Source organism: Pantoea sp. WMus005 (genome assembly GCF_013415305.1).
In the GTDB taxonomy this organism is placed as follows: domain Bacteria; phylum Pseudomonadota; class Gammaproteobacteria; order Enterobacterales; family Enterobacteriaceae; genus Pantoea; species Pantoea rara.
This window is the reverse complement of record NZ_JACBXU010000002.1, coordinates 287476-345146: the sequence shown is the minus strand read 5'-3', so window position 1 is coordinate 345146 and position 57671 is coordinate 287476. Positions and strand designations below refer to the sequence as shown.

The 57671-nt window shown below is 57.4% G+C and carries 48 protein-coding genes, 3 tRNA genes and 2 pseudogenes (2 of these 53 only partly in view); 30 read left to right on the top strand and 23 right to left on the bottom strand.

The window, feature by feature from the left end; all coding sequences use genetic code 11:
- Window positions 1–492, top strand: the 3' portion of a protein-coding gene (gene robA, locus HZZ01_RS11895; RefSeq protein ID WP_179897574.1) for an MDR efflux pump AcrAB transcriptional activator RobA. Its footprint begins 390 nt before the window's first position; only the last 492 of its 882 coding nucleotides appear in the window; the start codon falls outside the window, past its left edge; the stop codon is at window positions 490–492.
- Window positions 493–532: 40 nt separating this feature from the next.
- Here robA and gpmB read toward each other — a convergent pair whose 3' ends face one another.
- The gene (gene gpmB / locus HZZ01_RS11890) at window positions 533–1180 is read right to left on the bottom strand and encodes a 2,3-diphosphoglycerate-dependent phosphoglycerate mutase GpmB (protein WP_179897572.1); all 648 of its coding nucleotides are present in this window, start codon (window positions 1178–1180) and stop codon (window positions 533–535) included.
- A gap of 129 nt (window positions 1181–1309) precedes the next feature.
- Between gpmB and yjjX the strand changes: the two genes are divergently transcribed.
- On the top strand, window positions 1310–1828 hold the full coding sequence (gene yjjX / locus HZZ01_RS11885; RefSeq protein ID WP_179897571.1) for an inosine/xanthosine triphosphatase: 519 nt from the start codon (window positions 1310–1312) through the stop codon (window positions 1826–1828).
- On the opposite strand, the gene trpR is transcribed toward yjjX, so the two are convergent.
- Window positions 1829–2149 carry a trp operon repressor gene (gene trpR / locus HZZ01_RS11880; RefSeq protein ID WP_090964153.1) on the bottom strand — a complete coding sequence of 107 codons (321 nt, stop codon included), beginning with the start codon at window positions 2147–2149 and terminating at the stop codon, window positions 1829–1831. It abuts the gene before it with no gap.
- Window positions 2150–2194: 45 nt separating this feature from the next.
- Entirely contained in the window at window positions 2195–4114 is a 1920-nt protein-coding gene (gene sltY / locus HZZ01_RS11875; protein ID WP_179897569.1) for a murein transglycosylase, read from the bottom strand.
- Between the two features lie 269 nt (window positions 4115–4383).
- Here sltY and atzF point away from each other — a divergent pair, with 269 nt between their 5' ends.
- From atzF to urtE, 8 genes are all read left to right on the top strand, one after another.
- Window positions 4384–6180: an allophanate hydrolase gene (atzF, locus tag HZZ01_RS11870; RefSeq protein ID WP_179897567.1), complete on the top strand. Its 1797-nt coding sequence runs from the start codon at window positions 4384–4386 to the stop codon at window positions 6178–6180.
- Window positions 6181–6182: 2 nt separating this feature from the next.
- Window positions 6183–9800, top strand: a complete 3618-nt coding sequence (gene uca / locus HZZ01_RS11865; RefSeq protein ID WP_179897565.1) for an urea carboxylase — start codon at window positions 6183–6185, stop codon at window positions 9798–9800.
- Window positions 9801–9809: 9 nt separating this feature from the next.
- A complete protein-coding gene (locus HZZ01_RS11860) occupies window positions 9810–10511 on the top strand; it encodes a GntR family transcriptional regulator (RefSeq protein ID WP_179897563.1) in 702 nt (233 codons plus the stop codon).
- Window positions 10512–10538: 27 nt separating this feature from the next.
- On the top strand, window positions 10539–11807 hold the full coding sequence (gene urtA / locus HZZ01_RS11855; protein WP_179897846.1) for an urea ABC transporter substrate-binding protein: 1269 nt from the start codon (window positions 10539–10541) through the stop codon (window positions 11805–11807).
- A gap of 101 nt (window positions 11808–11908) precedes the next feature.
- A complete protein-coding gene (urtB, locus tag HZZ01_RS11850) occupies window positions 11909–13474 on the top strand; it encodes an urea ABC transporter permease subunit UrtB (RefSeq protein ID WP_179897561.1) in 1566 nt (521 codons plus the stop codon).
- Window positions 13474–14547, top strand: coding sequence for an urea ABC transporter permease subunit UrtC (gene urtC / locus HZZ01_RS11845; RefSeq protein ID WP_179897559.1), 1074 nt, complete (start codon window positions 13474–13476; stop codon window positions 14545–14547). The genes urtB and urtC overlap by 1 nt, the downstream gene beginning before the upstream one ends.
- Window positions 14544–15335 (top strand): urea ABC transporter ATP-binding protein UrtD, encoded by a 792-nt coding sequence (gene urtD / locus HZZ01_RS11840; RefSeq protein ID WP_179897557.1) that lies wholly within the window; start codon window positions 14544–14546, stop codon window positions 15333–15335. The genes urtC and urtD overlap by 4 nt, the downstream gene beginning before the upstream one ends.
- A 1-nt stretch (window position 15336) precedes the next feature.
- Window positions 15337–16035, top strand: a complete 699-nt coding sequence (urtE, locus tag HZZ01_RS11835) for an urea ABC transporter ATP-binding subunit UrtE (protein ID WP_179897555.1) — start codon at window positions 15337–15339, stop codon at window positions 16033–16035.
- Window positions 16036–16042: 7 nt separating this feature from the next.
- On the opposite strand, the gene HZZ01_RS11830 is transcribed toward urtE, so the two are convergent.
- Genes HZZ01_RS11830 through rbsK form a run of 3 tightly spaced genes read right to left on the bottom strand, consistent with a single transcriptional unit; the run spans window position 16043 to window position 19305 of the window.
- A complete protein-coding gene (locus HZZ01_RS11830; protein WP_179897553.1) occupies window positions 16043–17056 on the bottom strand; it encodes an aldose 1-epimerase family protein in 1014 nt (337 codons plus the stop codon).
- Complete coding sequence (gene fucP, locus HZZ01_RS11825) at window positions 17053–18378, bottom strand: L-fucose:H+ symporter permease (RefSeq protein WP_179897551.1); 1326 nt, start codon at window positions 18376–18378, stop codon at window positions 17053–17055. Before fucP ends, HZZ01_RS11830 begins: the two co-directional genes overlap by 4 nt.
- 9 nt (window positions 18379–18387) lie before the next feature.
- Entirely contained in the window at window positions 18388–19305 is a 918-nt protein-coding gene (gene rbsK, locus HZZ01_RS11820) for a ribokinase (RefSeq protein WP_179897549.1), read from the bottom strand.
- Between the two features lie 369 nt (window positions 19306–19674).
- Here rbsK and deoR point away from each other — a divergent pair, with 369 nt between their 5' ends.
- Window positions 19675–20439: a DNA-binding transcriptional repressor DeoR gene (gene deoR, locus HZZ01_RS11815; protein WP_179897548.1), complete on the top strand. Its 765-nt coding sequence runs from the start codon at window positions 19675–19677 to the stop codon at window positions 20437–20439.
- A gap of 190 nt (window positions 20440–20629) precedes the next feature.
- On the top strand, window positions 20630–22297 hold the full coding sequence (gene ettA / locus HZZ01_RS11810) for an energy-dependent translational throttle protein EttA (RefSeq protein ID WP_179897546.1): 1668 nt from the start codon (window positions 20630–20632) through the stop codon (window positions 22295–22297).
- Window positions 22298–22342: 45 nt separating this feature from the next.
- Here ettA and HZZ01_RS11805 read toward each other — a convergent pair whose 3' ends face one another.
- Window positions 22343–23239 carry a LysR family transcriptional regulator gene (locus tag HZZ01_RS11805; protein WP_179897544.1) on the bottom strand — a complete coding sequence of 299 codons (897 nt, stop codon included), beginning with the start codon at window positions 23237–23239 and terminating at the stop codon, window positions 22343–22345.
- A gap of 95 nt (window positions 23240–23334) precedes the next feature.
- Here HZZ01_RS11805 and HZZ01_RS11800 point away from each other — a divergent pair, with 95 nt between their 5' ends.
- Window positions 23335–24336: a zinc-binding alcohol dehydrogenase family protein gene (locus HZZ01_RS11800; RefSeq protein WP_179897542.1), complete on the top strand. Its 1002-nt coding sequence runs from the start codon at window positions 23335–23337 to the stop codon at window positions 24334–24336.
- Between the two features lie 45 nt (window positions 24337–24381).
- Here HZZ01_RS11800 and nadR read toward each other — a convergent pair whose 3' ends face one another.
- The 3 genes from nadR to serB form a co-directional block, all read right to left on the bottom strand.
- Window positions 24382–25623 carry a multifunctional transcriptional regulator/nicotinamide-nucleotide adenylyltransferase/ribosylnicotinamide kinase NadR gene (gene nadR / locus HZZ01_RS11795; protein WP_179897540.1) on the bottom strand — a complete coding sequence of 414 codons (1242 nt, stop codon included), beginning with the start codon at window positions 25621–25623 and terminating at the stop codon, window positions 24382–24384.
- Between the two features lie 76 nt (window positions 25624–25699).
- The gene (radA, locus tag HZZ01_RS11790) at window positions 25700–27082 is read right to left on the bottom strand and encodes a DNA repair protein RadA (RefSeq protein WP_098051563.1); all 1383 of its coding nucleotides are present in this window, start codon (window positions 27080–27082) and stop codon (window positions 25700–25702) included.
- 13 nt (window positions 27083–27095) lie between these two features.
- Complete coding sequence (serB, locus tag HZZ01_RS11785; protein WP_179897538.1) at window positions 27096–28073, bottom strand: phosphoserine phosphatase; 978 nt, start codon at window positions 28071–28073, stop codon at window positions 27096–27098.
- Between the two features lie 107 nt (window positions 28074–28180).
- On the opposite strand from serB, the gene HZZ01_RS11780 reads away from it, so the two are divergent.
- Window positions 28181–28831, top strand: a complete 651-nt coding sequence (locus HZZ01_RS11780) for a YtjB family periplasmic protein (RefSeq protein WP_179897536.1) — start codon at window positions 28181–28183, stop codon at window positions 28829–28831.
- Window positions 28832–28919: 88 nt separating this feature from the next.
- Here HZZ01_RS11780 and yjjG read toward each other — a convergent pair whose 3' ends face one another.
- From yjjG to HZZ01_RS11765, 3 genes are read right to left on the bottom strand one after another with little or no spacing between them, the layout of a single operon-like run.
- The gene (gene yjjG / locus HZZ01_RS11775; protein ID WP_179897534.1) at window positions 28920–29600 is read right to left on the bottom strand and encodes a pyrimidine 5'-nucleotidase; all 681 of its coding nucleotides are present in this window, start codon (window positions 29598–29600) and stop codon (window positions 28920–28922) included.
- 18 nt (window positions 29601–29618) lie between these two features.
- Entirely contained in the window at window positions 29619–30059 is a 441-nt protein-coding gene (gene rimI, locus HZZ01_RS11770; protein WP_179897532.1) for a ribosomal protein S18-alanine N-acetyltransferase, read from the bottom strand.
- The gene (locus tag HZZ01_RS11765; protein ID WP_022625367.1) at window positions 30031–30441 is read right to left on the bottom strand and encodes a DNA polymerase III subunit psi; all 411 of its coding nucleotides are present in this window, start codon (window positions 30439–30441) and stop codon (window positions 30031–30033) included. The genes rimI and HZZ01_RS11765 overlap by 29 nt, the downstream gene beginning before the upstream one ends.
- 106 nt (window positions 30442–30547) lie before the next feature.
- Between HZZ01_RS11765 and rsmC the strand changes: the two genes are divergently transcribed.
- From rsmC to HZZ01_RS11745, 4 genes are all read left to right on the top strand, one after another.
- Complete coding sequence (gene rsmC / locus HZZ01_RS11760) at window positions 30548–31579, top strand: 16S rRNA (guanine(1207)-N(2))-methyltransferase RsmC (RefSeq protein WP_179897529.1); 1032 nt, start codon at window positions 30548–30550, stop codon at window positions 31577–31579.
- A 151-nt stretch (window positions 31580–31730) separates the two neighbouring features.
- Window positions 31731–31817: transfer RNA gene (locus HZZ01_RS11755), tRNA-Leu, on the top strand.
- A 30-nt stretch (window positions 31818–31847) separates the two neighbouring features.
- Window positions 31848–31934: transfer RNA gene (locus tag HZZ01_RS11750), tRNA-Leu, on the top strand.
- 28 nt (window positions 31935–31962) lie between these two features.
- A tRNA-Leu gene (locus HZZ01_RS11745) sits at window positions 31963–32049 on the top strand.
- Window positions 32050–32196: 147 nt separating this feature from the next.
- Here the strand turns inward: HZZ01_RS11745 and HZZ01_RS11740 are convergent.
- Window positions 32197–32481, bottom strand: a complete 285-nt coding sequence (locus tag HZZ01_RS11740) for a DUF1435 domain-containing protein (RefSeq protein WP_179897528.1) — start codon at window positions 32479–32481, stop codon at window positions 32197–32199.
- 228 nt (window positions 32482–32709) lie between these two features.
- Between HZZ01_RS11740 and HZZ01_RS11735 the strand changes: the two genes are divergently transcribed.
- The 3 genes from HZZ01_RS11735 (at window position 32710) to HZZ01_RS11725 (ending at window position 35345) form a co-directional block, all read left to right on the top strand.
- Window positions 32710–33807: a diguanylate cyclase gene (locus HZZ01_RS11735; RefSeq protein ID WP_179897526.1), complete on the top strand. Its 1098-nt coding sequence runs from the start codon at window positions 32710–32712 to the stop codon at window positions 33805–33807.
- A gap of 184 nt (window positions 33808–33991) precedes the next feature.
- Window positions 33992–34786, top strand: a complete 795-nt coding sequence (gene fhuF / locus HZZ01_RS11730; protein ID WP_179897524.1) for a siderophore-iron reductase FhuF — start codon at window positions 33992–33994, stop codon at window positions 34784–34786.
- Window positions 34787–34880: 94 nt separating this feature from the next.
- Window positions 34881–35345, top strand: coding sequence for a YbaK/EbsC family protein (locus HZZ01_RS11725; protein WP_098051571.1), 465 nt, complete (start codon window positions 34881–34883; stop codon window positions 35343–35345).
- Between the two features lie 43 nt (window positions 35346–35388).
- Here the strand turns inward: HZZ01_RS11725 and HZZ01_RS11720 are convergent, their stop codons facing one another.
- The 3 genes from HZZ01_RS11720 to HZZ01_RS11710 all read right to left on the bottom strand — a co-directional run bounded on the left by HZZ01_RS11720 (window position 35389) and on the right by HZZ01_RS11710 (window position 38884).
- On the bottom strand, window positions 35389–36375 hold the full coding sequence (locus HZZ01_RS11720; RefSeq protein ID WP_179897521.1) for a nucleoside hydrolase: 987 nt from the start codon (window positions 36373–36375) through the stop codon (window positions 35389–35391).
- 11 nt (window positions 36376–36386) lie between these two features.
- Complete coding sequence (locus HZZ01_RS11715) at window positions 36387–37409, bottom strand: LacI family DNA-binding transcriptional regulator (RefSeq protein ID WP_179897519.1); 1023 nt, start codon at window positions 37407–37409, stop codon at window positions 36387–36389.
- An 86-nt stretch (window positions 37410–37495) separates the two neighbouring features.
- Entirely contained in the window at window positions 37496–38884 is a 1389-nt protein-coding gene (locus HZZ01_RS11710; RefSeq protein WP_179897517.1) for an MFS transporter, read from the bottom strand.
- A gap of 583 nt (window positions 38885–39467) precedes the next feature.
- Between HZZ01_RS11710 and HZZ01_RS11705 the strand changes: the two genes are divergently transcribed.
- Entirely contained in the window at window positions 39468–40022 is a 555-nt protein-coding gene (locus HZZ01_RS11705) for a histidine phosphatase family protein (RefSeq protein WP_179897515.1), read from the top strand.
- Here the strand turns inward: HZZ01_RS11705 and HZZ01_RS11700 are convergent.
- Entirely contained in the window at window positions 40004–40969 is a 966-nt protein-coding gene (locus HZZ01_RS11700) for a WD40 repeat domain-containing protein (RefSeq protein WP_179897513.1), read from the bottom strand. The two genes, HZZ01_RS11705 and HZZ01_RS11700, sit on opposite strands and share 19 nt — an antisense overlap.
- 504 nt (window positions 40970–41473) lie before the next feature.
- On the opposite strand from HZZ01_RS11700, the gene HZZ01_RS11695 reads away from it, so the two are divergent.
- The gene (locus HZZ01_RS11695; RefSeq protein ID WP_179897511.1) at window positions 41474–42487 is read left to right on the top strand and encodes a glycosyltransferase family 32 protein; all 1014 of its coding nucleotides are present in this window, start codon (window positions 41474–41476) and stop codon (window positions 42485–42487) included.
- On the opposite strand, the gene HZZ01_RS11690 is transcribed toward HZZ01_RS11695, so the two are convergent.
- Complete coding sequence (locus tag HZZ01_RS11690) at window positions 42464–43381, bottom strand: LysR family transcriptional regulator (RefSeq protein WP_179897509.1); 918 nt, start codon at window positions 43379–43381, stop codon at window positions 42464–42466. The two genes, HZZ01_RS11695 and HZZ01_RS11690, sit on opposite strands and share 24 nt — an antisense overlap.
- 102 nt (window positions 43382–43483) lie before the next feature.
- On the opposite strand from HZZ01_RS11690, the gene HZZ01_RS11685 reads away from it, so the two are divergent.
- The gene (locus HZZ01_RS11685) at window positions 43484–43873 is read left to right on the top strand and encodes a tautomerase family protein (protein ID WP_179897507.1); all 390 of its coding nucleotides are present in this window, start codon (window positions 43484–43486) and stop codon (window positions 43871–43873) included.
- Between the two features lie 221 nt (window positions 43874–44094).
- Window positions 44095–46386: a phosphatidylglycerol--membrane-oligosaccharide glycerophosphotransferase gene (opgB, locus tag HZZ01_RS11680; protein ID WP_179897505.1), complete on the top strand. Its 2292-nt coding sequence runs from the start codon at window positions 44095–44097 to the stop codon at window positions 46384–46386.
- A gap of 86 nt (window positions 46387–46472) precedes the next feature.
- Here the strand turns inward: opgB and HZZ01_RS11675 are convergent, their stop codons facing one another.
- Window positions 46473–47186, bottom strand: a complete 714-nt coding sequence (locus tag HZZ01_RS11675) for a GNAT family N-acetyltransferase (protein ID WP_179897503.1) — start codon at window positions 47184–47186, stop codon at window positions 46473–46475.
- A gap of 99 nt (window positions 47187–47285) precedes the next feature.
- Here HZZ01_RS11675 and HZZ01_RS11670 point away from each other — a divergent pair, with 99 nt between their 5' ends.
- Window positions 47286–48734 carry a PLP-dependent aminotransferase family protein gene (locus HZZ01_RS11670; RefSeq protein ID WP_179897501.1) on the top strand — a complete coding sequence of 483 codons (1449 nt, stop codon included), beginning with the start codon at window positions 47286–47288 and terminating at the stop codon, window positions 48732–48734.
- Window positions 48735–48736: 2 nt separating this feature from the next.
- Here the strand turns inward: HZZ01_RS11670 and HZZ01_RS11665 are convergent, their stop codons facing one another.
- The 3 genes from HZZ01_RS11665 to HZZ01_RS11655 all read right to left on the bottom strand — a co-directional run bounded on the left by HZZ01_RS11665 (window position 48737) and on the right by HZZ01_RS11655 (window position 50913).
- Window positions 48737–48874 (bottom strand): hypothetical protein, encoded by a 138-nt coding sequence (locus HZZ01_RS11665; protein ID WP_255434223.1) that lies wholly within the window; start codon window positions 48872–48874, stop codon window positions 48737–48739.
- Window positions 48875–49011: 137 nt separating this feature from the next.
- The gene (locus tag HZZ01_RS11660) at window positions 49012–49527 is read right to left on the bottom strand and encodes an RcnB family protein (protein ID WP_179897499.1); all 516 of its coding nucleotides are present in this window, start codon (window positions 49525–49527) and stop codon (window positions 49012–49014) included.
- Window positions 49528–49659: 132 nt separating this feature from the next.
- A complete protein-coding gene (locus HZZ01_RS11655; RefSeq protein WP_179897497.1) occupies window positions 49660–50913 on the bottom strand; it encodes a serine hydrolase in 1254 nt (417 codons plus the stop codon).
- A 241-nt stretch (window positions 50914–51154) separates the two neighbouring features.
- On the opposite strand from HZZ01_RS11655, the gene HZZ01_RS11650 reads away from it, so the two are divergent.
- The 4 genes and pseudogenes from HZZ01_RS11650 to HZZ01_RS11640 form a co-directional block, all read left to right on the top strand.
- Entirely contained in the window at window positions 51155–51823 is a 669-nt protein-coding gene (locus HZZ01_RS11650; protein WP_179897495.1) for a YecA family protein, read from the top strand.
- Between the two features lie 165 nt (window positions 51824–51988).
- A pseudogene (locus tag HZZ01_RS11645) lies at window positions 51989–52084 on the top strand (transcriptional regulator UhpA); the annotation flags it as partial.
- A 7-nt stretch (window positions 52085–52091) separates the two neighbouring features.
- Window positions 52092–52205, top strand: a pseudogene (locus HZZ01_RS20980) (hypothetical protein); the annotation flags it as partial.
- Window positions 52206–53470: 1265 nt separating this feature from the next.
- Window positions 53471–57671: the 5' end (the start) of a BapA/Bap/LapF family large adhesin gene (locus HZZ01_RS11640; RefSeq protein WP_179897493.1), read on the top strand. The gene runs 5669 nt beyond the window's last position; 4201 of the gene's 9870 nt are visible here — the first part of the coding sequence; the start codon lies at window positions 53471–53473; its stop codon lies off the right edge, out of view.

Below are 57671 nucleotides of genomic sequence, written 5' to 3'. Positions count from 1 at the left end.
GTCACTTTGCCGGAAACGGTGCTGGTGGGACAAACCCAGAACTACACCTGTATTCTGGAGCAGATTTCCAGCTACCGCGACGAGATGCGAATACACTTCTGGAAGCAGTTCCTGCTGGAAACGGACACGATTCCGCCGGTGCTCTATGGCCTGCATCAGGTGCGAGCCAGCCAGGAAAAAGATGACGAGCAGGAGATTCTTTACACCACTGCGGTGCCAGCTGACAGCGCGGTGAACCTGCATTCCGGCCAGAAGGTTATTCTGGAAGCGGGCGACTATGTGCAGTTCACGTTTAATGGTCCGCGCGTCAATCTCCAGGAATTTATCCTGTTACTTTATGGCACCTGCATGCCAACGCTGGGGCTGACCCGTCGTGCGGGACAGGATATCGAACGCTTTTATACCCATGGTGGTAAAAAGCGCAATGAGCCACCGACTGAGATCCGTTGCGAATATCTGATTCCTATTCGCCGCCAGACCGAAGCCAGCTAAGTTTAAGGCTGTCGTCATCGCGACGGCAGCCTTAACGCAATCAGCGCTGCAGCTCGTCGAGCGCAGGCGCATCCAGATGAGAAATATCCCCCGCCGTCTCCACAATCCAGCCTTCAGCCAGCCAGGCGCTCTGCTGATAATCCACACGTGAAATCGAACAGTTGCGCAGACGCAGGCGACGTTCCGCATAGGCGGGCAGACCGAGAATCGTACTGACCAGCGACCCCAGCGCCATACCGTGACTGACCAGCAGCGGGCGGCTTCCGGCAGGCAGATCGAGACAGGCATTCAGCGCGGCGTGCATGCGTGTCGCCATCTCCGTCATCGACTCCCCTTCAGGGATACGGCCGCCTTCGGTGCCGTTGACCAGCGTGGCGCGCCACTGCTCTTCTTCAGCGGTCAGGCCATCCAGCGGGCGCTTTTCCAGCACACCCATATTCAGCTCGCGCAACCGCGCATCAAGCGTCACTGAGCAACCGCAGGCATCCGCGATAATCTCGGCGGTGCGGCGTGTGCGCCCCAGATCGCTGGCAATAATATGCGTGATGCCCAGATGCTTCACGCGCTCACCCACCTGCCAGGCTTGTTGCTCACCTTTTTCCGTCAGCGGACTGTCGGACTGACCCTGAATGCGGCGTTCCGCATTCCATACCGTTTCACCGTGACGAACAAGATAGACCTGTAACATGTTAGTTTCCGTTATACTGCGACAAAAATCGCTTTAGACACTGTCCCATCAGGCGTCCTTGTTGCAGGCATTCCGGACACAGACAGCGCGATGGGCCAGGCATTTAATCACCTGAGGGTTCAATCAATTATGTACCATGTTGTCGCAGCCACAACCAACCCAGCGAAGATTAACGCGATTGCTCAGGCTTTCAGCGACGTTTTCGGCGAGGGATCCTGCCATATTGAAGGGGTCGAGGTCGATAGCGGCGTTGCAGCACAACCGTTAACCCATCTCGAAACGCGAACTGGCGCACGTCAGCGCGTGATGAATGCCCGCCAGGTCCGGCCTGAAGCGGCATTCTGGGTGGCCATTGAGGCGGGCATCGAAGATGACAGCGCGTTTGCCTGGATGGTGGTGGAAAATCAGAAGCAGCGCGGTGAATCACGATCGGCCAGCTTTACCCTGCCGCCGGTGGTGCTGGCGGGTCTGCGTGAAGGCCGCGAACTCGGCGAAGAAATGGCGCGGTTAACCGGCATCGACAATATCAAACAGAAGGGTGGCGCAATCGGCGCGTTCACGAACGGCCTGCTCAGCCGCTCCAGTGTCTATCATCAGGCACTGATCCTGGCGCTCTGCCCGTTCGTCCATCCGCTCTATCAGCAGTAATCAGGCGCGTCTAAGACGCGCTTCCAGCCAGCGTTTCAGCTCCGGCGGCGCCTCTTTCAGGCTATTAGACCCACGGGTAATCGTCGCGATGCCGACGCCGAGCTCATTTTTCAGCTCGCGCTGGCTCATTTCGCCATTCATTAACTCTTCGATAATCCGCAGACGGGTGCCGAACGCTTCCCGCTCATCGGGCGTCATCATCAGTTGCATCAGGGGCAGTGCATGGCCATCAGCAAAGGCCTGCTGCATCAGCACGACAAAGCGCTGCCAGCTATCTTCTGCCGGATGCGCATCGGTAGAGGGGGAATCAGAATGGGTCATGAAGAGGCTTCCGTACTCACTAAAGAGTACGGAAGCTTAGCACAGCTAGTAACGGCGATTCCACTCAGCATCTGACAGGATCTTGTCAGGCTTGCCCATGAAATGACGATAGTAGGCGTCATACGCCAGCACACTCTTCACGTAGCCGCGCGTTTCAGAGAACGGAATGGTCTCAATAAATGCCACGGCATCGAGATTGCCCGCACTGGTTTTCAGCCAGCTTCGTACCCGGCCAGGACCAGCGTTGTAGGCCGCAGAAGCGAAAATCCGGTTCTGGTTAAACTGCTGATAGACATATTCCAGATACTGGGTGCCGATCTGGATATTGGTTTCCGGATCAAGCAGCTGGCTGGTATTGCTGTAGCCAGGAATGTTGTACATCTTCACGGTATGCGCCGCCGTGGCAGGCATAATCTGCATCAGACCACTGGCACCGACCGGCGAACGCGCTTTCGGGTTCCAGGCGCTCTCCTGACGCGAAATCGCCATCGCATAGCTTGGTGGAATCTGCTTCACCTCGGTATTTCGCTCATACACGCTCTGCCACGCCAGCGGGAAACGCTCTTTCAGGCTGTCCCACATTTTGGCGGTGATCGTCGCCTGCACGCTAAGATCCCACCAGTCCTGCTCATTGGCGTAACGCGCCAGCATCTGCTGCTGCGTATGCGTACGGCTGCCGATCAGATTGCTCCATTCGCTACGGGCCAGGTTATCCAGCCCCCAGTACATCAACTCGCGGACGCGGGCCAGTTCTGGTCCCTGGATGGTGGCGCTGTCAGGCTTCGGCGCTTCATCAATCTGCAACGGGTAGTCAACGCCCAGTCGCTGGGCCGCCACCATCGGATAGAAGCCGCGCGCCTTCATCAGCTTGCGCAGGATCTCTTCGGCTTCCTCTTTACGATCTTTCTCAAACAGCAGATCGGCCTGCCAGTACTGCCACTCATCTTTCTCTTTGGCTTCCAGCGGCAGACGGGCGATCCAGGTGTTCAGGCCGCGTCGGTCATGCTGAGAGAGCGCCAGTCGCACCCGGCGTTCCACCAGCGCGGTAGACTCGCTGTTCATCACTACCGCATCGCGCCAGCGCGACTGCTCGGCGGTGAGATCGCTGCCCATCATGCGCCAGACCACAATCTCCTTCAGCGCCTGCTCATCTTCCGGTCCCATCTTCTGCGCCCGGACCAGAATCGGGATCAGGCTGCGGGCATTTTCCATGTCCTGCCGCGCCACACGCGTAAAGGCATAAATCGTGGCCTGGCGGGTAAAGTCGGTTGGCCCGACGGCGCTGGCGAACGAGCTGACCGTTAACGGGTCCTGCTGCAGAGTCTGTATCGCGTCAGACATGGTCTGATAATCGGCAGGCAACGTCTTCGCCAGATAGCTCACCAGGCTGTCGTTACCGGCTTTCATCGCCAGCCGGATACGTTCCAGGATAGTAATAGGCGAAATCTGACCGGACGCCTGCCAGACCGAGAAGAGCTTATCGCAGTCCGCAGGCAGCGCCGTGCCGCGCAGCCAGATCTGTTTCGCGCCATCAAATGCGGCCTGCTGCTGCCCGGTGGCCCATTTGGCGTAATACCAGTTGCAGCGTGCCTGCACCGGCTTGGGTTCGGTCGGACTGAAGTTCAGCACGCCCTGCCAGTCCTGTCGGTAAGCCAGCACATTGATAAAGCGGGTGCTGAGCGATCGCGCGGGAGGCAACGTCGGATACTGGCGAATAAAGTTCTGCACGGCCAGGGTGGTCTCCTGATCGAGATCCTGGGCCAGCAGGCGATATTGCAGATAAGGATAGAGCGGATAGTCCTGTAGCGTCGGCAACAGCTGATCCACGGTGGCCATCTGGTTACTGTCCCAGGCCTGTTTAATTTGTTGATAACGTTGCCGTTGTTGATCAAGCGAATCGGCCCATGCGCTGCTGGCCGTTCCGGCCAGGCAGATCCCTATCATCCAGTTACGCCACTTCACCACGTAAATCTCCTCTGTTGCTGGGGCCGGCGAGTTGCCAGACAGTCTTCATGCTAACCAGGCCACCGGACTCTTGCCATGTTCTTCACAAAATTTACGCACACAGACATTAAACGCACCGTCATCGCTCAGCGTGCGCGCCGTGATTGTGCAAATTATCATCACAAAATCTTATCACCGGCCCTATTAAACTGTTGAATCATCGCGTTAAAAAAGTGGCACAGCCTTTGCTCTGTTGAATTCCATCTTGTATACCAGCTGGAATTCTTCTTATGACTTCAACTATCGGCCTGACGCTTACCGCCTGGCAGCAGCGCTATCAGCAGGCTCCGCAACAGATTAGCGCGCTGTTGAGCGCACACCTGGCGGCTCTCGATAGCCGTGATAATGCCTGGATCTATTTACCGACGCCGGAACAGTTAGCCGCTCAGATTGAACCGCTGCTGGCGCACTACCAGCGTGATCCCGGCTCGCTGCCGCTGTTTGGTATCCCTTTTGCCGTTAAAGACAATATTGATGTGGCGGGCTGGCCAACCAGCGCCGCCTGCCCCGCCTTTACCTATACCGCCAGCGAAGATGCGGTCGCTGTCGCCCGGCTGAAAGCCGCTGGCGCAGTCGTCATCGGTAAAACCAACCTCGATCAGTTCGCGACCGGTCTGGTCGGCACCCGCTCGCCCTATGGCGCGGTCAGTAATACCTTTGACGCTGATTACGTCAGCGGTGGGTCCAGCTCCGGCTCGGCATCCGTGCTGGCGCGCGGACTGGTCGCCTTTTCACTGGGCACCGATACCGCCGGTTCGGGCCGCGTGCCGGCGGGGTTTAATAATATTGTCGGACTGAAGCCGACCAAGGGCTGGTTCTCTGCATGCGGCGTGGTGCCCGCCTGTCGCCTGAATGACACCATTTCGGTGTTTGCGCTGACGGCAGAAGATGCGTTTAGCGTCGCCACTATCATGGGTGGCTACGATGCCGGTGATGCCTATTCGCGCATCAATCCGCGCACCGCTCCGGCCAGCCTGCCGGCTCATCCCCATTTTGCTGTTCCGGCTAACCCGGATTTTTTTGATGATGCTGCCGCCGAAGCCGCCTGGGATCAGGCACTTAAGGCGTTACAGGCGGGCGGCGCGACGCTGCATCCCATCGACTTCACCCCGTTCCGGCAGCTGGCTGAACAACTCTATTACGGCGCCTGGGTTGCCGAACGTACAGCGGCGGTGGGCGGGATGCTCGATCGCCCGGCAGAGATGGACCCGGTGGTGCACGCGATCGTCGCCAGCGGCCTGAAGTACAGCGCGGTCGATGCCTTTAAAGCCGAGTATCTGCGGGCCGAACTGACGCGTCAGATTCAGGAGACGCTGGCACAGTTTGATGCGCTGGTGGTGCCGACCTCGCCCACTATTCATACCCTGGAGGAGATGAAGCAGGAGCCGATTCACTTCAATTCACAGTTCGGCACCTACACCAACTTCACTAACCTCGCCGATCTCTCTGCCCTGGCGCTGCCCGCACCGTTCCGCAACGACGATCTCCCGGCAGGCATCACGCTGATTGCACCCGCCTGGCACGATCGGGCGCTGGCGGAATTTGGCCTTCGCTGGCAGCACCAGCTCGCTCTGCCGCTGGGCGCGACCGGCCAGCCATGCCCGCCCCGACGCGCCACGCTGCCCGCCTCACCCGACCACGTCCGGCTGGCGGTGGTAGGCGCGCATCTCACTGGCATGCCGCTTAATTTCCAGCTCACCGAACGCGATGCCGTCTGGGTAGAGGAGACACAGACCGCACCACACTATCGCCTGTTCGCTCTGCTGGAAGGCGCGATCAAAAAACCGGGCCTGATGCGTGATGATCAGGGCGCCGCGATCACCGTGGAGCTGTGGGATATTCCGCTGGCCCGCTTTGGCGAGTTTGTGGCGGAGATCCCCGCGCCGCTGGGCATCGGCAGTCTGACACTGAACGATGGCCGGGTTGTTAAAGGCTTTATCTGCGAAGGCTCGGCGCTGAAAACCGCGCTGGAAATCACTGAGACGGGCGGCTGGCGCAACTGGCTGGCATCACAGGGGAGTCACTGATCATGTTCACCACCGTACTGATTGCCAACCGCGGCGAAATTGCCTGCCGCGCCATCCGGACCCTGAAGCGCCTCGGCGTGAAAAGCGTCGCGGTCTACTCTGACGCTGACCGCAACGCGCAGCACGTTAAGCAGGCGGATATGGCTATCGCGCTGGGCGGCGAGAAAGCCAGCGACAGCTATCTGCGCATCGACAAAATTCTGGCGGCGGCTCAGCAGAGCGGTGCGCAGGCGATCTGGCCAGGCTACGGGTTTCTTTCCGAAAGCCAGCCGTTTGCCGAAGCCTGCGACGCGGCGGGCATCGCCTTTGTCGGCCCTACCGCGCAGCAGATTGGTGAGTTCGGCCTTAAGCACCGCGCCCGTGAGCTGGCCGCCAGCGCGGGTGTCCCGATGACGCCAGGCACACCACTGCTCGCCTCGCTGGAAGAGGCCATGCAGGCAGCCGATAAAATTGGTTATCCGGTGATGCTGAAAAGCACGGCGGGCGGCGGCGGCATTGGCCTGACGCGCTGCCCCGACGCCGATGCGCTTGCCAGCGCCTGGGAGAGCGTGCGTCGTCTTGGCGAGCAATTTTTCAGTGATGCAGGCGTATTTCTGGAACGCTGTATCGATCGTGCCCGCCACGTTGAAGTCCAGATTTTTGGGGACGGCAAAGGCACCGTGGTGGCGCTGGGCGAACGCGACTGCTCACTGCAGCGCCGTAATCAGAAGGTGGTGGAAGAGACCCCCGCACCAGGCCTGTCGCAGGCAACGCGTGACGCCCTGCTCGCCTCGGCAGTGCGGCTGGGCGAGCGGGTAAACTACCGCAGCGCAGGCACCGTGGAGTATATCTACGACGTCAGCCAGCAGGCCTTTTATTTTCTGGAAGTGAACACCCGCCTGCAGGTGGAGCATCCGGTTACCGAATGCGTCACAGGACTCGATCTGGTGGAGTGCATGTTACAGGTGGCGGCGGGCGATGTGGTGGACTGGTCACGTCTGCAGCAGGCGCCGCAGGGCGCGGCCATTGAAGTGCGGCTCTACGCAGAAGATCCACTGAAGAACTTTCAGCCCAGCCCCGGCCTGTTAACCGGCGTCACCTTCCCTGACGGCGTGCGGGTCGACAGCGGGATTGAGACCGGCAGCGAAGTCTCCAGCTTCTACGACCCGATGATCGCCAAGCTGATTGTGCATGCTGACACGCGTGATGCAGCACTGGAAAAACTTCATCATGCGCTGGATGCGACGCAGCTGCATGGCATCGCCACCAACCTCGACTATCTGCGCCAGATCACCCGCAGCGACGCCTTTCGCAGCGGCAACGTCTGGACGCGCTATCTCGACAGCGTCGTCCCTGCCGCCTCTGTAGTGGAAGTGCTGCAACCCGGCACCTTCAGTTCGGTGCAGGACTATCCTGGCCGCCTCGGCTACTGGGATATCGGCGTGCCGCCTTCCGGCCCGATGGATGACTTCGCGTTCCGGCTGGCTAACCGCATCGTGGGTAACCATGAGGCGGCAGCAGGCCTGGAGTTTACCCTTCAGGGGCCGACGCTGCGTTTCCACTGTGATGCCATTCTGGCGCTGACCGGTGCGGACTGCGACGCCCGGCTTGATGGCGAACCGGTCAGCGCCTGGCAGCCGCTGACAGTGAAAGCGGGACAGACCCTGGCGCTGGGACGCGCCCGGCAGGGTTGTCGCAGCTATCTGGCGGTGCGCAACGGTTTCGACGTGCCGGAATATCTGGGCAGCCGCAGCACCTTCTCACTGGGCCAGTTTGGCGGTCACGCCGGACGCACGCTGCGGGTGGCCGATATGCTGGCAATCTCCCGGCCTGAACGGGCAGCCTGCACCACGCCAGCCCCGGTCAGCGACCCGCAGCCGCTTGATGCAGCGCTGATTCCCCACTACGGCAGCGAATGGCGCATCGGCGTACTTTATGGCCCACACGGCGCACCGGACTTCTTCACCCAGGCTGCCATCGACGAATTCTTTGCCAGCGACTGGCAGGTGCACTACAACTCCAACCGCCTCGGCGTGCGGCTGGTGGGGCCGAAACCGACCTGGGCGCGCGCCAATGGGGGTGAAGCGGGCCTGCATCCCTCTAACGTTCACGACTGCGAATATGCCATTGGCGCGGTCAACTTTACCGGCGACTTCCCGGTCATCCTGACGCACGACGGCCCGAGCCTGGGTGGCTTCGTCTGTCCGGTGACCATCGCCAAAGCCGAGCTGTGGAAAGTGGGCCAGGTCAAACCCGGCGACACCATCCGCTTCCATCCGATTACCGCAGACGATGCGCTGGCGCGGCAAAAAGCGCAGATGCACCTGATTGACACCCTGCGGCCGGAACATCCACCGACCTTTGCCGTGCCGTCGCTGGCCGAAACCGCTCACGGCTCCGCCACGATTCTGGCCGCCATTGAGGCCACCGGCAGCACGCCGAAAGTGGTCTATCGCCAGGCGGGCGACAACTATGTGCTGATTGAGTATGGCGACAACGTGCTGGACCTGGCGCTGCGTCTGCGCGTGCACCTGCTGATGAATGCGCTGACGGCCCAGGCGGAGCCAGGCGTTGAGGAGCTGTCGCCGGGCGTGCGCTCACTGCAGGTACGCTATGACAGCCGCATCATCCAGCAGTCATCGCTGATGTCACTGCTGCTGGCGCTGGAAGCGACGCTGGGCGATGTCAGCCAGCTGAAAGTCCCGTCGCGCGTAGTGTGGATGCCGATGGCATTTGAAGACAGCGCCACGCTGGGAGCCGTCAGCCGCTATCAGGAGACGGTGCGGTCCAGCGCGCCCTGGCTGCCGAACAACGTGGACTTTATTCAGCGTATTAATGGCCTGAGCACCCGCGAACAGGTACGAGACACCCTGTTCGACGCCAGCTATCTGGTGCTGGGATTGGGCGACGTTTACCTCGGCGCACCCTGCGCCGTACCGATTGATCCGCGCCATCGCCTGCTGAGTTCCAAATACAGTCCGGCACGCACCTTTACCGCCGAAGGTACGGTCGGGATTGGCGGCATGTACATGTGCATCTACGGCATGGATTCGCCTGGCGGCTATCAGCTGGTAGGCCGCACGCTACCCATCTGGAACACCTTCTTGAAAAACCCGCAGTTCGCGGCCGATGCGCCGTGGCTGCTGCGCTTCTTCGATCAGGTGCGCTTTTATCCGGTGAGTGAAACTGAACTGAACCAGCTGCGCGAAGATTTCCGTGAAGGCCGCGCCAGCCTGCGAATTGAAGAGACACAGTTTGATTTTGCCGCCCACCAGCAGTTTCTCGCCGACCACGCCGCTGATATTGCGGACTTCCGTCAGCGCCAGGCGACCGCCTTTGAACAGGAAGTGCAGTTATGGGCGCAGGAAGAACAGAACGCACCAGCGGCAGATGAAGCCCCACCCAGCGCCAGCGAAGAGGATGAAGGCGGGCTGGCGGTGCAGGCCGATCTCAATGGCAACATCTGGAAAGTGCTGGTACAGCCGGGCGACGAGGTCAGCGCCGGACAGACACTGATTATCGTCGAGGCGATGAAAATGGAGCTGGCGATTGTCGCCCCACAGGCCGGTCGGGTGACGCGGATCGCCTGCCAGGCGGGCCGTCCGGTCAGCCCTGGCGATAACCTGCTGTGGCTGGAATAGGGAGGGCCAATGACAACTCATCCTCACTCCCCTAAAGCGCGCCCGGAAGCGCTGGCTGAACGGGTCTATCAGGCGCTGAAGGCCGATATTTTCGCCTTTCGCCTGATGCCGGGTGATCGCTTCAGCGAGAGCGAAATCGCCGGACGGATGGCGGTCAGCCGCACGCCGGTGCGCCAGGCATTGTTCCGGCTGGAGCGCGAAGGCTTTGTCGACGTGTGGTTCCGCAGCGGCTGGCAGATCAAAAACTTCGATTTTGCCTGGTTCGAATCGCTGTATGACCTGCGCACGGTGCTGGAGTGCGAGGCGGTAAAACGCCTCTGTGCCCTGCCCGCGCCGCAGTGTGGCGCGCTGTTACACGAACTCAACCAGTTCTGGTGTGACGCGGAAGCGCTTACAGAGGGTCTGGTGGTATCGCAGCATGACGAAGCGTTTCACATGACGCTGGTCGCGGCAGCGGGTAACCCTGAGATGGCGCGCATCCACGCCGAACTCACCGAGAAGATCCGCATCATCCGTCGGCTCGACTTCACCCGCGATGACCGTATCTGTGCGACTTATCAGGAACATGCTCAGATTTTACAGGCGATCTTTCAGCAGCAGACCGGCGAGGCGCAACGCATCCTGACCGATCACATCGCCGTCAGTAAGGCGGAGGTCAGGAAGATCACCCTGCACCGCCTCCAGCAGGCCCGGCTCCAGCTCACCGAATAACATAACAACCACTCAGGGGTTTAAATGATGAAAAGACGTTCGTTGATCAAGGCTTTCGCCCTCTCCGCTACCGTTGTCAGTATGGGTTTCGCCTGGAGTGCGCAGGCGGCTGACACCATCAAAGTGGGGATCATGCATTCGCTCTCCGGCACCATGGCGATTTCTGAAACGCCGCTGAAAGATGTGGCGCTGATGACCATTGATGAGATCAACGCCAAAGGGGGCGTGCTGGGGAAAAAGCTGGAGCCGGTGGTGGTCGACCCCGCCTCTAACTGGCCGCTGTTTGCCGAGAAAGCGCGGCAGCTGCTGACGCAGGATAAAGCGGCGGTGGTGTTTGGTTGCTGGACCTCGGTGTCACGCAAATCGGTGCTGCCGGTGTTTGAAGAGCTGAACGGCTTGCTGTTCTATCCGGTGCAGTATGAAGGGGAAGAGATGTCACCCAACGTCTTTTACACCGGCGCTGCACCTAACCAGCAGGCGATTCCGGCAGTGGAGTATCTGATGAGCGAAGATGGCGGCAGCGCGAAACGCTTCTTCCTGCTGGGCACCGACTATGTCTATCCGCGCACGACCAATAAGATCCTGCGCGCCTTCCTGCACAGCAAAGGCGTGGCGGACAAAGATATCGAAGAAGTCTACACGCCGTTTGGCTACAGCGACTATCAGACCATTGTTTCCAACATCAAAAAATTCGCGGCCGGCGGCAAAACCGCCGTGGTTTCGACTATCAACGGCGACTCCAACGTGCCGTTCTACAAAGAGCTGGCTAACCAGGGTATCAAAGCCACTGACATTCCGGTGGTCGCCTTCTCGGTGGGCGAAGAGGAGCTACGCGGCATCGACACCAAACCGCTGGTGGGTCAGTTAGCCGCCTGGAACTATTTCGAGTCGATTGATAATCCCACCAACGCGAAATTCGTCGCCGACTACCGCGCTTACGCCAAAGCACACAACCTGCCGAACGCCGCCACCGTCGTCACCAATGACCCGATGGAAGCGACCTATGTGGGCATCCATATGTGGGCGCAGGCCGTGGAAAAAGCGGGCACGACGGACGCAGACAAAGTGCGGGCGGCCATGGCCGGTCAGACCTTTAAAGCGCCGGATGGCTTTACCCTGACCATGGACCAGACCAACCACCATCTGCATAAACCGGTCATGATTGGTGAAGTGGAAGAGAACGGCCAGTTCAGCGTGGTGTGGCAAACCGATAAGCCAGTGCGTGCGCAGCCCTGGAGCCCGTACATTGCCGGTAACAACAAGAAGCCTGATCACCCGGTGAAGACCGCGCAGTAATCGCGCGTTGCTGATGGACAGACAGCGTCACCCGCTGTGAAGCGCAGCACGGCAGCGGTCATCAGGCTGCCGTGCTGACCTCCCCAAACGAGGCTCTTTTTATGAATCTATGTCGCTGCCTTTTCAGCCTGCTCCTGCTGCTGCCGCTACTGGCCAGCGCCGGACCGGCGGCAGACTTTGCCGCCGCCAGCCGCAGCCAGCAGGCTACGCTGCTGCAACAGTGGGCCGCCGCGCCGGACGGTCATCGCCTGCCGCTGCTGGAAGCGCTGAATGCCGAAACCGTGGTCATCGACCAGAACAAACAGCCGTTCAGCCAGCAGGGTTCAACGCTGCAGCCGCTGGATGCGGTGGCAAAGCCCACGGGCAGTCTGAAAAAGCTGTTTATGAACAACCGTCTGCGCGTGCTGGTGAATAACGCGCTGGCCGCTCACCAGCTGGTGAGCCGTGATGCTGCCCTGCGTTTGCGCGCGGCGCAGTTGCTGCAAAATGAGGGTGCCGCCGACCAGCTGCCGCTGCTGGAACAGCGCCTGGCCGCCGAACAGGACAGCCGCGTTCACGCCGCATTAGCGCTGGCGCTGGCGAATCTGCAACTGGCGAATAGCGAGCCGATGGTGCGTCTGCGGGCGGTGAAACTGCTGGGTGAGTCCAGCGATCCGAATACGCAGGCCAGCCTGCAACGCCTGACCCAGTCCGCGAATGAGCCGGACGCCACGGTGCGGGCAGCAGCAGCGGAAAGCCTGCAACAAATTCAGAAACGGCTGATGTGGGGCGATCTGCTGGGACAGGCATTTAGCGGCCTGTCGCTGGGATCCATTCTGCTGCTGGCCGCGCTGGGCCTGGCGATCACTTATGGCCTGCTGGGAGTGATCAACATGGCGCACGGTGAAATGCTGATGCTTGGCGCGTACGCCACCTGGTGGGTACAGAGCCTGTTTCAGCAGTTTGCACCGGACTATTTAGCCTGGTATCCGCTGCTGGCGCTGCCGGTCGCCTTTATGGTCACCGCCGCCATCGGCATGGTGCTGGAACGCACCATCATCCGCCATCTTTATGGCCGTCCGCTGGAGACGCTGCTCGCCACCTGGGGAATCAGCCTGATGCTGATCCAGCTGGTGCGGGTGCTGTTCGGGGCGCAAAACCTGGAGGTGGCGAATCCGTCGTGGCTCTCAGGAGGCTTACAGCTGCTGCCCAATCTGGTGCTGCCGTGGAACCGCATCGCAGTGATTCTGTTTGTCGTGTTTGTGCTGGCGCTCACCTGGCTGCTGCTGAACCGGACCCGCCTTGGCATGAACGTGCGTGCCGTGACCCAGAACCGCGCCATGGCTGAGTGCTGCGGCGTGCCAACCGGCCGCGTCGATATGCTGGCATTTGGCCTCGGCTCGGGCATTGCCGGGCTGGGCGGCGTGGCGCTGTCGCAACTCGGTAACGTCGGACCGGAGCTGGGCCAGGGCTACATCATCGACTCGTTCCTGGTGGTGGTGCTGGGTGGCGTCGGCCAGCTGGCGGGCACCGTGGTTGCCGCGTTCAGCCTGGGCATTCTGAACAAAGTGCTGGAGCCACAGATTGGCGCGGTGCTGGGTAAGATCCTGATTCTGGTCATTATCGTGCTGTTTATTCAGAAACGTCCGCAGGGACTGTTTGCGGTTAAAGGAAGGGTGACTGACTGATGACGCAACCCATCACGCTTCGCGTGGCGCGCACCGCGCCGCGCCTGACGATCAGCATCGGCCTGGCGATCACCCTGGCATTACTGGTGATGCCGTTTCTGGCGCTGCTGCCCGCCACGCATCCGCTGGCGATCTCTACTTATACCCTGACGCTGGTCGGCAAAATCCTCTGCTACGCGGTGGTTGCCGTGGCGCTGGATCTGGTGTGGGGCTACGCCGGACTGCTGTCGCTGGGCCACGGTCTGTTTTTTGCCCTCGGCGGTTATGCCATGGGCATGTACCTGATGCGCCAGGCCGCAGGTGAAGGCTTGCCCGCCTTTATGTCTTTTCTTTCCTGGCGTGAGCTGCCCTGGTTCTGGACCGGCACCGAGTACTTCGCCTGGGCGCTCTGTCTGAGTATGCTGGTGCCGGGCCTGCTGGCGCTGCTGTTTGGCTTCTTCGCCTTTCGCTCGAAGATCAAAGGCGTCTACTTCTCCATCATGACTCAGGCGCTGACCTACGCCGGGATGCTGCTGTTTTTCCGTAATGAAACCGGTTTTGGCGGCAACAACGGCTTTACTGGCTTTACCACCCTGCTCGGCTTTTCGGTGACGGCGACCGGTACCCGAATCGGGCTGTTTATCGCCACGGTGCTGCTGTTGCTGCTGAGCCTGGTGATCGGCTTCGCCCTGGCGCGCAGCAAGTTTGGCCGGGTGCTGACTGCGGTGCGGGATGCTGAAAACCGTCTGATGTTCTGTGGTTACGATCCGCGCGGCTTCAAGCTGTTTGTCTGGACGCTCTCCGCCGTGCTGTGCGGCCTGGCCGGAGCGCTCTATGTGCCACAGGTCGGCATTATCAATCCGGGCGAGATGTCACCGGCTAACTCGATTGAAGCGGCGATCTGGGTGGCGCTGGGCGGACGCGGCACGCTGATCGGCCCGCTGCTGGGCGCGGCGATTGTGAACGGCGCACGCAGCTTCTTCACCGTCGCCTTTCCTGAATACTGGCTGTTTTTCCTGGGACTGATGTTCATCCTGGTTACGCTGTTTCTGCCGCACGGCGTCATTGGCCTGCTGCGCCGGAGGAATAAATGAGTGATGCCCTGTTTACCCAACCCCAGCTGGCGGATCGCCATCGGGCGCAGCGCGATCCCGTTCTGCAACTGGAGAAGATCAGCGTCTCGTTTGACGGCTTCCGGGCACTGACCGATCTTTCGCTGCAGATCGGCGTCGGTGAACTGCGCTGCGTGATCGGCCCCAACGGTGCGGGCAAAACCACGCTGATGGATGTGATCACCGGCAAAACCCGTCCCGACGCAGGCCGGGTGATCTACGACCAGGACAGCGATTTAACGCGTCTTTCGCCGGTAGAGATCGCCCGCGCCGGGATTGGCCGTAAGTTTCAGAAGCCTACGGTATTTGAAGCATTAACCGTGTTCGAAAATCTGGAGATTGCGCTCAAAGCCGATAAATCGGTCTGGGCCAGCCTCCGCGCCCGCCTCAGCAGCGAACAACGCGACAGGATTGATGAAGTGCTGAAATTGCTGCGGCTGGGTGGCGAACGCCAGCGCCGTGCGGGCCTGTTGTCGCACGGTCAGAAGCAGTTTCTGGAGATTGGCATGCTGCTGGTGCAGGAGCCGCATCTGCTGCTGCTGGATGAACCGGCGGCAGGCATGACTGACGCAGAGACGGCCTACACCGCTGAGCTGTTCCGCAGCCTGGCGGGCAAACATTCACTGATGGTGGTGGAGCATGATATGGGCTTTGTCGAGACCATCGCCGACCATGTCACGGTGCTGCATCAGGGGCAGGTGCTGGCCGAGGGTTCGCTGCGCGAGGTTCAGGCCAGTGAGCAGGTTATCGACGTTTATCTGGGGCGCTAAAATGTTACAGGTTACTGAACTGAATCAATATTATGGCGGCAGTCACATTCTGCGAGGCCTGTCGTTTGAGGTGAAAATTGGTGAAATCACCTGCCTGCTGGGGCGCAATGGCGTGGGGAAAACCACGTTGCTGAAGTGCCTGATGGGGCTAATCCCGGCGAAGTCGGGCGAGATTCAGTGGCAGCAGCAGCGGATGAATGGCCGCAAGCCGCACCAGCGGGTGCAGGCGGGCATCGCCTGGGTGCCGCAGGGACGGGAAATCTTTCCGCGTCTGACGGTGGAAGAAAACCTGCTTATGGGCCTGTCACGCTTTCCGGCTGCGCAGGCGCGTGAAGTGCCGGAAGAGATCTATCAGCTCTTCCCGGTACTGCTGGCGATGAAATCACGCCGGGGCGGTGATCTCTCTGGCGGGCAGCAGCAGCAACTGGCGATCGGCCGGGCGCTGGCCTGTCGGCCACAGCTGTTGATCCTCGATGAGCCGACCGAAGGGATCCAGCCTTCGGTGATCAAAGAGATCGGCGCGGTCATCCGCCAGCTGGCGCAGCGGGGAGATATGGCGATCCTGCTGGTGGAGCAGTTTTATGACTTCGCGGCAGAACTGGCGGACAGCTATCTGGTGATGTCGCGCGGTGAAATCGTGCAGCGTGGCCGCGGCGACACCATGGAAGCAGAGGGTGCGCGCGGCCTGGTGGCGATTTAACCTTCACTCACAGCAAACCGGTCTCCACGGAGAAATGCCGCTGTTCGCCGCTCGCCAGGGTGATCAGCGTGCCAGCCTGCTGTGCGGCAAGAAAGCCCTCTGGCCGACAGGTAGCGGGCAGAATATAAGCCGCCACCTGCTGGTCATGGTTGTGCAGCAGCCAGCGGGTAGCGTGCGGGAACTGCGCGGTAGAGAAGCGCGTCATGAGCGCATAGCCCTGGGGCGAATGCAGCTCAAACTGGGCTTCACTACCATACTGCGGCAGATCGTCCGCGAAGAAGACGATCTCCGGATCGCAGAGTTGCGGCTGATCGAGCTGTTGTAACGCCTGTGGATCGCGCGCCAGTTGATCCGTGTAATCCCGCCAGGCAGGCGTCGGTCGCAGGTGCGCCGGAATCGAACGACGCAGCTGGAATGCCCCTTCGGGGATCGACTGCCGGAAGCGTCCCTGATCGATCCACGCGCTGTTGAGGTGACACATATACTGCAACGGCATGGGTGCACCGGCCAGATTGGTCACCGTCATCTCTATCGTCAGTCGGGGCTGATCGGCCTGAATGCGGACGGCGGGTGCCGCAAGGTAGTGATGACCGAAGCCTTTAACATATTCACACTCCCCTTCCAGCGACAGCGTCTGATCGTCCAGCACCAGCCAGGCGCTATCCATGCGGGCGCAGGCCATCTCACCGTGCAGCGGATGATTGTCCTCTGGCGCGGGGCAGCCGTTCGCCAGCAGCCCCGAATGAAAGGCAAAACAGCCATAGGTATCGATGATCGAATTCGCGGGCAGCGGCTGCTTAAAGCTGTGGCCCATGGTCAGGTTATGATCGTCAAACTTCACGTCCCAGATCATCTGCCCGAGAAACGGCAGCACGGTCACGCTACCGCGCCGGTTATGAATGCGTACCGCCTCGATGCCCGCCGGGTAGCGAAACAGCTCAACCCGGAAGTCATCACTCTCTAACAGCACCCACGGCGTGGCGTGAAACTGATCACGCGCTAAGGATAAACGGGTTCTCATGGTAACTCCTCCACCAGACGACCGGCCGCAGCCGGCTGTTTTTTATGGCGCAGTTCGCCATAGAAGTAGAATCCGACCCAGGCAAAGCAGAGCAGCGAGACACCAAACGCCAGCTGCATTGAGCCCAGCGTGTCAGACATCAGACCCTGCAGCGCCGGGACAAAGGCCGCGCCGACAATCGCCATCACGATAAACGCGCCTGCCACTTCAGTGTATTTATTCTCGACCGTCGCCAGCGTGCCGGCGTAGATCGTTGCCCAGCAGGGGCCAAACAGCACGCTGACAAAGACGGCGGCGTAGACGGCGGTAAAGTTCGGCACCAGCATCACATAGGCCAGCGTCAGTACGCCCAGCACCGAATAGGCGATCAGCACCTTCTCGGCACGGAAGCGGGTCATCAGGAAGTTCGCCACGAACTTGCCGATAAAGAAGCAGACAAAGCTGTAGATCATAAAGTTAGAGGCATGACGTTCATTGGCCGCCCCCAGCGTCAGCGCCAGACGAATGGTAAATGACCAGACGGCCACCTGCATGCCAACATAGAGGAACTGGGTCACAATGCCGCGTTTAAAGTGACGATTAGCAGCCAGATAGCGGAAGGTCTCGCCCAGTGACGGCCGGGATTTCTCATTACTCTCAGGTTTGCAGCGCGGATAGCGGGTGAACATAAACAGCAGCATCACAACTACCAGCACCATCACCAGATATTTGTAAGGCTCCAGCGTGTGCTCCAGCATCGTCAGGCGGAACGCATGTGCCTGCTCTGCCGTCATGGTCGCCATCTGACTCTCCAGGCTATCGCCGTCCTGAAACACCAGATATTTACCCAGCACAATCCCCATCAGCGCACCAATCGGGTAGAAGGTCTGGCTGACGTTGAGACGGAGCGTGGCGTGATCACGATGGCCAATCATCGAGCTGTAGGTGTTGGCCGCGGTTTCCAGAAAACTCAGGCCGATGGCGATGGCAAAGATCGCCGCGAGGAACATGGTATAGGTCGCCATGTGCGAAGCAGGATAAAAGGCGATACAGCCAGCAATGTAGAGCGCCAGACCGATCATAATCGCCATCTTGTAACTGGTTTTGCGGATCACCAGCGAGGCAGGGATCGCAATCAGAAAATAGCCGCCATAAAAGGCGCTCTGCACCAGCGCACTGGCAAAGTCGCTCAGGGCGAATACGCTTTTAAACTGGGTGATCAGGATATCGTTGAGACTCGCCGCACAGCCCCAGAGCGGAAAGAGGCACGACAGCAGAATGAACTGGAACAGCGGCGTTTTATTCAGATAGCCATCAGATTGCTGAACAATTTTCTGTTGCATAGCAGAACCTCAGTTACGGTTGAGAAAACGCTGAAACGCCTCCGCGTCGGGATAAGCACACTGGGTGCCACGCCCGGTAACGCTGCAGGCGGCATACGCAGAAGCCTGTGTCATGGCGGCGGCCACATCGCCGGTTTCCACCAGCAGATACGCAAAACAGCCGATAAAGGCATCACCTGCGCCGCTGGTGTCGATCGCCTGAACAGGCGTCGCGGCCACGCGATGCACCCTGTCGCCGCTCATCCAGACCGATCCCCGGCTGCCCAGGGTGATGATCAGATTTTTAAGACCGCGCTTAAGCAGCGACTGTCCGGCCAGGATCACCTCTTCATCAGTGCTGACCGGCAGGCCGGTGAGGATCTCCAGCTCGGTTTCGTTCGGCATAAAGAAGTCGCATTTGCAGGCGTATTGAATATCCAGCGTGGCAACGGCCGGTGCCGGATTCAGGATCACATTGATCTGATGCTGGCGGGCAAAATCGATAGCGTAATAGACCGTTTCGAGCGGGATCTCCAGCTGCAGGATGATCAGCTCACAGGCTTTCAGCGCCTCTGCAGCGTCGTCGATATCAGCCGGTTTCAGCTGCTGGTTGGCGCCTTTGATAATCAGAATGCGGTTCTGCGACTGGTCATCGACAAAAATCGGTGCCACGCCGCTGGAGGTGCCCGGAGCGGTGGTAACAAAGCGCGTGTCCACGCCCTGCTGCTGCAGATTAGCCACGGTGTTCGGCGCAAAAAGATCGTCGCCGACCTTGCTGACCATCATCACGTTGCCACCCATTTTTGCTGCCGCAACCGCCTGGTTAGCCCCTTTACCGCCGCAGCCAATGGCAAAATCGGGCGCTTCAAGGGTTTCGCCCGCTTTCGGCAGGCTGTTGGTATAGGTAATCAGATCGACCATGTTTGAGCCGATGACCGCAATTGTCATGACCATTTCTCCCGGATGTTTTCAAATTTCAAATGTTATTAAAGTAACAATAACCTTTCTTAAAGGTTAAATATGTGACAAAAACCACATCCTTAAACGGTGAAATTCGGTAACAAACGGCATTAAAGGCGACTTAGAGTGTTACTATTATAACAAGATAACATCATGGACCGTGGCGATTGTGGGGCGTGATCGCCTGTGGTGTGGCCGCACGGCGGAGGTTTGCGGCCCTTACAGATTGCGGGTAAGATTGACTACCAGCCTGGCGGATGAGACGCAACTCATTCAAATCTGTGAGGTTTGTAGCGTATTGACGCCGATTCCGGCGTTTTTGCTCCGCACTGCAGGATAGGTAACAAAGAGATGACCATGGAAACCCGGCGCGACGAACGCATTCATAAGCTGACGCAGGCACTTAAACGCACCGACAAACTGCACCTCAAAGATGCGGCGCAGTTGCTGGGTGTCTCAGAGATGACGGTTCGCCGCGACTTAACCGAGCCGGGTTCCAGCGTGGTCCTGCTGGGCGGCTACATCGTCAGCGACCCGAAAAGTCATGCTGGCCACTATTTCGTCAGCGATCAGCATGGGCAGAATGCCGCCAGAAAGCAGCGACTGGCGCAGGCAGCGGCCAGCCTGATTAACGAGAACGATACGGTCTTTTTCGACTGTGGCACTACCCTGCCCTATATCGTTGATGCCATTCCCGACACGCTGTCATTTACCGCCATCTGTTGCGCCATGAACACCTTTCTGACGCTGAAAGAGAAACCGGCCTGTCACGTCATCCTTAGCGGCGGTGAGTTTCATGCCGACAATGCGCTGTTTACGCCGATTGGCGTGCATACCCTCCTTGACGATCTCTGTCCGACGCTGGCCTTTATCTCGGCCGCCGGCATCGACAAAGATCAGGGGGCAACCTGCTACAACACCAATGAGCTGATGATGAAACATCACGCCATACTGCGCGCCCGAAAATCCGTACTGGTGGCTGACAGCAGTAAATATGGCAAAGTGCTGCCCGCCCGCATTGCCGGGCTGCAGCGCTTCGATCTGCTGGTGAGTGACAGCGCGCCCGATCAGGCGTTGCAGAACTGGCTGGCCCAGCAGGCGATACCGCTTCGTCTGCCCTGAGGCCTGCCTCTTCCTGATCATCTGACACGTCTGATGATGTTGCGTGCAAATCAGACAGTTATCCCACACATTGTCGGGCGTCCTCCCCTTCAGGACATTATTCGCCGCCCTCCGGCTGGGATTAAACGGTGAAAAAGGCTAAACTTCGACATCATTCCAACGACCAACAGACCCAGAGGCTCAATCCAACGTGGCTCAATTCGTCTATAGCATGCATCGCGTCGGCAAAGTGGTTCCGCCGAAGCGACATATCCTGAAAAACATCTCACTCAGCTTCTTCCCTGGCGCAAAAATCGGCGTGCTTGGTCTGAATGGTGCGGGTAAATCTACCCTGCTGCGCATCATGGCCGGCATCGATAAAGATATCGAAGGGGAAGCGCGCCCGCAGCCAGGTATTAAGATTGGCTATCTGCCGCAGGAGCCGCAGCTTAACCTTGAACACACCGTGCGTGAGTCGGTTGAAGAAGCGCTGTCAGAAGTGGTTGGCGCACTGAAACGTCTCGACGAAGTTTATGCACTCTATGCCGAAGAAGGTGCAGACTTCGACAAGCTGGCCGCTGAGCAGGGCCGTCTGGAAGAAATCATCCAGGCACACGATGGCCACAACCTGAACACCCAGCTGGAACGTGCTGCCGATGCGCTGCGCCTGCCAGACTGGGACGCGAAAATCGCCACCCTCTCCGGTGGTGAACGTCGCCGCGTCGCCCTGTGCCGCCTGTTGCTGGAAAAACCAGACATGCTGCTGCTGGACGAACCGACGAACCACCTGGACGCCGAATCTGTCGCCTGGCTGGAACGCTTCCTGCACGACTTCGAAGGCACCGTCGTCGCGATTACGCATGACCGTTACTTCCTGGATAACGTGGCAGGCTGGATTCTGGAACTTGACCGCGGTGAAGGGATTCCGTGGGAAGGCAACTACTCCTCCTGGCTGGAGCAGAAAGATGCACGTCTGGCGCAGGAAGCCTCTTCTGAAGCCGCGCGTCGCAAGTCGATTGAGAAAGAGCTGGAGTGGGTGCGCAAAGGGCCAAAAGGCCAGCAGTCTAAAGGCAAAGCCCGTCTGGCACGCTTTGAAGAGCTGAACAACACCGACTACCAGAAGCGTAACGAAACAAACGAACTGTTCATTCCGCCGGGTGCCCGTCTGGGTGACAAAGTGCTGGAAGTGAGCCATCTGCGTAAGTCTTATGGCGACCGTGTACTGATTGACGATCTGTCGTTCTCCGTGCCAAAAGGGGCAATTGTCGGGATTATCGGTCCTAACGGCGCGGGTAAATCGACGCTGTTCCGCATGATGTCCGGTCAGGAACAACCTGATTCCGGCGAGATTGTACTGGGTGAAACCGTGAAGCTGGCCTCCGTGGATCAGTTCCGTGACAGCATGGACAATTCCAAAACTGTGTGGGAAGAGGTTTCCGGCGGTCAGGACATCATGCGCATCGGTAACACCGAGATGCCAAGCCGCGCCTATGTCGGCCGCTTTAACTTTAAAGGCGTCGATCAGGGCAAACGCGTTGGCGAACTGTCGGGTGGTGAGCGTGGTCGTCTGCACCTCGCGAAGCTGCTGCAGGTTGGCGGCAACATGCTGCTGCTTGATGAACCTACCAACGACCTGGACATTGAAACCCTGCGCGCGCTGGAAAACGCCCTGCTGGAGTTCCCGGGTTGTGCGATGGTGATCTCGCATGACCGCTGGTTCCTGGACCGTATCGCCACGCACATTCTGGATTACCAGGATGAAGGTAATATCGAATTCTTCGAAGGTAACTTTACCGAATACGAAGAGTACAAGAAGCGTACTCTCGGCGCCGACGCACTGGAGCCGAAACGCATCAAGTACAAACGTATGACGAAGTAATTGCACAAACGGGCGGCAGCGATGCCGCCTTTTTTTATGGCTCTATCAGCGATAAAATTCGCTGAACACCGGAGACTGCAGCGCGAACTCAATAAAGCGCGCCAGTGCAGGTGAGTTCAGCTTACGACCCGGATAGACCAGCCACAGCTCATTTCCCTCGATCTCCCACTCCGGCAGCACCGGCACCAGCCGGGGATCCGCCAGCGGCCCATCGGTCAGAAAGTGCGGCAGCAGTGTAATGCCCGCATCGCCCAGCGCAGCTTCGCGCGCATAGAGTAAGTTGTCAGTGAGATGGCCTGGCGGCAGCAGCCAGCGGTAGAACTCGTCCTCGCGCTGCAACACCCATTCATTCCAGGCGCGGTGCGCAATACAGCGATGGGCCGACAGTTGCTGAGGATGAAGCAGCGGCGGATGTTGATTCAGATAGTGCTGTGACGCGACCAGCAGTCGCGGGCAGTTGCCGATTCGCCGGCCAATCAGCGAGGACTCCTGTGGCTGACCGGTGCGAAGCGCCACATCAAAGCCCTCCTGCACCAGATCGCGCATCTCATCGGAGATCGAGACATCCAGCGTCACATCAGGATAGAGACGTAAAAATTCCGCGTTACAGCGCGCCAGCAAAGTGGCACCAATCCCCGCCGGACTGGTGATGCGCAGACGCCCGCTGGGGTTTTCCCGCAGACTGGCGATCGCCTGATCGGCGCGTTCACTGGCCTGCATCATCTCCTGGCAATGCAGCAGATAGCGCTCACCAGCAAAGGTCAGATTGAGCTGACGGGTGGTGCGGTTCAGCAGACGAATCCCCAGACGCTGCTCCAGCTGGCTGATGCGCTGACTGACGCTTGATTTGGGCAGACCCGCGCGTTCCGCCGCACCGGTAAAACTGCCGCACTCCGCCACCAGCGCAAACAGCGCCATATCCTGCCACTGACGAAATGCCATTGTTCACCTCAGACGAACACTCTATGAAAGATTGTCCATCTTATCACCGCTAAAACCACGTTCTACACTTAAGGCACTTACCAAGGAGAAACTTTATGTCTATTCGCGCTATCGCAGTTAATCCCGAAAATCCTGAAAACTTCACTGAAATTTTCCCTGAAACCCCAACGCCAGGTGAGTATGACCTGCGGGTTGAAGTCAAAGCCGCGTCAGTCAACCCGGTTGATACCAAGGTTCATAAAGGGGCGAAGAAAAACGGCATACAACAGCCACGCATCCTCGGCTGGGATGCCAGCGGTGTCGTGCTGGAAGTGGGCAGTAAAGTCAGTAATTTTAAGCCTGGCGATGAAGTCTTCTATGCTGGCGATCTGACCCGTCCTGGCAGTAACAGCACCGAGCAGCTGGTGGATTCACGCATCACCGGTCACAAGCCTGAGAGCCTGGACTGGGCGCAGTCGGCCGCGATCCCGCTGACGGCGCTGACCGCCTGGGAAGGCCTGTTTGAGCGACTGAACCTCGAAACAGCAACGGAAGATCAGACCCTGCTGATCGTGGGCGGCGCGGGCGGTGTCGGATCGCTGGCGATCCCACTGGCGAAGCTGCGCAGTAAGGTAAAGATCATTGCGACCGCCTCGCGTGAAGATTCCGCCCAGTGGTGCCGCGATCGCGGCGCCGATCTGGTGATCAACTACAAAGATATGCCTGGTGAGCTGGAGAAACAGGGCATTAAGCAGGTCGATTATATCTTCTGCCTGAATGATACCGATGGTCACTGGGAGACGATGGCGAAGCTGATCGCGCCGCAGGGTCATATCTGCACCATCGTGGAAAACGAACATCCGCTGTCGATGGATCAGCTGAAGCTGAAGAGCGCTGCCCTGCACTTCGAGCTGATGTACACCCGCAGCATGTTCAACACGCCGGATATGGCGCGTCAGGGCGAGATTCTGGATGCGGTATCGGCGTTGCTGGATGAAGGTAAGCTGCAAACCACACTGAGCGAGACGCTGCACGGCTTAAGCGTTGAGACCTTAACCGCCGCCCATCAGCGGGTGCTGGAAGGCCACATGCGCGGCAAAGTGGTGATGGTCTATTAATGCACTGACCCGGCTGCCCTGCGGCAGACCGGATCAAAACCTGCGTTACGGCTGGGCGTTTTTCTCGCCCAGCATCCCTTTTACCAGCTCGATGCAACGCAGGAAGCGGGCGTCGTAATCGTCTTCCTGCACGTGCAGGAATTCGATGTTGTTTTCACGCAGCATTGTCACCAGCATCGACTGAAACTCCCGTCGATCCACTGAACTGCCCAGGCTGCGCAATCCATCCGCGACCCAGGGCACGTTGTTCTCCAGCAGAATCACCAGATCAAAGCGATATTCATCGATCAGAGCCTGAACAAAAGGATGTTCACGCCCTTCATATTTCAGACAAAACGCCTGCGTGGTCACAAAGTCGGTGTCGATAAACGCCACTTTATTCGCGTATTTGACAGCGAAGTCGATGTACTGCGCCTGCCCCAGCGCGATTTTGTCGTAATCAGAATATTGCAGCGCCATTTCGTCACCGCCCAGGTGGGAGAAGACATAGTCGCGGCCATATTCCCAGGCACTGGTGGTGTTGAAGATGTTGGCGAGTTTATTCACCAGGGTCGATTTACCGCTCGATTCTCCACCGAGGATCGCCACGGTGCGCACAAAGAAGGGTTTCACTTCCGTAGGAATGTAATCCCAGAAGCGGAACGGATCCTGACGAATCTGCGCGCCACTGATGCTCATAAAGGATCGGTTGGGATCGACCAGTACGGTCTGAATGCCCAGATGCTGCTGATACATCTCCGCATCGGGCGCTTCGCTGGTGTAGATGCAGTCCGGCGCAATACCGTGCTCACTGAGGAAGGCGCTGACACCTTCACTCCAGACATCCCAGCCGTGTGGATAGGGTTCAATCCCCTCCTCGTCAAAGGCGTGAATGCGGATATTTTTCTGATATTTAAAGGTCTGCAGCAGCCAGCGCAGGCGGTCGCTGACCGTGGGCTGTTGTGACATCGCGCTGTTCTCAAACAGTTCGCGGTCACGCGGCTCGTCATAACCCATGATGATATGCAGCTCATCGACCTGGCTACAGGCGCGCTGAATCAGATAGATGTGGCCGGTGTGCAGCGGATAGAACTTGCCAAATACCACGCCCACGGTTTTATCGCGGCGAGGAAACTCCAGCCCCAGAAAGCGGTGCAGCGCTTCCAGCTTTTGCGCGCTGGGGCTTTTGATTTTGGCATTAAGTAACTGGCTCAGATAGCCTTTGGTCATGCCGCTGGCATCAGCGACCTGTTGCAGCGTATGGCCCTGCTGGCGAATGGCCGTTTTCAGATAATCAAATGACGACATGTCGTGCCTCCTGCATCAATGCGGTTAAGGTGGGGGCGGCCTGTCAGCGGCTTTCCGCTGACAGGCCGCAGGCGCGTTAAAGATCGTCCAGAATCGCCAGCGCATCCGCCAGCTTCTTCGCGCTGAAAACCTGCATCCCGGCAATCGGTTTTTTCGGTGCGTTCCCTGCCGGTACAATGGCGCGTTTGAAGCCATGCTTCGCCGCTTCAGAGATGCGCTCCTGCCCGCTGGGCACCGGACGGATCTCTCCGGCCAGTCCCACTTCGCCGAAGATCACCAGATCCTGCGGCAAAGGACGATCCCGCAGGCTCGATACCATCGACAGCATCAGCGCCAGATCGGCACTGGTTTCGGTCACTTTAACGCCGCCAACCACGTTGACGAACACATCCTGATCCGCCATCTGCAATCCGCCATGACGGTGTAAAACGGCCAGCAGAATCGCCAGGCGGTTCTGCTCCAGCCCCACCGCCACGCGGCGCGGATTACCCATCATGGAGTGATCGACCAGCGCCTGAATCTCCACCAGCAGTGGGCGCGTCCCCTCCCACAGCACCATGACCGAACTGCCTGACGTGATCTCTTCGCCACGCGACAGGAAGATAGCGGATGGGTTGCTGACTTCACGCATGCCCTGCTCGGTCATGGCAAACACGCCCAGCTCATTGACCGCGCCGAAGCGGTTTTTATGACTGCGCAGGGTACGGAAGCGGGAGTCGGCATCGCCATCCAGCAGGACTGAGCAGTCGATACAGTGCTCAAGTACCTTCGGCCCGGCCAGCGAGCCATCTTTGGTGACGTGACCCACCATGATGATCGCCACGCCACGCGTTTTGGCGAAGCGCGTCAGGTAAGCGGCGGTTTCCCGCACCTGAGCAACGCTGCCCGGTGACGACTGGATTTCCGCCATGTGCATGACCTGAATGGAGTCGATCACCATCAGTTGCGGCTGCTCCTGTTCGGCGATCAGGCAGATCTGTTCGATGCTGGTTTCCGACAGCATATTCACATTTTCGGTGGGTAATCCCAGGCGATGGGCACGCATTGCCACCTGCTGCAGTGACTCTTCACCCGTGACGTAAAGGGTTTTCATCCCCTCTGATAACCGGCACATCACCTGCAGCAGCAGCGTGGATTTACCTGCACCAGGACTGCCGCCAATCAGAATGGCGCTGCCAGGTACTACCCCGCCGCCCAGCACACGGTCAAACTCTTTGAAGCTGGTCGAGAAGCGCGGTAACGCCTCCAGGCTGATTTCAGAGAGCTTCTGCACCCGGCTGGTTCCGGCGCTGCCGGCATAGCCACTCAGGCGCTCGTTACGCGCAGCGGCGGGCGAGGCGGCAATGCGCACCTCGGTGATAGTGTTCCAGGCGTGGCAGGCGCTGCATTGCCCCTGCCAGCGTGGGTAATCTGCGCCACATTCGTTACAGACAAATGCGCGTTTTGCCGCTTTGGCCAAATCAATACCTCAGTTAACGCTCTTCGTGGATCAGGCTGCCGGTGAGGATGCAGAACACCCCCATTAGATCGGCATGGCGAATGGTGACCGCAGTCTGCTCATTCACCTTAGGTTTAGCATGGAACGCAATGCCCAGTGCTGAGGCTTTGATCATCAGCAGGTCATTGGCACCATCGCCGATCGCCACCGTCTGTTCCGGCGCGATGTCAAAACGCTGCGCCAGCTTTTTCAGGGTATCGGCTTTGTATTGTGCATCGACAACCGGACCCAGCACGTTGCCGGTCAGTTTGCCGTCGCGAATTTCGAGTTCATTTGCCACTACCGCCGACAGATGCAGTTTGTCGCGCAGGTAGTCGGCGTAGTAGGTAAAGCCGCCGGATGCGATAGCAACCTGCCAGCCCAGCGCCTGCAGTTTCTGCGTCAGCGTCGTTAAGCCTGGCATCAACGGCAGCGCATCACGCACCTGTTTCAGAATATTGGCGTCCGCGCCCTGCAGCGTGGCGACACGCTGACGCAGGCTGGCGGTGAAATCGAGTTCGCCGCGCATTGCGCGTTCCGTCACTTCTGCCACCTGCTCGCCGCAGCCTGCCAGTCTGGCGATCTCGTCAATGCATTCGATCTGAATCGCAGTGGAGTCCATATCCATGACCAGCAGGCCTGGTGTTTTGAGATGCGGGATTTTGCCCAGCGGCGCCACGTCCAGCCCGGCGTCGTGCGCCAGTTGGCTGGCAAACGGCGTCAGCGATCCCGCCAGGCGAATCACCTGATACTCATCGACGTTCCAGGCGCTGACGATCACCATCGCCGCACCCAGATGATGCTGGTAATCGGTCAGCTTTTGCTTATCCAGCCCGCGGCCATACAGCAGCCAGCCGGTGCGGCCAGCGCGATAATCCAGCGGCATCACTTCATCACCGCTAAGAGAAAGGGGCAAACCCGGCCAGAGGGAGACATCGGCGGGAAGATCGCACCAGGTTAAACGATTTGGCATCAGAGCTCCTGTAGGGACAACAAAACCACGCAAGAGGCTACCTTGTCTGCGCCGCTTCTGGCAACATAATCTCCAGGCTTTCTGTTGTGATATGACCCGGATGATTAATGGCTAAAACCGCACTGAAATTTCGCTTACATCGTACCGTGATCGTTCTCATCTCGATGGCGCTGCTGGTCGTCCTGATGCAGGGCGCATCCTGGTTCAGCCTCGGCCACCAGGCGGCACGTTCTGAACAGGTCGAGGAGCTGGCGCATACGCTGACCAGCCAGGTGGCGTTTAGTCTTAAGCCGTTGATGGACAACAGTGAAAATAATCGCACTCAGATAGAAGCCATTCTTAATCAGATGACGGCGAACAGCCGTATTCTGGATGCGTCGGTGTATGACGGCGACGGCAGCCTGGTGGCGCACAGCGGTGAAAACATCAATGTGCGTGATCGGCTGGCGCTCGATGGTCAGCGCGCGGGCAGCTATTTCAACCATCAGATTGTGCAGCCACTGGCCGGAACTGATGGCCCGCTGGGCTTTTTACGTGTGACGCTGGATACCCATGTGCTGGTCACCGACTCGCATCAGGTCGATAACACCACCAATATTCTGCGTCTGATGATGCTGCTGGCGCTGGCGATCGGCATTATTCTCTCCCGCACTCTGCTGCGCCATCGACGCACCCGCTGGCAGCAGTCGCCGTTCCTGCTCACCGCCAGCACCCCGGTGAAAGAAGATCGGGATGAGGACGACGAGAAGAAAGAGTAACGTTGCGGCTGTGGTAAAGATAAAACGAAAAGGCCCGCGGTGCGGGCCTTTTTTATGGTAACGATACGGATTTGCGAGACGTATTCCGTTAGCCGATGAGCAGCGCTTCCAGCTCCCCCAGCGAGTTGACCTGCCAGGTGGGCTTAATTGGTTCCGGCAGCGGCCGGGTGCCATGATCGAGCCAGCAGGTTTTAATGCCGGCATTCATGCCGCCCAGAATGTCTGACTCTGGCGTATCACCCACCATCAGCACCCGCTCACGATCCGGGTTACCCATCAGATTCAGCGCGTAATCAAAAATCTCTGCCGCCGGTTTGGGCAGGCCAACCTGCTCGGAAATCACCAGCGCCGAGAAGTAATCACGAAAACCGGTGCGTTCCAGACGCGTCTGCTGCAGCGCGGTAAAGCCATTGGTAATGATCCCCATCTTTACCTTGCCATGCAGCTGGTTCATCAGGCTGACCGCACCCGGCAGCGGCGTGCAGATCTCTCCCATCGCACTCAGGAAGCCGCTGTTGAGAATCTCTGGCGCAACGCTGAGCTTTTCGCTCCAGTGATTGAAACGCTGAGTCTGCAACTGTAACGCTGAGATAGTGCCGTTCTGATAATCGACCCACAGCGGCTTGTTGATCGCCTGATAATCGCTGTAATCCTGGTCGGTGAACTGCACGTCATAACCGGCGAACAGGCGCTGCAAACCGGCATAGGCGTCGAAATGAAAAAGGGTATCGTCGGCATCAAACAGGATGCAGTCCCAGTTATCTATCATTAAAGCTCCTTAATACCACTACGGCGTCAGGGCCATGAGAATGGCATCTTCACGGCCGCTGGCGGTGGGATAATAGTTGGGGCGACGACTGACCTGATTGAATCCAAGCTGCTCATAGAGCGCGATGGCAGGCAGGTTCGAAGCCCGCACTTCCAGCCACAGCGTCAGCACATCGCGTTTGATCAACTCATCGATCAAATGCTGCAACAGCTGACGGCCATATCCCCGGCGCTGAAAAGCGGGATCGACCGCAATGTTAAACAGCGAGGCTTCGTCCAGTACCACCTGTGTAATGGCAAAGGCGGCCATTTTGCCGTCAACGTCGAGACGTAAATTGATAAAGCGCTCACCCTGATTGCTGGCAAACGTCTTTTCACTCCAGGGAAATGCGTGGCTACGACACTCAATGGCGAAGGCCTGCGCCAGATCGTCAGGGGTGAGTAAAGAGATGGCTGTCATGGTTACACATCTGTTGCCAGAGCGCGCGTTTGGCGACGCCGCTGCTGATGAGTTCATTAAAAGAGGCGCTGGTTAATGCCACGCCATTGAAAGTCTGTTCGCTCTCTACGCCGAGCAGCCAGCCCGCGCAGTTCAGCGTTTCGGGCAGCATTTGCAGCTGATCCGGCGTCACGGTCATCACCTGAGCGGGTTGCAGATTGAGCGCATGCAGCACGTCGCGCATCAGCGGTTCATGCAGACCGGGTGGCGCGTCAGCGACAATAATCAATTGCGTGTCCGGTGCCAGCGTGACGGCAATTTCGCCCTGAAGCACGCGCGGGCGGCGCAGTTGGTACTGCGTAATTCCCATTTGCTGTAAAAGCCAGTCGCGCCTGGACGTCATGGTGTTACCTGTTCTGCTGCCTGAATGCGACGCTATGCTAGCAAACCCATCGAACATGCGCCAACAAACCACTATAATCCCCGCTCAGATCTTACAGGAGCCCTACATGTCTGCTTTTACCCCGGCCAGCGAAGTCATTCTGCGCCACAGTGATGAATTTACCGCCCGCCATGTTTTATTTGCTGGCGATCTGCAGGATGACCTGCCCGCTCAGCTGGAAACCGCCTCGTCGCGCGTTCACACCCAGCAATATCATCACTGGCAAAACCTGAGCCGCCGTATGGGCGAGCAGGCGCGTTACGGAATGGTTGCGCAGCCGGAAGATGTGCAGGGATGCGATACCCTGGTCTACTTCTGGACCAAGAATAAGCCGGAAGTACAGTTCCAGCTGGAGAACCTGCTCTCTATGCTGCCAGTGGGTTGCGATGTGTTCGTGGTGGGTGAAAACCGCAGCGGCGTCCGCAGTGCCGAAGGCATGATAGAGTCGTGGGTGAAACTGGAGAAGATCGACAGCGCGCGTCGCTGTGGTCTCTACCACGGTCGCCTCGACACGCAACCTGAGTTTGATGCCAGCACCTTTGGTCATCAGTATCAGCTGGATGGTCTGACAATTCATACCCTGCCAGGCGTCTTCAGCCGTGACGGCCTGGATAGCGGCAGTGCCCTGCTGCTGTCGACCTTTACTCCGCACACCAAAGGCAAAGTGCTGGACATGGGCTGTGGCGCGGGCGTGATTGCCGCCTCGCTGCCTGCCCGTTCGCCTAAAGTACGGCTGTGGCTGTGCGACGTGCACGCGGCCGCCATTGAAGCGAGTAAATTGACGCTGGCTGCCAATGGCATCGAGGGCGAAGTCTTCGCCAGCAACGTCTTCTCTGACGTGACCGGCCGTTTCGACATGATTATCTCTAACCCGCCGTTCCATGAAGGCACCCAGACCAGTCTCGACGCCGCACAGGCACTGATCCGGGGCGCGGTGAAGCACCTGAACACCGGTGGCGAGTTGCGTATCGTCGCGAACACCTTCCTGCCTTATCCGCAGGCGCTGGATGAAGCCTTCGGCAGCCACGAAGTCATCGCACAAACCGGTCGCTTTAAAGTTTACCGCGCCGTCTATGGTCGCGGTGCCAAAACGCGCTAAGGGCTTTTGCCAGCATTAACCGCGTTGCCGGGCTGAAAACGTTGCTTTTTACAGCGATCGTTTCAGCCCGACGAAATAGTTGTTGACGCAAAGAGTAAAATCTCTAGAATGCGCCTCCGTGGTTGTAACATTCTCAGGATGTTACCGGTATGCGAAGGTGGCGGAATTGGTAGACGCGCTAGCTTCAGGTGTTAGTGTCCTAACGGACGTGAGGGTTCAAGTCCCTCTCTTCGCACCAAAATCACATGTTTCATATCGCGAGCACTGCGCGAAGGTGGCGGAATTGGTAGACGCGCTAGCTTCAGGTGTTAGTGTCTTAACGGACGTGAGGGTTCAAGTCCCTCTCTTCGCACCATTGCGGTGATATGAACAGACAACTCGATGCGAAGGTGGCGGAATTGGTAGACGCGCTAGCTTCAGGTGTTAGTGTCTTAACGGACGTGAGGGTTCAAGTCCCTCTCTTCGCACCAACGTTGTCATCCTCACGCTTTTCCCGCTCGTCCCCCTCTGCTGCTGATGCAGATTCGTTTTATCCCCTGCTCTGTTTAGTTTCCCGGTTACGTTACGTTTTGCAGTCGCTTTAACCTGCCCGCCCGTTTTAACGCGTTCCGCCTGTATTAAATCAGATGAAAATTCACAGAGACCGCTGCCAGTCCACCCGCTAATGCCAGACACGATGGCAGCAGCAGATAGTGACGCAGACGCTGGTTAAACAGCATCACCACAGTCAGCAGCAGCGCAACCGTCATTACCAGCCGCCACTGGCTGAAGCTCGGTTCCCATAAGGCGAACACCGGCAGCGCGATGCAGGGCAATAATACGCCCCACGCACTATCCAGTTTTTTACCCAGTGTCCAGCTGACGCCCCACAGGCCGCAGGCCGCAATAATCGCTATCCCCATGACGCAAACCTCAAATGATAAGCATTCCCATTATCATATGACAGTTTTGCCTGCTATGCAGCCTGTTTTTTGCGCCCGGCAAGAAGATGACAGACCAGTTGGAAAATGCTAGATTGCGGCCTATAACACCTTTAATAACAGCACCAGCAATAATTTGCTCACGGTCTGGCATACCCTCTTTATGCTGGCTTGCGCTTTGGTATTTCAGGGTCGTCACGAGTATTTATAATGAAATTACAATCATATGAAGAACTGAAACAGAGTAAATACCGGCTTTCAGTGATGCTTTTTCTGTTTTTAAATATCGCCGTTTCGCTATTTTATCTTCTGCCAATAATGAGTAATAAAACAAGCGATACCACCCTGCCGGTAATGTGTGTCGCGGCTTTTAGCGGTGTGATGTTAATTACCCATTTAATATTGCCTAAAGTAAAACTCCCACTTTTAAATCCTGTGGCGCTGGTGCTGGGAATGCTCTGGGCGTGGCACATTAATTATCGCTTTCATCAGGTATTCTATTTTGATCGCGGCTTTCTTATTATCAGTTTGATCAGTGTGTTATTTATCAGTGCCATTGCCCTGAGCGATTATCTGGGCGCTTTTTGTCTGCATGTCGCCCCGCCGGTGCTTACCGTATTGCTGCTCGACAATGCGCAACATCTGCCGCTGATTCTGCTGACCATTACCCTGCCGCTGATTGGTTTCTCACTTCAGCATCTGATGCGCCGTCGTGCCGATAACTTTACCCTGCGTCTGATGCATCAACTTTATGAAGAGAAAGAGACCTTCAGCGATCTCAGTATGCTCGACCCGCTGACCGGCCTGTATAATCGCCGTGGCCTGAAGAACCGGCTCGATAATATTCTGGAAAACCATGCTGGCAGCCACTATGTGCTGCTGCTGGATATCGATCATTTTAAGGCCTACAACGATAATTATGGGCATGCGATGGGCGACCAGGCGCTGGCGCGGGTCTCTGTGGCTATTCGTGACGCAGTGCGTTCGCGCGATGTCGTCACCCGCTATGGCGGCGAAGAGTTTCTGGTGCTGATGACCAATGTGAACAGTTCTATCGCCATAAAACTGGCTGAGCGGATCCGGCAGTATGTGCTGGATTTAGAAATCCCCCATCTTTTCAATGAGACCGTTTCAACTCACGTTACCATCAGCGCGGGTATCGCGCCTATTTACGACAACGAATTTGATCTGGCGGTAGCGAATGCGGACAGCGCATTGTATGTGGCTAAGAATCAGGGGCGGAATACCATTCTTGCCTGGGAAGACTTACCCCGACAACAGCATCAGACCACCAGCGAACATGCCTGATTCAGCCTGGCACGTTCGATGTTAAGCCTCGCTAAGCCCGGTTCTTTGCGGCTCGGTCCGATCAGATAACAAGCCTTAACACCTGCCATTTTCCCGCCCGCAGCGACGTTTTTTTACGCGACTTGTAGAGTTAATCAATAACGATTATCATTTGCTTTCTTATCTACACTTTTCGCGAGTCGTCATGGCAACCGTTTCAGCTCAGGAACAGCGTTTCAACGCTCAGTCGATGATCTTCCGGCAGAATGACCGTCCACTGGCGGAAAGTCTGCATGACCGCCTGCAACAGCAGCGTAGCTATCTGCTTGATTCGATAAGATTTAGCCAGCCAGCTCCACGCGAGACGCTGACTCTCGCAGCCTGGTCACAATCAGAGGCTTTTGCCCCACTTATCCGGCGTTACAGCGATTATCTCTATCGCGATCATCCTGATGCGGTGCGTGAAGCAAAGCCAGTGCTCTCTCTCTGGGCGCAATGGTATTTTGGCCTGCTGCTGCCATCGCTGATCATGGCGTTGTTGCAGGAGTCGCGCGCGCTGGACTGCTCGCCAGAGCATATTCGTGTCGGTTTTCATGACAATGGTCATCCGGCCACGTTCTGGATTGATGTGCAGGAAGATGAAGAAGCCCGCTATCTTAACCCTCAGCAGCGCATTGATCGGCTGATCCAGCAGCACTTGATCCCGGTGGTTAATGGTATTACCCAGCATGGTGATATCAACGCCCGACTCATCTGGAACAACATGGGCTACTCATTCCAGTGGTTCCTGGGTGAGCTGAAAAGTCAGATTGATGAGACGCTGGTGCTGCAACTGGAGCAGTCGCTATTCTTTAACCAGCGACTGCTGGATGGCAGTGAAAATCCGCTCTACCGCACTATGATCCCGCGTAATGGCGAACTGGTCCGTCGTAGCTGTTGCCAGCGTTATCGCATTCCTGATGTCGAACAATGCGGCAACTGCACTCTGAGCAGCAGCTAAACAGACTTAATTACCACGAATTCTCCGTTTATCTCGTTTACAGGCACTGAGGCTTGTGGCAATTTTTACGCCTTCGATCAGCCTGGAGAGAAAGATGAGTCTGGAGTCCGTGCGCCAGTTCTTTGCCGAACACGCCCCTGAAATTGAAATTATTGAACTGGCAGAAAGCACTGCAACGGTCGGAATGGCTGCGCGCGCCCATGGCGTGACGCCAGGAGAGATTGCTAAAACCTTGTCACTGAAAGTGAAAAACGATGTGGTGCTGATTGTGACTCGCGGCGATGCCCGGCTGGACAATCGCAAGCTGAAAGCGGCGCTGGGCGCCAAAGCGCGGATGCTGAGCGTAGACGAGGTGATTAACTGGACCGGCCATCCGGTGGGCGGCGTCTGTCCTTTCGGTCTGGAGAATCCGCTGACCGTTTACTGTGATGTCTCACTGCGCAGTTTCGACGAAGTGTTACCCGCCGCTGGCGCTATCCACAGCGCCGTCCGCATCTCGCCACAGCAGATGGCTGAGCTTACTAATGCCCGCTGGATCGACGTGTGCGAAGCGATTTAATGCTTCGCCTCTGCTTATCCAGCGATCACCCCGGCTCCCCGCATCAGGATTTCAGGCGCTTAAATGCTTCTTCGATGATCGACAGCAGCACCGTATTATCGACGCGATGCAGCACATGTACCGAAGCGCCACAATGCTCAGGCACCCCGACCGTGAGCCGAAGCGGCTGACGAAAACGCCAGCTTTTGCCGCGCGTCGCACCGGGACGCAGCTCGATATCAACCCGGTAATCGGTGCCTGACGCGACACGCTGATTCAGCAGCCAGGCCACCACCATCGCATCGTGGATCCAGCATCCTGCCAGCTGCCGGGTCTCTATCGAATAGTCGATCCATGGACGCAGCGTTTCGCGCACAAAATCAGTCAGCGGATGCTCGACGGCGGTAAGGCGGGTTAAATCCTGCTGGGTCAGTAGCGTCTGCGTGGTGACATCCATCGGCACCAGCGTCACGGCAGCACCGCTATGCAACACCTGATGCGCCGCCTCTGGATCCAGGCCGAAGTTGGTGTCCTTGATATAATCATCCAGTGTAAATACGCCACCCATAATGACAATCTCCGCCACAGAGTCTGCCATGTCAGGATAGCGCTGCATCGCCAGCGCCACATTCGTCAGCGGACCAATCGCCACCAGAGTAATCTCGCCCGGATTGTCACAAATCAGTTTGCCGATAGCGTCAGCAGCATCAAACGCATCCGCCGCGATATCCGCTGGCTGACGCACATCCTGCCACAGTTTACCCAGCGCAAGCTGATTGACCCGGTTATCGAGCGTTTCGCGCCACGGCGCAGGATCTTCCTGTAGCGCCTGTGTCGCACCCTGTACGACAGGAATAGATAATCCCAGCCGGACGATCAGATCTTTGGCGACGCGTGCGCCCACTTCACATGGTGTATTACCCGCCACAGTTGTAATTAATTCCAGAGACAGGGCAGGAGACGCTAAGGCCAGCGCAATCGCAAGCCCGTCATCGGTGTTGGCGCCCGCGATACCGTTGCCGGGATCGCAGTCAATAATAATTCTTTTCATATTTTTATAAGTTAACTCTGGCTTTGAGACTTGCAGCCGCAGGATTCACCAATTTCAAGATAATGTGGAAACTCCTTTAATTGCGCTTCGCTCTCTCCCTCTTTCAACATCTGAATCGCAGAGCGGGCCATTTCACGCAATGGCTGGCGCACAGTGGTTAATGTCGGGACATGAAACGATGAGTGATCGGTTCCGTTAAAGCAGACCAGCGCCACATCCTGTGGCACGCGGATTCGATGCTCAGAAAAGGCGCGAAGCGCGCCAATCGCCTGGCCTTCGTTGCTGGTAAACAGCGCACGCGGTACACAACCCCGGGCGATCATAGCTTGTGCCGCCTCGTAGCCGCCCTGTGGAGTGTAACTGGCGGGGAACATCAGTGACTCATCAATCTGCAGGCCGCGATCCTGCATGGCATCGCGCCAGCCCTGAATACGATCCTGCGCGTTAAGCATATCAACCGGCCCACTGATGATACCGACCTGCTGATAACCGTGACTCAACAGATGCGCCGTCACCTGCCAGGCAGCCTGACGCTCATTGACCCGCAGCATATTAACGCCCGGCTGTGGTTCAACCCGCTCCAGCATGACCAGCGGCGTACCGCTGGCTTTAATCAAATCAATGTAAGGATGGCGATCGACGCTGTTGTAAAACAGTCCATCTACCTGCCGGTTAAGCAGTCCCTGAATTAATTCCAGTTCGCGCTTGCGGTCATCCCCGGCATCACCCAGCAGCATGACGTGACCGTGATTCATCGACTCCTGCAACAACACATGCGCCATTGAGGCCACAAAAGGATTGCCGATGTTAGGCACGACCAGCCCAAACGTTTTGGTGTTACCGGAAGCCAGTGCGCGTGCTGCTGCATTGGGCCGGTAACCGGTCGCTTTAATCGCCTCCAGTACCCGCTGACGGGTTGCATCGGCGACCGGACGAGGCCCGTTATTAATGACATAACTGACAACTGCCACTGAGGTGCCTGCCGCTTTCGCAACTTCACTGCGGGTCACTTTTCCCGTTAACGACTTAGGCACATCACGTTCCTCCATAAAAAAACAGGCCGCTTTACACGGCCTGCTGCTTGTCGCTCTCGCCTGGCTAATGGCATCTTCAGGCAAAGCTAGATGGCATCTTCAGGCAGATTGAGATTTCGCCCTCGCGTCTCAGGCGCGACAAAGGTGGTAAAGAATCCAATGGCGGCCATTGCCGAGAAATAGACTGCAATCGGCCACCAGTGACCGGTATAAGAAAGCATAGCAGCGGCAATAAGCGGTGCAGTACCACCGGACAAAATCGAGCCCAGTTCCTTAGCCACCGCCATTTTGGTGTAGCGATGGTGAACGCCGAACAGTTCCACGCCCCATGCTGCCTGTACCCCGAAAATACCCAGTGACGCCAGCGCCATCCCGACCACGATAACCGGAATCACCAGCATCGGTTCACGCGTGTCCAGAAGCGTAAAGGCGGGCCAGGCGTAGAACATCAGTAACAGACAGAAGACGCGATAAACGATCCTGCGACCAAAACGGTCAGAGAGCCAGCCCGCTAACGGAATGATCAGGAAACCCAGTAGTGAGGCGAGGAAGACGGCGGTAGTCGGCACGGACTTATCGACCATCAGTACCTTAGCGACATAACCGACGATGAAGCCCTGGGCCAGATAGGAAGGGCCGTTTTCGCCGATACGCAGACCAACCATGGTCCAGAAGGCGCGGGTACGCTGAAAGAAAGACCGCTGATCGACCACTGGCGCAGCCATCACGCCAGCACGTTCCGCTTCCATCTCTGCCTTCCTGCGCTCAAACACCGGCGTTTCACGCAGGTGACGTCGAATCCACAACGCAACCAGTGCAATCAACGCACTGCTCAGGAAGGGAATACGCCAGCCCCACTCCAGCAGACTCTGCTGATCCATCTGCACCACCAGCAGCCAGACCAGCGAGGCCAGCAGCGTACCGCTGTTGGACCCCAGCGCAATCACAGAAGAGACCAGTCCGCGGCGCTCTGTCGGCGCATATTCACCCAGCATCACCGTGCCGCCCGATAACTCCGCGCCCGCGCCGAAACCCTGCGTAAAGCGCAGCAGAACCAGACAGGCAGGCGCCCAGACGCCAATAGAGGCATAGTTCGGGATTAAACCGATAAATGTCGTGGAAGCACCCATCAGAATGATGGTGGAGATCATCACCACTTTTCGGCCTTTGCGGTCGCCCAGCCAGCCGAAAAAAAGTGCACCAATAGGCCGGGCAACAAAGCCGACTGACCAGGTAGCAAAGCTGGAGAGCAGTGCCATGGCAGGGGTTGATTCAGGAAAGAAAACGTCGCCAAAGATGATACCGGCAGCCAGGCCATAGAGTGCGAAATCCGCATACTCCATTGCCGTTCCGAGCCAGCATGAGAAAGTGGCGCGCCAGAAATCTTTGCGGCCTGAGGAGGTATTAAACCGCTCATCGGCGGCTGAAGTGGATGCCAGTGAAGCCTGCTGCTTAACGGAGTTTTGTGCCGTCATAACCCTATCCCTGAATGAGTATGCAGATTGACAAACGCCCGTCCATGGGTCGATTCCCTGATGAAAGCGGAATTCCCCCGGTGACGACGTTCAGTTGACTAACCATGATGAAAGGTTAAAGGATTCCCTGGTGTTGGAATCTTGTTCTTCGCCCCATTTCGCCGATGTATTTTTCATCGGTCGCTTAAACTGAGCGAATGTAACTTAACAATCAATGGAGCCTACTGTGCATCGGGCACCGTGAGCAATCACTGGGGCCCTAGTGTATCTACGCGCGTAGATAAATCAATAGATTTTGACGAAAATTGTTAGCAAAACTTCACTATCACACCCCGTCACCACATCTTTTTAGCGCAAATTCAGCGAGTTAACACCATCATGTCGCACAAAAAAAAGTCACCAGCACTTGTTAGTTACCATTTTCTCTAATCATTAAGCGTTATAAGAGGGGCAAAGATTCTTTCATCACGTTATGTTGTCGCACACGTCGGTTACCTGCAGATGACACTTCCTGTTTATTCTTAAAAGTCGCTGTAAGCGCAGCCAATGCGTTACCCTGACAAAAAGACCGGACAGAGATGCTATGAAAATTATTCTGATGCGACACGGTAAACCTGACCACCAGGCGGCGGGTCGTCAGAGTGTGCAGGCACTGGCTGACTGGTGCGAAGCGTACGATTTGTCACAGGTCAGTGACGGACCGCCGCCACGCAGCATCGAAATCGCCCGTCAGGCCACGTTTATTGTCTGCAGCCCCCTGCCCCGTGCGCAATCCTCGCTGAGCCAGCTCGGTCTGCAGCCTCATGACGTTGATGCGCTGTTCAGCGAAGTCGCCGTACCGCTATTGCGAACCGGCGCAGTTCAGCTACCGACCGTGTGCTGGCTGGCCCTGCTGCGGCTGTTATGGTTCTGCGGTTATGCAGGCGATGCAGAGTCACTGCAACATGCAAGAAGCCGCGCCTCGGCGGCGGCAGAGAAGCTGATCGCGCACTCACAGCAAGGCACAGTGCTGCTGCTGGGCCACGGCATCATGAACAAGATGATTGCGCGCGAGTTACGCAAACGCGGCTGGCAGGCAGAGAAGCATGCCAGCAGCCGCCACTGGAGTACGGCGATCTATCATCGTCCGTTTATCTGACCGATCGGAAAATAGCCCAGCACCTCACAACCTGTCCCGACACGCGGCGTGGCAATCACCTTACGTTGCGCCAGATCGATCACACTCAGTGTGCCATCATCCTGATTGGCAATCAGCAGCTGTTGCCTGTCAGGCGTGAAGCAGCCATCCATCGGCATGTTGCCCACGCTGATGTCGCCCAGCGGATTGAGCAGATCGTCAAACAGGGTCACCAGCGGTTCCTTATCCCCGATTGCCACCAGCTGTTCGCCATCGGCGCTGAAGCGAACCACCTGACAGGGCTGCTGATGACCCGGCAACGTGATGCGCTGGCGAATACGGTGGCTCTGCCGATCGATCAGATAGAGTAACGGCGCATCAGCGGCACTGGCGACCAGATAAGGATGTTTTGGTGAGGCAGCGATGCCCGCAATCGGGCCAGGCAGCAGGATGGTATCGATCACCCGCCCCTCCGCTTCACAGAGATCCACTACTGTGATGGTCGCATCCTCTTCATTATCGGTGAACAGCTTGCGGCCGCTGGGTGACAGCGTCAGGCGATGCGCATTGTGAGAAGGTATCGGGATAATCTTTTCTACTTTGTCGGTCTGCGGATCGATCACCGCCACGGCGGCACTCTGTTCACAGCAGAGATAGACTTTGCCATCGCGGCCCAGCTGTCCGCTGTGTGGCGCCCGTAGCGGCGACAGATCGATAAAGCCGCTGATCTCCCGACGCTGTAAATCAATGACCGCCACTTTATGTCCCGGATGGGGGTTATTACCATGAACGCCGTCACCATAAATGGGCACATAGGCTTTACCCCATTGGGCCAGGATCAGGAGTTCATGCGGCCGCGGTGGAAAGGCGTTCAGTTCACGCTCGACCGCGAAGGTTTCCGGATTGAGAAACAGGACGCGATTACCCTGCTTATCTACCGCCAGTAAACCATAGGCTTCACTCTGCATGCGCACTCCTTTCTCAGTAAGTTCTTCTTAAGCGTAGACAATCCTCTTCAGGCTGTCTGATTCTGCGGATTGATGAGCCGGGCTTACGCCACACAGTAAGCACAATATTCACTGCTGCCGGGGGCCATGCCGCACGCTGACCCGCAGGCTTAGCTTAATATTCAGATATTCCTCACCCCTGGATTTCGTTGTAATTAAATAAACGATTAACCGCAGCGATATTATTATTTCCATCACGTGACCGGATGATTTCCGTATTATCCTAAAGTCCAAAAAAGACGTAGCTAAAGTGTAAATAATGTTTTATTAAAAAGGTGCAGTGCAATTAAACCGCCGTGAGGAAACTATCGCGCACTAAAGCACTGCGTCGCCACCAGGGAAAACTATTCATTAATTCCCGCACTCATCGGAATTGCAGCCAGTATGCAATCCCGGCCGCTTCCGCCTCTGGCGAAACGGGCAGAGCCTGCACGATGACGGGAAAATAAAAATAACAGGTGTACCATGACTTCATATCGCCAACGTCCAGCGCATAAAATCTGGCGTAACTGGAAAAGAATATCGTTCAGTAGCCAGATGTTATGGAATAAGAAACAGCAGAGACGCCTTCAGGCACCGGAATATGATCCGGGTCAGGAACAGAATGTCGTATTAATCGCGCAGCAGAAAGATCTGCCAGAGATTCCAAAAATTGTCTGGATGGTCTGGCATAACGATCATCTGCCTGCCTCAATGGCGCTGAATATCAGTAAAATCCGGCGGGACAATCCCGATCACCAGGTTTATCTGATCACGCAGCGCACCCTGTCGCAGTGGCTGCCCGAACTCAACTTTATCTCTTCCGATCTGACGCTGGCACATAAAAGTGAAATCATCCGGCTGGAGCTGATTCTCCGTTATGGTGGTATCGGCATCGACTGCAGCACCCTTCTGTTTGAGAATCTCGCCTGGGTGCATCGCGCGCACGAAGCGCGGTCAATGGATCTCATCGGTTACTACCGCGAGCAATCGACGCAGAACCTGCTGGCGCCGGTCATTGAGAGCTGGTTTCTTGCCGCACCACCGCAAAACCCGTTTATTCGCGAATGGCTGAAACAGCTGGCTCCGGTTAAAAACGTCGGTATCCGCAACTATTTCCATGAGCTGAAGAAACGTGATGATTTTTCGCTGCTTGTGCAGAATATGGATGACCCGTCGCGTCAGCTCCTGTCGCTGGCGCAGCAGGTCGCGATGCGCGAATACCGGCGGGCCAATCTCTATCTGCGTAAAGGCGAAGCCAGTGCCTGGTATTATCAGCGCCTGCATGCCGACAGCAGCAGTGCTTTTGCACAGTCCGTGATGTTCCATCAGCGGCCACAGACGCCGCCACCGATTATCAAATTAACCGGCAACGAACGGCTGCATCTCGACTTCAATCTGCGGCTTGGTTTGTATAATCGCAGCAGCCTGATTGGCGAGATGATGCAGATGACACCGCCTGCGCTGGCATTGCCATCAGCGGTCAAAGCGCGCGCGTAGCCAGTGCGTGAACGTGGTGACCGCACGTGGCACCTGCGCTGCCCAGGGTCGGACCATCCACAGACGGGCGGCAAAGGCCTCGATCGGCTGCCAGTCAGGTAATACCTGCTGCAATGAACCTGCTGCCAGCGCCTCACGGGCGCTGAAATCAGGCAGCATCGCGATACCTAATCCCTGCAGGGCCGCATCGCGTATCGACTCACTGTTGTTGGTCGCGAAGCTGCCCTGAATCCGCACCTGCACCTGTTCGCTATCCGCTGTAGTCTCAAACCGCCAGCGTGGGGATTCCACGCCGCGGGGATAGTAAAGACAGTTGTGCAGGGCCAGATCCTGCGGCGTGTGCGGTACACCCTGCTGGTTGAGATAAGCGGGTGAGGCCACCAGCAACGTCCGCGTGTCACACAAGGGCAGCGCCACGTGCGTTTCCGGTAGCGTATCACTGTGTCGAATTGCCAGATCAAACCCCTCGCTGCTCAGCGACACAATACGGTCGGTCACATCCAGTTGCAGACGCACCTGCGGATAGTCACGCAGGAACTCACCGATAATCGGTACCAGTTGCTGACGGGCAAACGCCACCGGCGCGGTAATGCGTACCAGACCACGCACGGGCCCGGCGGTATCGCGCACGCTGAAAAAGCTCTGATTGATGCGGGCAAAGGGCTCACGTAACTCTTCCACCAGCTTCTCACCCGCTGACGTCAATCGCACACTGCGCGTGGTACGCTGCACCAGCAACACGCCCGCCATCTCCTCCAGTTCTTTAATTTTCTGACTCATCGCAGCCTTGCTGACGTCAAGCCGCTCTGCTGCGCGGGTAAAACTGCCCTGTTCAGCCAGTACGGTCAGCCAGTGCAGATGGTCCCACAGCGTATCCGTTTTCATCTCTTTCATTATGATTGTTCACTATAGTGAATAATCATTTCAGGCTACGCGCTTTTTCCCGCGGGATAAAGCGTTCACCATAGGGTCATTATTCACTGTGAGGAATGTGCTATGCCACTGCTGCAATTTGATGTTATTCAGGGTCGTTCAGAATCAGAGCTGCGTACACTACTGGATGCGGCACACCGGGCCGTACTCACCGCGTTTAAGGTGCCTGAACGCGATCGCTACCAGATTGTTCAGGAAAACAAGCGTTATCAGATGGTTTTTCAGGATACCGGCCTGGGATTTACACGCAGCGATAATCTGGTGATGGTACGGGTCTATACCAGCCCTCGCAGCAGCGAACATAAACAGCGGTTTATGGCGGAGCTGGCGCGGGAGCTGCGTGAACATTGTGGTGTGCAGGGCAACGATTTAATGATCAGCTTTATTACCAACGACAAAGGTGACTGGAGTTTTGCCGACGGCGAAGCACAATACCTCACCGGCAAACTCTGAAAAACACCCGGATTTCTGCTCTGCTGACGGTGCGCGCCAGCCGCCGTCACGCCTCGTAACGTCCCTTCTGAAACGACATTAAGCCAATCTGCTCCTCACCGCACAATTCGGGCCGGATATGTTGCAGCCGGATGACAGCCAATATAGATTGTCGAAAAACCATCCCCCGAAGGTGGCCGGTTGCGTGAAGCCTCGCGTAACCCTGAAAAGAGGATTTCCCGTTGTCCGAATTGGTCTCCGTGGCGTTGTTTCTGGCCGCTATTGCTATTTATTCCTGTAAAGCCGGGCGTAATAAATTCTGGTTTATTGTTGTTCTTATCCTGCTGGTGCTTTTCGTTGTGCTCAACGCCACCCTCTATGCCAGCAACTATTTTACCGGTGACGGCATCAACGATGCGGTGCTCTATACCCTGACCAATAGCCTGACCGGCGCGGGCGTCAGTAAATATGTGGTGCCCGCGATTGGGCTGATCATCGTGCTGTTTCTGTTGTTCTGCCTGCTGTCGTGGATTCTGCGTCGGCGGAAGCGTCCCCATCACATGGGCTGGTCGCTACTGGCGGCCGCCTGTGCGCTCGGCTCAGTGCAGACCACCCCGGCCTTTCGCCAGGTCGCGACCCTGATTGTGTCGCATACCCAACTGGCGGACTCTGACTTCGACAACTTCTATAAGGTGCCGCGTAATCGCATTGAACAGCCGCGCCTCAACGTGGTTTACATTTATGGTGAAAGCTTAGAGCGCACCTATTTCGACCCCATCGCCTTTCCCGGTTTAGCGCCCGAGCTGAACCGGCAGAAAGAGCAGAGCATCGACTTCAGCGAAACCGAGCAGTTACCCGGCACTGACTACACCATCGCGGGGATGGTCGCCTCTCAGTGCGGCATTCCGCTGTTTGCTCCGTTTGACGGTAATGCCTCAGCGTCGCTCTCCAGCTTTTATCCGCAGAATGTCTGTCTGGGCGACATCCTGAAAAATTCCGGCTACCAGAACTGGTTTATTCAGGGCGCCGATCTGCGTTTCGCCGGTAAGGATATCTTCCTGAAATCACACGGTTTCGATCCGGAAAATCTTTATGGTTCGCAGGAGCTGAAAAGCCGTGTCGCCGATCCCGCCTACCGCAATAACTGGGGCTATTACGACGATACGGTGCTGGATGAAGTCTTTGAGAAGTATCAGGAACTCTCTCAGGCCAGTAAGCCTTTTGCGTTGTTTACGCTGACCGTCGACACTCATCATCCAGACGGGTTTATCTCGCGAAGCTGCGATCGCAGGAGCTACATTATTGAGGGCAAACCGAACCAGTCATTCAGTGCGGTCACCTGCTCGCAGGAGCATGTGGCGCGCCTGATCACGCGCATTAAAGCCTCGCCGTGGTTCAAAAATACCGTGATTGTGGTGAGCTCCGATCATCTGGCGATGAACAACACGGCGCATCCATGGCTGGTTAAACAGCCGCGTCGCAATCTGTTCATGGTGATCCGTGGCGATAAACCCCAGGCGGAGCTGATGGAGGCGAAGCGCAGCACGCTGGATAATGGCGCTACGCTGCTGGATATTCTCGGCGGCGATAACGCCATCGGCCTGGGCCGCAGCAGCCTCTCCTCGCTATCACTGTCCACCCAGTTCGACGATATGAAGAGTAAGGTAGCAAGCTGGAAACCTGACATCATCCAGCTGTGGAACTTCCCGAAGAAAATAGACAACTTCACGGTAGATCAGGCGAAGAATACGTTCAGCTTCTCAGGCACCACCTTTAAATTGCCGATTCTGTTCCGTATCAGCGACAAGCATGTGGAGCCAATGCCGGAAGGAGAATATTCGGCCCCGCTGCGCTATCAGCTGGCCGATTTCGCCTCTGCCGATAAATTCCTCTGGGTCGATCGCTGTTTTAAAATGGCGCGACTCTGGCAGCCTTCGCTGGCCCTCTCCGGCGATCTCTGTGTGGCGATGGGGCAGCTCGGCGGTACACCGTCGGTGACACACGTCGACAAGCCGCAGTGGAAAGGCAACGTGCAGTTCCCGGACGGCGCCGTCAGCGATGCGCGTTACCAGCAGAATCTGGCGCAGATCCGTATTGAAGATAACAACATTCGCTACAGCGCAGACAGTTTCCGGCTCGACGTCCCTGGTGCGCCGGAGAACGTTAAAAGCTTCAGTGGCATCTCACGGCCGGAGAGCTGGGGACGCTGGTCTAACGCCAATCTCGCACCAGAAGTGCACATCGACTATGTCGATGCGCTGCCTGCAAAGTTCGATCTGGTGATCACCGCGCGCGCATATGGTCCCAACGCACACCGGGCGATTCCGGTTCGGGTCGGCGACCAGCAGCAACTGCTATCGCTGGGTGAAGAGATATCGACGCATACCCTGCATTTTGACAATCCTGGTGCCAGCCATCGTCTGGTGATTGCACCACCGGAACCGCAGCTGAGTAACACTGGCAATATCACCGGTCAGGATCCGCGCAAATTAGGCATCGGTATGGTTGAAATTAAAATCGTGCCGCGGCCCTGACGCCCGTTTTTCTTTTCACGCCTCTGCGCATGACTGCAGAGGCGCCTCGCCTGACAAACTTCCGATTGACTCAGGTCAGCATCTGTTCACGGTCTGTCGCGCAGCGACGCCAGCTTCTCGCGCTGCTGGCCATCGGCAGTAAAGTTATCCTCCGCCAGCCAGCGCTGCAGGCCCTTTTTCACCTGTGGCCATTCGCTGTCAATAATCGAGAACCAGCTGGTGTCACGCGAACGCCCTTTGTAGACGATCGCCTGGCGGAACTCGCCTTCATAACGGAAGCCAAGCCGTGCTGCCGCCTGACGTGAAGGGGCATTGCAGCTATCGCATTTCCATTCATAGCGGCGATAACCCAGCGTCTCAAAGGCATAACGCATCAGCAAAAAGTGAGCTTCCGTTGCCATGCGGGTCTGCTTCAGTCGGGGTGAGAAAGCGACATGCCCGACCTCCATCACGCCATGTTCAGGCTGGATGCGCATTAACGACAGGCTTCCCACCGCCTGGCTGCTGGCGAGATCAATCACAGCGAAATGCAGCGGGTCGCGACTGGCTTCAAGTTGTGCAGTATGGTCCCGCCACGCTTTGTGCCCGGTAAACGGCCCCACAGGCAAATAAGTCCAGCCACGCTCATCTTCAGCCAGCGACCAGGCCTCAAACAGTGCATCACTATGCCGATCCACGTTAAAGGGCTCCAGCTGGCACGCCGCGCCGGTAAAAATCTGATGCTGCGGTAAAGGACGGGATTGCCAGTCTGGTAAAGGCTGACCGACCGGCTGACCATATTGATTGGTGTGTTGTGACATGCTGCCTCCCGACTACAGTTGATATCTGCAGATTGCCACTATCATGGTGGGTTAAAAAGTACCACAATCAGGAAAAATGATAGATCCACGGAGCAGGTCATGAAGCCAGAGATCCCTGACTTGCTGCTGGCGCCACTGATGCCAGCAGCCGGGACTACGTTGCAGCAGCAACTTTATCAGCGGATAAAGCAGGGCATTTTGCAGGGTCAGCTTGCTGCAGGAACAGGGTTACCTTCCACACGTCAGCTGGCCACTGAGTTAAAGGTTTCACGTAATACGGTGCTTAACGTCTGGACACAGCTACAGGCGGAGGGCTATCTGATGAGCGATCGGCAAGGCAGCCGCATCAGCCCCCTGGCTTTACCTGTCGCCCAGGCGGATGACGACACGTTAGCCAGCTGGCCGCTGGCAAAACGGATTGATTTCTTTCACCACAGTCAGGAAATTCACAGCGGCGCATTGCCCCTGCGCCCCGGTATACCCGCCCTGGCCCATTTCCCGCTGGCTGCATGGCGCCGGGCACTGAATCAGATAATGAGTCACACGCCACCGCAGCTACTCGGCTATGGCGACCCCTTCGGCGATCCCGAGCTGCGCACCGTACTGGCGCAGCAGTTGCGTCTCACGCGCGGTGTACGTTGTGATGCCGGACAGATTGTGATTACCGAAGGTGTGCAGCAGGCGCTTGCGCTGTGCGTCGCCCTGCTGAGCAATCCTGGCGACCATGGCTGGATTGAAGATCCGGGCTATCGCGGTGCCAAAGCGGCTCTGCAGGCCGGGGAGCTTAACGTTGTCCCGATCTCCATCGATGACCAGGGAATGGCCCCCGAGCCAGAAAACTGGAAACAGGCTTCGCCCCGTCTGATTTATACGACACCTACCCATCAATATCCCACCGGAGCAGTGATGAGCGCGTCCCGTCGTCTGGCGCTGATTGCTGCTGCGCAACAGCATCAGGCGTGGATTATTGAAGATGATTATGATGGGGACTTCCATTATCACGGCGAACCCATCACGGCGATGCAGGGCATGACCGATAATGCCCCGGTTATCTATCTCGGATCGTTCAGCAAGACACTGTTCCCTGCGCTGCGTATCGGTTTTATGGTACTGCCCGCACCGCTGGTCAGCCGGCTGCGACCGGCCCTCCATCAGCTATTGCGCGGCGGTAATCGTCTGGAGCAGCAGGCACTGACCCGTTTTATTCTCAATGGGGATTATCAACGCCATCTGGGCAAAATGCGTCGCCTCTATCGACAGCGTCAGGCATTGCTGCGTACCGAACTGCAGCGGGCTGCGGGTCAGGCGATTCCCCTGCTGGGCGGTGACAGCGGTATGCATCTGGTGCTGCCACTCGCGCCTCATCGGAGTGACGTCGCCATAGCCGGCAAACTGCATCAGGCGGGCTATGCGCCCGGTGCCCTTTCGACCTTCTATCTGGCTGAACCGGTGCAGCAGGGTCTGGTTATTGGATATGGTAACTGCAGCGACACGCAAATTACGGCAGCTACGCGCCAGCTAAGTCGGTTACTCGGCTGGCCCGGTTAACGCTAACATTTTTCGGTGATAAGGCTGGCCGGTGCGGCAATGAACTGGCGGATCATCAGACGGGCATCAAAGCGCGGCATCGGCCTGACGGCTTCGCCGCGTATTTCCGCAATCGGCCGTCGTGCCGCTTCACGGCCCATCTCATACGCTGGCGCTGATTGTCGGGGAGTTACTGGCGGAAGAGATCGTAAGCGGTGAGAAGCATCCAATGCTGGCAAGCTTTAATGCGGAGCGTTTCAGCTAAAAAAAGCCGGTCGTCGCGACCGGCTGATTTTATCTAGCCACGGAAGAAAATATCGCCCGATTTACCCATGACGATTTTGCCGGTGTCATTGGTAATAAGAATATAGTTAGCGTTGATATAGGCCCAGTGGGTATTTTCCTGCGGCGCGGGCAGATTACGCTTTTGCCACTCCGTGATGGTGAAGGTTTTATCGGTGTACTTCTCTGGCACGATGTCACCGATGTTGTACTGTTTGTAGTCGATGATAATAGTGCTGAGATCGTAATTAGGGCGCGCACCGTTAGCCGCTGAAGGCGTGGTAGGCGTCGTCGGCGTAATGCCATCATTGGATTGTGAACTGGTCTGTGGCGGGTTTTGCGCGGCACCGGCATCCGGCTGAACGCTGCCCGTATCCGGCGTAGCGGGCTGGGCACCAGGATTAGCGGGTTGGATCTGCGGCGGTGGCGGAACGGTATCCGTTGCTTCGCCAGCAGCCTGTACACCGGGGATCAGGCTCAGCGAGCCAACCAGTAATCCCATTGATAAAAGTACACGTTGAGTCCTGCGCATAATGATTTCCACGTTGAATTTTGACAGTCAGGCTAAAGACAATTTTTATCGCACTTCAGTTCCGGTGCGCTGACGCTATGTGTAAGGAAGAACAGCGCTATTCATTTTACTGCACACAGCTCAGGTAACGGATCACTGTGGGACCACTTTATCCTGAGTTGCCAGATCGACCAACAACGCAATGCCTAAATAGTTGCTCCAGTTAAAGCCGTTCTGCAGCACCACAATCGCATTGCCGTTACGTTTATCGTAGCCGATAAAACTGGCATAGCCGCCAATATAGCCCACCTGATAAGTGATCTGCTGTCCTTCAATGGTGTCGGTGACCCAGGCGATATTCTGCGCCTGCGCACCCTGCTGATACCACGGCTGGTTCACCGCCGCAAAAGCCCTGTCCTGCATCGTATTCCCGGTGGCATTGAGGTGCGCACGCAGGTAAGCACTCAGATCGCGCGCATTACTGTAAAGACTGGCTGCAGCCACCATGTTGCCGTGAAAATGCCAGTCCGGCGTGAGCGCGCCACGGGGGATAAATTTCGGCTGATCGCCTGCGTGGCCCAGCGCACGTAGCGGAAAGCCCGCCAGCGTTTCCGGTTCAAAGCTGCTCTGGTTCATTTTTAACGGCGTGAAGATCAGCGTAGACGCGAGCGTCTGAATGTCCTGATGAAAACGGGTGCGCACAATAAAACCGAGCAGCGCATAGCCGAGGTTTGAATAGTGTGGCATGCGTTCCGGAGGTGCTGAAAAATCCGCCAGATAACTCAGCAGTTTGTCGCTGTCGAGATTGCCATAAAAGTTTTCGCCCGTATCCAGATAACGAACGAACTGCAGCAGCATCGGCAAATCCATATCCTGACGCGGCAGACCGGAGGTGTGCGTCACAAGTTGCAGCAGTGTGATACGCCGCGCATCGGCGCTGAGGCGAACGTCCGCTGGCAGTAGATCCGCCAGGGTATCGCTCCAGCGCAGCTTACCCTGCTCCACCAGCTGGATAATCACTTCTGCTGTCACGCCTTTACTCAGTGAGCCCAGCGCAAACAGGGTATCGGGCGTGATCGGATAGCGATGCGCCCGATCAGTGACGCCGAAAGGATAATAGCGGGTCGGGCCGCCACGATGAATAACGGCAATACTGATGCCAGGAACCTGCTTTTGCTGCATGTAGTGCTGTACGATGTCATCGACATTTTCGTGAAACGTGGCGTGCGTCAGATAAACGCGGTCGCCCACTGGCGCGGAGGTTTGCGACAGGTTTCCGCAACCCGCCAGCAGGAAGATTCCGGCGGGCAGGAAACGCATTATTAATCTGCCGATTATATGGCCGGTATGGGCAAGCCGCGCAAGGTATACAGCAATAGCCCGGCTGCCAGTAAATCCATTTTTCATAAACTAATCATTAAGTTAATTTCATTTAACACGCAGCAGCCCCGCTATAGCGCAAAAATGTACCATAAAGTGCTGTGGGCAATCGCATACATAACGGCGTCAAAGCGGGGTTAAACGCGGTTTAACCCCTGCGGGAAGCCCGAAGATGGGGAGCTGTGTTGCGGCCCGCAAGGGTGTACACTGCTGCGGTTTTGAGGCTCAACGCCGCGCTGAAATTTTGACATGCCCGGGAGGCAACCGCATGAAAGAAGGCCCACTGTCCGAAAAAGAGCTGCAATGGCTGGAAGATATGCTGGAAAAATATGGCAGCGAAGCGTCGATTATTGATGTCTCCGAGCTGGATGGTCTGCTGACGGCCGTTCTCTCCGGCCCCATCACCGTCGAGCCCAGCCAGTGGCTTGTGGCTCTGTGGGGTGGCGAGAAGCAGATTCCAAAATGGAGCAACGAGCGTGAAATGACGCGCTTTATGTCGCTCTGCTTTCAGCATATGAATGATGTGGCTGACCGCTTATCTGAATTTCCTGAGCAGTTCGAACCGCTGTTTGGCATCCGCGAAATGGAAGGTCTGGAATTTACCGTGGTGGAAGAGTGGTGTTTCGGCTACATGCGCGGTGTTGCGCTGACCGACTGGTCTGCTCTGCCTGCGGATCTACAGCCTGCGCTGGACGCTATCGCTCTGCATGGCGTGGAAGAGAACCTCGAAAAGATCGACGCTATGACGCCAGACGAAATGGAAGCCAGCATTGAGGCGATCCGCCCTGCTGCACTGGCGCTGCACGATCACTGGATCTCCCAGCCAGAAGCCATCCCCGTGCCACAGAAGCCTGTCGCGGTAGATAAACTGCCCGGCCGCAACGACCCCTGCCCGTGCGGCAGCGGCAAAAAATATAAGCAGTGCTGCCTGCATTAATCTGATGCTCAGTCTCAGGAACTGCCGGGCGTAAAGCGTGCCCGGCAGGCCTCGACGTTGATGTACCCGCGTCCGCCCACATCCAGCCCCTTCAAACTGCTCACGACCTGAACAGCTTCACGCTTATCGCTAAGGTAAGCGCGATTTTACCCGTCAGGAATAAACATGAGCACCATTGCGCTGATTGACGATCACCTTATCGTCCGCTCCGGCTTTGATCCGTTGCTGGGCCTGGAATCTGATTTCCAGGTCCAGGCGGATTAACGCAGCCGCATCGGAGGCCGCCGCTATCGCCTGTATCTGCCTGATGGCGCTGGTTACCGTAATGGAAGAGCGCAAGATTTGCCGCGAGAAACGACTACAGCGCTTAAAGATGGCATGAAGATGAAGGCTGGCCTGGCACATGTCGGGCTTTTTTTGCAAAAATGAAGAGAGTGCCCATCTTCCTATTCCTTTTTGAGTCCACGTTCTGCCGAAATAGTCATTAGAGTCAACATCGACTGCTGGTTTCAGGAAGATAGGCCAGCATTCCGTGCTATCTGATAACCTGCACGGCCGCTGAGGAAGGTTAGACTGTTCAGCCGGGAATAAGGGGAATGATCATCCTGGGTCATAATCCCATAAAACCGAAAAAGAAGATGTAAGCATAACTATGCTTATGTGCTTCCTACCTGAAAATATTTACTCCCTTTTAGTCAGATTTTTTAAAAATTCAGATAACCTTAACATAGATTCTTAAATGTTAATTTCATTGCGCTGTCGCGCCCTGACATCCTTGGCATTGCATTTTTTGATAAAACTACCTTCACACTATTTATTTCCATATGAGAACGCTGATTTCCATAAAGTTTAAAATTCATTAAATACAGAACTTAGAAAACACCTTTCATTTAACAACATGCTCGCCATAAATCACAAAAAAAACCTCAACCGACTGTTTTTAATTGGATTTTTTATTAATTATTTTTGAAACCTTTGTGAATGGCAAATAAAAGACGACTTACCCATATTTACAATTCGCTAAGGTAAAAAAACGACAAAAATCATAGATCAGGTGATAACTGGTACTTTTCACTACAAAATCATTAATTATCAACAGAAAACAGAAATTACTGCTTATAATCGCTATTTATCAGTGCTTTATTCTGACCCGCCCCTATGCATTCCATTTTATTATTTTATTTGTAAGAATGCAGATTCAACTAGCCGAATAATTAACTGACGAACTTTACTGCTGTTCTTCAGATAATAAACAAAGGTTTTTACGTCATACAGAATAGTATTATTACCCGCTAATGGCACTCAGTTGGCAAAAATCTCTCTGAGAGTAACAGGCGCGCCGAAGAAACTTTCAGGATAAGCGCCTCAGTGATGAAACAGGATGAAACCTGATCTGAAAAACAACGCTCACTTTATCGCTGGGCTGTAGGGAAAGTTTTCAGAAATATCAATATGCATTATCAAATCGCACCATTTATTAAAAACTAAAAAATGCTTTCTAGCCTTTTTATGGCGCCACAGCACGCGACCATTATTAACGACTACATGGAGGTTAATTAATTGTTCTGACTCTACTTTTTTAAATAACACAGTATTTCCTGGTGATTAATTAATCGCTCAGTTGATTTCAGCATCTATGGGTAAAAAATGAAAATTCAATTAATTATTAAAGACAGTAATGGCAATGTGATTGCTAAGCATGCTTTACAACCCGGACAGTCGCTGGCACTGGAGTCCATACCTCAGGCTGCGTCCTATGAAGTTCACAGCGTTGATGGGCAGCCTCCGCAGAAGATCGTTGCGTCAAAAGCTAACGGCCAGATGAAATTTAAGCTCATAGATGATGTAACGGGTGAGCAGTATGACATCGTCCTGCAAAACGTTAGCGCAGAAGATCTGCCCGTCATGACCGCCTCTGGCCCGGATGGTGTGGCCTATGCGTATAACTATGATGCAGCTAATAGCGTATATGAACTGGTCACGGCGACTTCGGATCCCCTGTTTGCCGACGATGTGTATGTGGCGGGTGGTGTTTTAGGGGGTCTGGCGGCAATCATTGGTGTGGCTGCAGCATCAAACTCTGGCGGCGGTGGTTCCTCCTCAAGGGATAACAGCTCTGGTGCCAGCGAGGTGCCTGGCACGACACCAACGCTTATCGACGATGCCGGTAATGCGGTTGCCAATGGCAGCAGCACCAGCGACAGCACCCCGACCCTCAGCGGCGGCGGCATGCAGCCCGGCTCCACCGTAATCATTAAAGATGGTCAGACCATAATTGGTGAAACCACGGCGGGTGCGGACGGCAGCTGGACCTTTACCCCCGACGCGCCGCTGGATGACGGCGAGCACGCGCTCGTGATCGACGGCACCGACGCAAACGGCAACGCCAGCAGCAGCACCGTCGACGTCACCGTTGACACCAGCGCCACTACGCCCGGCCTGACCGACGATGCCGGTAACCCGGTCGCCGACGGCACCGCGACCAGCGACACCACCCCGACTATCGGCGGCGGCGGCATGCAGCCCGGCTCCACCGTGGTGATCACCGACGGCGACACCGAGCTCGGCACCGCCACCGTGGGCGAGGACGGCAGCTGGACCTTCACCCCCGACGCGCCGCTGGCTGACGGCGAGCACGCGCTGGTGGTTGACGGCACCGACGCGCACGGTAACGCCAGCAGCAGCACCGTCGACGTCACCGTCGACACCAGCGCCACGACGCCCGGCCTGACCGACGACGCCGGTATCCCGGTCGACGACGGCACCGCGACCAGCGACACCACCCCGACGATCAATGGCGGCGGCATGCAGCCCGGCTCCACCGTGGTGATCACCGACGGCGACACTGAACTCGGCACCGCCACCGTCGGCGAGGACGGCAGCTGGGCCTTTACCCCCGACGCCCCGCTGACCGACGGCGAGCACGCCCTCGTGATCGACGGCACCGACGCGCACGGCAACGCCAGCAGCAGCACCGTCGACGTCACCGTTGACACCAGCGCCACTACGCCCGGCCTGACCGACGACGCCGGTAAGCCGGTCGCCGACGGCACCGCGACCAGCGACACTACCCCGACGATCAATGGCGGCGGCATGCAGCCCGGCTCCACCGTGGTAATCACCGACGGCGACACCGAACTCGGCACCGCCACCGTGGGCGAGGACGGCAGCTGGGCCTTTACCCCCGATGCCCCGCTGGATGACGGCGAGCACGCGCTGGTGGTTGACGGCACCGACGCGCACGGTAACGCCAGCAGCAGCACCGTCGACGTCACCGTCGACACCAGCGCCACTACGCCCGGCCTGACCGACGACGCCGGTAAGCCGGTCGCCGACGGCACCGCAACCAGCGACACCACCCCGACGATCAATGGCGGCGGCATGCAGCCCGGCTCCACCGTAATCATTAAAGATGGCGAGACCATAATTGGTGAAACCACGGCGGGCGAGGACGGCAGCTGGGCCTTTACCCCCGACGCCCCGCTGGATGACGGCGAGCACGCGCTGGTGGTTGACGGCACCGACGTGCACGGCAACGCGATGAACGACACCGTGAACGTTACCGTCGACACCAGCGCTACCGTCCCGGGGCTGACCGATGACACCGGCAAGCCGATCGCCGACGGCGTGACCACCAGCGATACCACCCCGACTATCGGTGGTGACGGCATGCAGCCCGGCTCCACCGTTACCGTCTCCGACGGCAAGACCGAGCTCGGCACCGCCACCGTGGACGAGGACGGTAGCTGGACCTATACGCCCGACGCCCCGCTGGCCGACGGCGACCACGCAATCGTAATCGATGGCACTGACGTGCACGGCAACGCGGTAAATGACAGCGTGAACGTCACTGTCGACACCAGCGCCACGACTCCTGCAGTGACCGACGACGCCGGCAAGCCGGTGGCCGACGGCACGACCACCAGCGACACCACCCCGACTATTGGCGGCGGCGGCTTGCAGCCCGGCTCCAGCGTGGTGATCACCGACGGCGACATTGAACTCGGCACCGCCACCGTGGGCGAGGACGGCGGCTGGACCTTCACGCCGCAAACACCGCTGGCCGACGGCGACCACGCGCTGGTGGTTGACGGCACCGACGCGAACGGCAACGCCAGCAGCAACACGGTGAACGTTGACGTCGATACCAGTGCCACCGCGCCGGGCCTCACCGACAACGCCGGTAAGCCGGTCGCCGACGGCAGCAGCACCAGCGACACCACCCCGACTATCGGCGGCGGCGGCATGCAGCCCGGCTCCACCGTCATCGTCTCAGACGGCGACACGCAGCTCGGCACCACCACCGTCGATAACGACGGCAACTGGACCTTCACGCCAGACGCCCCGCTGGCCGACGGCGATCACACCCTGGTCGTTAACGGCACGAGTGCAGATGGCAACGCCGCCAGCAGCAACATAAACGTCACCGTCGACACCAGCGGCACCGTGCCTGGCCTCACTGACGACGCCGGTAAGGCGGTTGCCGACGGCGCAACCACCAGCGACAGCACTCCGACGTTCAATGGCGGCGGTATGCAGCCCGGCTCCACCGTTACCGTCTCTGACGGCAAGACCGAACTTGGCACCGCCACCGTCGACAAGGACGGCAGCTGGACCTTCACGCCGGACGCCCCGCTGGCCGACGGCAAGCACGCCCTGGTCATCAGCGGCACCGACGAAAACGGCAATGCCAGCAGCAGCGCCATAAACGTCACCGTCGACACCAGCGCCACCGTGCCGGGTCTCACCGACGACGCCGGCAAGGCGGTCGCCGACGGCGCGACCACCAGCGACACCACCCCGACTATCGGCGGTGACGGCATGCAGCCCGGCTCCACCGTGGTGATCAACGACGGCGACACCGAGCTCGGCACCGCCACCGTGGACGAGGACGGCAGCTGGACCTTCACGCCGGACGCCCCGCTGGCCGACGGCGACCACGCCCTCGTGGTTAACGGCACCGACGCCAATGGCAATCAGGTGAATGACACCGTGAACGTCACTGTCGACACCAGCGCCACCGTGCCGGGCCTCACCGACGACGCCGGCAAGCCGGTCGCCGACGGCAGCCGCACCAGCGACACCACACCGACCCTCAGCGGCGGCGGCATGCAGCCCGGCTCCACCGTCTCCGTCTCAGACGGCAAGACCGATCTCGGCACCGCCACCGTGGGCAAGGACGGCAGCTGGAGCTTCACGCCGGACGCCCCGCTGGCCGACGGCGACCACGCCCTCGTGGTTAACGGCACCGACGCCAATGGCAATCAGGTGAATGACAGCGTGAATATCACCGTCGACACCAGTGCCACGACGCCTGCACTGACCGACGACGCCGGCAATCCGGTCGCCGACGGCGCAACCACCAGCGACAGCACCCCGACTATCGGCGGCGGCGGCATGCAGCCCGGCTCCACCGTGGTGATCACCGACGGCGACACCGAACTGGGCACCGCCACCGTGGGCAAGGACGGCAGCTGGACCTTCACGCCGGAAAACCCGCTGGCCGACGGCGAGCACGCCCTGGTCATCGACGGCACCGACGCCAGCGGTAACCAGGTTAATGACACCATTCATGTCGTGGTAGAAACCGCGCCGTCGATCGAACTTGTTGATGATAAGGGTATCGCTATTCTGGATGGCGACACTGTTAGTGACAGCACCCCAACCTTCAACGGTAAAAACTTCGAACCGGGAACCAATATCGCCATCGCTGATGGCGAAACGACGCTGATCACGGTGACAGTGGGTGAAGATGGAAGCTGGACCTTCACGCCGGAAAACCCACTGGCTGAAGGTGCGCACGCTATCAAGGTCACCGTTACCGATTCAGAAGGTGTGAGTGTTGACG

What these genes read in the sequence shown, in the direction of transcription:
- gpmB (WP_179897572.1), bottom strand. Translation starts at nt 1,180, where the DNA reads ATGTTACAGGTCTATCTTGTTCGTCACGGTGAAACGGTATGGAATGCG.
- yjjX (WP_179897571.1), top strand. Translation starts at nt 1,310, where the DNA reads ATGTACCATGTTGTCGCAGCCACAACCAACCCAGCGAAGATTAACGCG.
- trpR (WP_090964153.1), bottom strand. Translation starts at nt 2,149, where the DNA reads ATGACCCATTCTGATTCCCCCTCTACCGATGCGCATCCGGCAGAAGAT.
- atzF (WP_179897567.1), top strand. Translation starts at nt 4,384, where the DNA reads ATGACTTCAACTATCGGCCTGACGCTTACCGCCTGGCAGCAGCGCTAT.
- uca (WP_179897565.1), top strand. Translation starts at nt 6,183, where the DNA reads ATGTTCACCACCGTACTGATTGCCAACCGCGGCGAAATTGCCTGCCGC.
- HZZ01_RS11860 (WP_179897563.1), top strand. Translation starts at nt 9,810, where the DNA reads ATGACAACTCATCCTCACTCCCCTAAAGCGCGCCCGGAAGCGCTGGCT.
- urtA (WP_179897846.1), top strand. Translation starts at nt 10,539, where the DNA reads ATGAAAAGACGTTCGTTGATCAAGGCTTTCGCCCTCTCCGCTACCGTT.
- urtB (WP_179897561.1), top strand. Translation starts at nt 11,909, where the DNA reads ATGAATCTATGTCGCTGCCTTTTCAGCCTGCTCCTGCTGCTGCCGCTA.
- urtC (WP_179897559.1), top strand. Translation starts at nt 13,474, where the DNA reads ATGACGCAACCCATCACGCTTCGCGTGGCGCGCACCGCGCCGCGCCTG.
- urtD (WP_179897557.1), top strand. Translation starts at nt 14,544, where the DNA reads ATGAGTGATGCCCTGTTTACCCAACCCCAGCTGGCGGATCGCCATCGG.
- urtE (WP_179897555.1), top strand. Translation starts at nt 15,337, where the DNA reads ATGTTACAGGTTACTGAACTGAATCAATATTATGGCGGCAGTCACATT.
- HZZ01_RS11830 (WP_179897553.1), bottom strand. Translation starts at nt 17,056, where the DNA reads ATGAGAACCCGTTTATCCTTAGCGCGTGATCAGTTTCACGCCACGCCG.
- fucP (WP_179897551.1), bottom strand. Translation starts at nt 18,378, where the DNA reads ATGCAACAGAAAATTGTTCAGCAATCTGATGGCTATCTGAATAAAACG.
- rbsK (WP_179897549.1), bottom strand. Translation starts at nt 19,305, where the DNA reads ATGACAATTGCGGTCATCGGCTCAAACATGGTCGATCTGATTACCTAT.
- deoR (WP_179897548.1), top strand. Translation starts at nt 19,675, where the DNA reads ATGGAAACCCGGCGCGACGAACGCATTCATAAGCTGACGCAGGCACTT.
- HZZ01_RS11805 (WP_179897544.1), bottom strand. Translation starts at nt 23,239, where the DNA reads ATGGCATTTCGTCAGTGGCAGGATATGGCGCTGTTTGCGCTGGTGGCG.
- HZZ01_RS11800 (WP_179897542.1), top strand. Translation starts at nt 23,335, where the DNA reads ATGTCTATTCGCGCTATCGCAGTTAATCCCGAAAATCCTGAAAACTTC.
- nadR (WP_179897540.1), bottom strand. Translation starts at nt 25,623, where the DNA reads ATGTCGTCATTTGATTATCTGAAAACGGCCATTCGCCAGCAGGGCCAT.
- serB (WP_179897538.1), bottom strand. Translation starts at nt 28,073, where the DNA reads ATGCCAAATCGTTTAACCTGGTGCGATCTTCCCGCCGATGTCTCCCTC.
- HZZ01_RS11780 (WP_179897536.1), top strand. Translation starts at nt 28,181, where the DNA reads ATGGCTAAAACCGCACTGAAATTTCGCTTACATCGTACCGTGATCGTT.
- yjjG (WP_179897534.1), bottom strand. Translation starts at nt 29,600, where the DNA reads ATGATAGATAACTGGGACTGCATCCTGTTTGATGCCGACGATACCCTT.
- rimI (WP_179897532.1), bottom strand. Translation starts at nt 30,059, where the DNA reads ATGACAGCCATCTCTTTACTCACCCCTGACGATCTGGCGCAGGCCTTC.
- HZZ01_RS11765 (WP_022625367.1), bottom strand. Translation starts at nt 30,441, where the DNA reads ATGACGTCCAGGCGCGACTGGCTTTTACAGCAAATGGGAATTACGCAG.
- rsmC (WP_179897529.1), top strand. Translation starts at nt 30,548, where the DNA reads ATGTCTGCTTTTACCCCGGCCAGCGAAGTCATTCTGCGCCACAGTGAT.
- HZZ01_RS11740 (WP_179897528.1), bottom strand. Translation starts at nt 32,481, where the DNA reads ATGGGGATAGCGATTATTGCGGCCTGCGGCCTGTGGGGCGTCAGCTGG.
- HZZ01_RS11735 (WP_179897526.1), top strand. Translation starts at nt 32,710, where the DNA reads ATGAAATTACAATCATATGAAGAACTGAAACAGAGTAAATACCGGCTT.
- fhuF (WP_179897524.1), top strand. Translation starts at nt 33,992, where the DNA reads ATGGCAACCGTTTCAGCTCAGGAACAGCGTTTCAACGCTCAGTCGATG.
- HZZ01_RS11725 (WP_098051571.1), top strand. Translation starts at nt 34,881, where the DNA reads ATGAGTCTGGAGTCCGTGCGCCAGTTCTTTGCCGAACACGCCCCTGAA.
- HZZ01_RS11720 (WP_179897521.1), bottom strand. Translation starts at nt 36,375, where the DNA reads ATGAAAAGAATTATTATTGACTGCGATCCCGGCAACGGTATCGCGGGC.
- HZZ01_RS11710 (WP_179897517.1), bottom strand. Translation starts at nt 38,884, where the DNA reads ATGACGGCACAAAACTCCGTTAAGCAGCAGGCTTCACTGGCATCCACT.
- HZZ01_RS11705 (WP_179897515.1), top strand. Translation starts at nt 39,468, where the DNA reads ATGAAAATTATTCTGATGCGACACGGTAAACCTGACCACCAGGCGGCG.
- HZZ01_RS11700 (WP_179897513.1), bottom strand. Translation starts at nt 40,969, where the DNA reads ATGCAGAGTGAAGCCTATGGTTTACTGGCGGTAGATAAGCAGGGTAAT.
- HZZ01_RS11695 (WP_179897511.1), top strand. Translation starts at nt 41,474, where the DNA reads ATGACTTCATATCGCCAACGTCCAGCGCATAAAATCTGGCGTAACTGG.
- HZZ01_RS11690 (WP_179897509.1), bottom strand. Translation starts at nt 43,381, where the DNA reads ATGAAAGAGATGAAAACGGATACGCTGTGGGACCATCTGCACTGGCTG.
- HZZ01_RS11685 (WP_179897507.1), top strand. Translation starts at nt 43,484, where the DNA reads ATGCCACTGCTGCAATTTGATGTTATTCAGGGTCGTTCAGAATCAGAG.
- HZZ01_RS11675 (WP_179897503.1), bottom strand. Translation starts at nt 47,186, where the DNA reads ATGTCACAACACACCAATCAATATGGTCAGCCGGTCGGTCAGCCTTTA.
- HZZ01_RS11670 (WP_179897501.1), top strand. Translation starts at nt 47,286, where the DNA reads ATGAAGCCAGAGATCCCTGACTTGCTGCTGGCGCCACTGATGCCAGCA.
- HZZ01_RS11665 (WP_255434223.1), bottom strand. Translation starts at nt 48,874, where the DNA reads ATGGGCCGTGAAGCGGCACGACGGCCGATTGCGGAAATACGCGGCGAA.
- HZZ01_RS11660 (WP_179897499.1), bottom strand. Translation starts at nt 49,527, where the DNA reads ATGCGCAGGACTCAACGTGTACTTTTATCAATGGGATTACTGGTTGGC.
- HZZ01_RS11655 (WP_179897497.1), bottom strand. Translation starts at nt 50,913, where the DNA reads ATGAAAAATGGATTTACTGGCAGCCGGGCTATTGCTGTATACCTTGCG.
- HZZ01_RS11650 (WP_179897495.1), top strand. Translation starts at nt 51,155, where the DNA reads ATGAAAGAAGGCCCACTGTCCGAAAAAGAGCTGCAATGGCTGGAAGAT.